The sequence below is a fragment of the Affinirhizobium straminoryzae genome (genome assembly GCF_007004135.1).
GTDB lineage: Bacteria > Pseudomonadota > Alphaproteobacteria > Rhizobiales > Rhizobiaceae > Neorhizobium > Neorhizobium straminoryzae.
In genome coordinates this window covers 1-57,671 of sequence record NZ_VJMG01000004.1, presented here as the reverse complement: position 1 = coordinate 57,671, position 57,671 = coordinate 1, and the positions used below count along the sequence as shown (strand labels likewise).

Here is a 57,671-nt window from a genome sequence, read left to right as displayed (position 1 = left end):
GCTGGCTGGAGCTGGCGCAGCTGATTGAGCATCCGGACAATGTGGTGCGCGCAGCAAGCGCCATTGCGGAACAGGGCTTTGCCGCCCTGCCCTCGGAACAGCGATTCGAGCGCGTTCTGGCGCAGCTGAAGAAGCCGAAGGCTGCGCCACGCCGAAGCGGCGCGGTCTCTGCGTCGACCTGGCAGGCGGACGACAAGGCGCTGACTGCCGAATACAAGAATACCGGAAAGTCCTTTTCGCTTTCGCTGAAGGCCAGGGATGCCGGCAAATTTGGACGTTATCTCTCGGAGAACCTGGAACGCCTCTATCAGGAGTTCAAGGCGCACGAGAGCCAATGAGGAGACGGAAGCGGTAAAAAGAAAAAGGCCCCCAAGCGACCGAGGTCGTGGAAGCCCTTCTCGTGTGTAGCAACTAGAGAATCGCATTTCCCCGAATCCCTGTCAAGTCTTCACCGTCTGTTTGGCGGGCCGGTTTCTTTTGCCTTTTTTGAGGTGAAGGACATGGAGACGCATGCAATCACGACGCCCTTCGGGCGGCGGTCGGTTTCGCTCGCCCTTGTGAAGGGACAGATGGAAACCGCCGAGATCCGCACCGGCAAGGTGGCGGACAAATGGAAGGTGTTTCGGGATATCTCGGAGGCACGGGCGAAGCTTGGTCTTCAGGATCGCAGCCTGGCGGTTCTGCACGCGCTTCTGAGTTTCTATCCGGAGACCGAGCTTTCCGAGGAGAAGGGGCTGATCGTGTTTCCCTCCAACGAGCAGCTGAGCCTGCGTGCCCATGGCATTGCCGGAACGACGCTGCGCCGCCATCTCGGCGCGCTGGTGGAAGCTGGCCTCATTCATCGCAAGGACAGCCCGAACGGCAAGCGCTATGCGCGTCGTGAAACCGGTGGCGCGATCGAACAGGCTTTCGGCTTCAATCTCGCCCCCCTCCTCGCGCGGAGGGAAGAGATTGCGATGCTGGCCCAGACGGTCGCCACCGAACGCAAGGCGCTATTGGAAATGCGCGAGCGACTGACCATTTGCCGCCGCGATATCCGGAAGCTGATTTCGGCAGCTCTGGAGGAAGACCTTTCCGGCAACTGGGGTTTCGTTGAAAGCCAGTATGTGGCGCTCGTTGCCCGCCTTCCCCGCAAGGCAGACCCCATCACGCTTGCCGATCTTCTCGATGATTTTGAACTGCTGCGGGCGGAGGTCGTCAACCGGCTGGAAATTCTGGTAAAATCAACAAAAATAGACGCCAATGCCATCCAAAATGGCGATCACATACAGAATTCAAATACCGAATCCATCAGTGAACTTGAACCTGCTTATGACAGAAAGCAGGGCGCGATGGCCGTGATTGCGGGATCGGCGGATGCCGACAGCACAGATGCCGCCAAACAGGAGCCTGTGCCGCTTGGTACGAACCGACCGTCTGCTGCAAACGTGGCGATCAAGCCCCTGCCCTTGCCGATGGTTCTGCGCGCTTGCCCGGATATCGTGAATTACGGGCCGGGCGGCGAAATCCTCAGCTGGCGCGATCTGATGGCGGCCGCCGTGGTCACCCGCTCGATGCTGGGCATCAGTCCCTCGGCCTATCAGGAGGCGTGCGAGGTGCTGGGGCCGGAAGCGGCGGCGATCGTCATCGCCTGCATTCTGGAGCGGGCGGGGCAGATCAATTCGGCGGGTGGCTATCTGCGCAATCTGACCCGCCGGGCGCGGCAGGGAGAATTCTCGCTGGCGCCGATGGTGATGGCGCTTTTGCGGGCACAGGGCGGTGAGGGACGGAAGGTGGGTTAGGCCCGCGGCACGAAGATGCGTCGCGGGCCTTCGGATCAGGCGGGCATCCAGCCGTTGACGAGCGGATGGTCCGCAGCCAGCGGCAGCGTGACGATCGTCCTGTCGCGTGAAGACTGGTACATGGCCGTGATCAGTTCGAGGGAATGCAAGGCTTCCTCGGGTGAGGGCAGGTAGCGTTCTGCCGTGCCGGTGAGGCGGGCATGGATATCGGCGAACTGGCCGGCAAAGCGCCAGCTTTCCTCGGGCAGGGCCGAGACCACCGCATCGATTTCCGCCTGCCGGGCCGGATCGCGGACCTGAAAGGTCCAGGGACCTGCGCCGACATGATAGGGTTCGGTTCCCGACGTCATGGTGACGTGTTCGAAAATACCGCGAAAACGGGAGGTGCTGCCGGCCGCACCCAGCGTGATCGACGAACTGACAAGAGCGCCCTGATCCGTGCGCATGGAAATCGCCGCGCAATCCTCCGTTTCGATCGGGTTGACGCGGGTGTCGAGGAAGGCCGCAACCTCGGTGATGGCGCCGGCCAGATGCGTCACCAGATTGTGGGTGTGGATGGCATGGCTGACGATCGCTCCGCCAAGTTCCCCCTTCCAGGTGCCGCGCCAGCGTTCGGAATAATAGACCGCATCGCGATCCCAATGGGTTTCGAGCGCCAGCGCATAGGGTTTGCCGAGCAGTCCGCGCGACTTCAGTTCGTGGGCTGCGCGATAGCCGGGGCCGTAGCGGTACTGATAGACGGGAAAGACAAAGCGGCCTGCGGCGTCGGCTGCAGCGATCACCCGGCGCACATCGGCAACGGAACCGGCCAGCGGCTTCTCGCAGACCACATGCTTGCCGGCCGCCAGTGCCTTCAGCGTCATCGGAGCATGGAGGAGGGGCGGCAGGCACAGGTCGACAAGATCGACCTCCGGGTCGGCCAGCACGGCATCGAGATCGCCGATCGGCCGGCTTCCCGGCGCTTCCCGGGCGCCGTCTTCCGCACGCTGAGGGTTGAGGTCGCAGACATAGCGGACGTCGTAGAGTTCGGGCAGTTGCGCATAGCCAATGATATGGGCCTTGCCGATACCGGCGCCGGCGATGGCAACACGAATGCGTCTGGTCATGAGTGAAGGTCCTTTTCGGCAATCATCTGGGCAGTCAGGGCGAGTTCGGTGGCGAGGAAGGCATGGGCCTGCGGCATGGCGGTTTCCGTGCGGTTCTCGACATCCTCTATCAGACGGGAGAAGAAGGGCGTTCCGGCGCCGGCGGCCTGAACATGTTCGACCCCCTTGCCGTCAACGAGGAAGACGTGGTCCTGGCCAGGACGTCCGGCGATATCGACATATTTGCGCAGCTCGATATAGCCTTCCGTGCCGAGCAGGGTCATGCGTCCGTCACCCCAGGTCGGAAGGCCGTCCGGCGTCAGCCAGTCGACACGGGCATAGCCACGCCCGCCATTGCCTTCCAGCACCACCTCGCCGAAATCCTGGAACTGGGGACGGTCGGGATTGGCGACATTGCCGACATGGGCAGTCACGACGCGCGCCTCGGTCGAGCCGGTGAAATGCAGGAACTGGTCGAACTGGTGCGCGCAGATATCGGTGAGAATGCCGCCGAAGCGGGCGCGATCCCAGAACCAGGCCGGGCGCAGCGCCGTGTTGCGGCGATGCGGTCCGAGCCCCACCGTCTGGACCACCTTGCCGATGCGGCCCTCGGAGACCAGCCGGTCGGCAAGCGTCACGCTTTCCACTGTCAGGCGTTCGGAGAAGCAGACGGTCCAGTGCCGTCCCGTCTCGGCGACCGTCTGGCGCAGCGCGGCCAGTTGTTCGAGCGTGGTGCAGCCGGGCTTGTCGACCAGCACATCCTTGCCATGTCGCATGGCGGCGATGGCAATGCCGGCGCGGTCGCTATTGATGGCGGCACTCAGCACCATGCCGATGCTTTCATCCTCGAGGATCTGCTCGACGGAAAGGCGCGGCGCGTCCGGATAGGAATCGGCAAAGATCTGGATCGTCTTGTCCGGGGTTTCCTCGCCGGTCGCCCAGCCGGCCAGCGTGGCACCGGCGGCGAGAAGGCCGTTCACCATGCCGTAGATATGATTGTGATCGACGCCGATGACGCCGATCCGAAGGGGGATCGTCATCCAAATATCCTTTTTGATTGAGGGAAGGGGAAGATCAGGCAGGCCGCCGTGTCCGAGCGTATTGACCTCGTGGTGCCGGCAGGTGGGCGGGCATCGGTGCACGACGTGTCGCAAGAGGTTCGCAGACGAGGCGATGGCGAGACGGGGCAGGGCATGGCAATCACGTCGGAGACAGCAATGGGGCTGCTGGCCGTCAGCGGCCAGCAGCGCAGGCGGGCGCCGTTACTGGGCGCGTTCGATGATGGACTGGGCGTCCTCGATGAAGCTCTTTGCCGCCGACTTTGCATCCATGCGGGCAAGAACCACTTCCGTTCCCGTGCGCATGAAGGCATCGCGCACTTCGCCTGCGCCCTTCGGAGCGGGCAGCGGCAGCGCGCCAACCTTGCTCTGGATGGCCGTGAAGTAATCCACCGACAGCTTTTCGACGGGCGTGAGCTTGGGCGCGAGGGCTTCACGCACCTTCGGCGAGGCGGGAATGCCGCGCTCGAGGCCGAGAATCTGGGTGATCTCGGGATCGTTCACCCAGTCGTTCATGTAGGCGATCGCGGTTGCCGGGTCCTTGGCATCGCGCGACAGCGACATGAACATCGAGGGCTTGATGAACTGGCCGGGCGCCCCGCCCTTCTTGTGCGGGACCATTGCCGCACCGATCGGATCCTTCGCGACGGCCTGAATGCCGACGAGTTGGTTCGACCAGTAATGCGCCATGGCAGTGTCGCCGACGGCAACGCCGGACTCGGCGATCGGCGCATCGAGGATCACGGTCTTTTCCTTGCCACGCACGGCATCAGCCTTGCGCAAGTCCGCCCAGAACTGCCAGTAGCTCGCCACGTCATCGGCGGTTGCCGCCACCTTGCCGTCCTTGTCATAGAATTCCCGGCCGTTCTGACGAGCCCAGGACTCGAAGGTCTCGATCATCAGCGACAGGTCGTCCGAGCCCTTCACCTTGCCCGCGGACTTGGTGGAAATGGTCTGGCAGGTCTTGGCAAAATCGTCCCAGGTCCAGTTGATCACGTCGATATCGATGCCCGCTTCCTTGAAGACGCGGGTGTTGTAGACGATGACTTGGCTGTTCGATCCGATGTTGAGCGCATAGAGCTTGCCGTCGACCTTGCCGCCGGCGAGCGGACCTTGGTCGAAGGAGCCGATCATCAGGCTCTTGTCGATATAGGGATCAAGCGGCAGCAGCGCGCCGCGGCGCACATATTCAAACAGGAAGCGGTAATCCATCTGCACCAGATCGGCCATGTTGCGGCCTGCAGTCTGGGTTGCCATTTTCGTCCAGTAGTCGCCCCAGCCGATGGTTTCGCCGGAGACTTCGACGCCCGCATGCTTCTTCTGGAACAGGTCGATCACCGCAAAGGTGCGCTTGTCGCGTTCCGGATTGCCCCACCAGTAATGGCGGATGCGGGTGGCGGCCCGGGCTGGCATGGCACCGAGCGTGGTGGCGGCAAGGCCTGCGCCGAGCGTGCCGAGAAGCCCGCGTCTTGTGATGTCGCTCATGATATCCTCCTCCTTTGAAAAGCCGGCCTGCTCTGCGGCATCCGGTTGTCTCCCGTTGATGTTTGCCGTTGTGGGTGGAAAGACGGCTCCTCCCGGTCCCCCTCCCGCTGCGGCCTGCCACAGGCTAGATGTAGCTCTGCAGCAATTCCGTCAGGCAGAGCATGGCCATCGCCTGCCCATAGGGCATGGATGTGCGCCGGATCTGCCGGTAGAAGTCGAGGTCGTTGCCCATGGCCGTCCCGAAGGAGACCTGCAGAAGCTCGCCCTCGTTGCTGATATTGTCGATCACGCCGCGCATGGCCCGCTCGGCCGTCTCCCGGTACTCGGGTCCGAGATAGCGCTTGCGCACCCCCTTCATCAGGCCATAGGCGAAGCCGGCGGTGGCAGAGGCTTCCAGATAGCTGCCGGGATCGTCGATCAGCGTGTGCCAGAGGCCGGATTCATCCTGATGTTGGCGCAGTGCGCTGGCTTGCCGGCCGAGCAGGGACAGCAGATGGCGGCGTAGCGGATCGCCCTCCGGCAGATCGACCAGTTCGACGAATTCCGGAATGGCGATGGTCAGCCAGCTGTTGCCGCGGGCCCAGCGGGCGCGGGCGAAATTGTGGTTGCCGTCGAAGGTCCAGCCGTGGAACCAGAGGCCGGTTTCGGTGTCCAGCAGATATTGCGCATGCAGCAGGAACTGGTATTTGGCTTCGTCCACATAGTCCGGTCGGTTCAGCAGCAGGCCGATCTTTGCCAGCGGCATCACGCTCATCATCAGCGTGTCGTCCCAGAGCTGCTGGTCGTTGACGCTGTTGTAGACGATGTGCTGCAGCCCGCCCTCCCGCGTGCGCGGCATGTCATGCATCACCCATTCGGCCCAGGTTTCCAGATAGGGCCGGAAGCGCGGATCTGGCGTCATCTCATAGAGATGGGCAAGCGTCAGGAAAGGCGCCACGGTGTTGACATTCTTGGTCGGCGTGCCCTCGGCCAGCCGCGCCTCGAACCAGTCTCGGATAATCTGCATGGCCGCCGCATTGCCCGTCTGCTGCCAGTATTTCAGCAGACCGTAGAGCGCGATGCCATGGGTCCATTCCCAACCGGCCCAACCCTTGGTATCAATGACGCGACCATCCTCAAGCCTGAGGAGAAATTCGCCCGTCTTGTCCTCGATATGGATCAGGTTGTCGGTCAGACGGTCGATCAGATGGCAGACCTCGTTGCGTCCGATGAACGCCGGGCGCTGCCGCAGAAGCGGATGCATGCTTTCAACTCCTCCCCAGTTGAAAAATTTTCGGAACGATGTTCCAAAAACCAGCAGATCACACTCCGGCATGGTTTTCAACGCTGTTTCTGCCGCCTCTCTCGCCTTCCCCGTTCCAACGGATAGGGGAGGGCTTCTTGACAGGCCTGATCGGCAATTTCAGAATGCGGTTCCGAAAAAATGAAAGAAGGGTCCATGCCCGATTCCCAGTCCCGGCCGGAACAGGCGGCCGCCGTTCTCAAGGTCTTTGCGGTGCTGGAGGCACTTGCGGGCGGGCGTCGCTCCAGCCTTGCCGAACTCGCCGAGCGTGCGGCCACCTCGAAGACCACCGCTCATCGTCTGCTGCAGACCATGGTGGATCTCGGCTATGTCGAGCAGGATGCGGACACGGAGAAATATGGGCTTACGCTGCGTCTGTTCAGCCTCGCGGCTCGTTCGCTGCACGAGCGCGACGACCTGCTGCGGGCTGCGGATGGCCCGATGGGCAGGCTGTCGCGCGCCACGGGGGAATCGATCAATCTCGGCGTTCTCGATGCCCGCGAACAGAAGGTTGTCTACATCCACAAATACGATTCCGCCTTTGGCCTGTCGATGACCTCGACGCTTGGCCTGCGCAATCCCTTGCACAGCACTGCACTCGGTAAGGCGTTGCTTGCCTTTCTCGATGAGGACGAGATGCGCGAACGTCTTGCCCGCATGGTGCTGGAACCGCGTGCACCGCGCACCATCACGAATCCGCAGCTTCTTCTGGCCGAATTGCAGGCGACGCGGGCGCGCGGCTATGCCGAGGAGATGGAGGAGAGCGAGGCCGGTGTGCGCTGCATGGCAATCCCCGTCTTTGATCACCTCAGAAAACCGGTAGCTGCCATCTCGATATCCTTTCCGCTGCTGCGCTTCGACGAGGCGCGCAAGGACGACTATATCCGGCTGCTCACCGAATGCGGCCTTGCCGCATCCACTGCCCTTGGCTTCCGCTCCATCTGACCGGGAGCGCGCGTCTTCATGCGTCCTGCGGGAGAGGGGGGCGATCCCGCATGTCCCTCCTGTTTGCGGTTGCTTTCCGCCGGTTTGAAGCTCATCACTGGCCGCTGGATCAGAACGTGACAAGGCTGAGTGTCGCTGCAGGGCGGCAGCGCCTGAATTGCATGGAGCAAATGCCGTGAACGACAAGGACCATCTGGACGCGCTCAGGAAGAAATATGGATCGGCTTCCGGCGGCGATATCTTCGATCCGCATTTCCGCTCCGTGGCGCAGGCGCAGTTTACCGGCAGTGACCGGCGCAAATGGCCCTTTGCCGGTATTCCGACGCTTCTCGACGCACCCTGCATGCCGGATGCCGCGACGCTCGAGGATTTCGGCGGGCTCGACATCGCGCTGATCGGCGTCCCCATGGATCTCGGCGTCACCAACCGCAATGGCAGCCGGTTCGGACCGCGCGCGCTGCGCACCATCGAACGCGTCGGTCCCTACGACCACGTGCTGCGCTGCGCGCCGCTCTCCCGTGCCAGGATCGCCGATATCGGCGACGTGCCGATGCAGAGCCGCTACGATCTCGCCCTGTGCCACGCCGATATCGAGGCCTTCTACAAGCGTCTGGTGAAGGCGGGCGTTCGCCCGCTCAGCGTCGGCGGCGATCATTCGATCAGTTCCTCGATCCTGAAGGCGGTCGGTGAGCATCAGCCGGTCGGCATGATCCATATCGACGCCCATTGCGACACGGCCGGTCCCTATGAGGGCGCCAAGTTCCAGCACGGCGGTCCCTTCCGGCTGGCGGTTCTGGATGGCGTGCTCGATCCCCGTCGCACGATCCAGATCGGCATTCGCGGCGGCGCGGAATATCTTTGGGAGTTCTCCTATGAGAGCGGCATGACCGTGATCCATGCCGAGGAGATCGGGGAGGCCTCGCTGCCCGCCATCATCGCCAGGGCGCGCGACGTGGTCGGAAACGGCCCGACCTATATTTCCTTCGATATCGACAGCGTCGATCCGGGCTTCGCACCGGGCACCGGCACGCCGGAAGTGGGCGGCCTGCAGCCGCGCGAGGTGCTGCAGCTGCTGCGCGGGCTGCACGGTCTCAACATTGTCGGCGGCGACGTGGTGGAAGTGGCGCCGCAATACGATTCCACCACCAACACCGCCCATATCGCCGCCCAGGTGCTTCACACCATCCTGTGTCTGATGGTGGGGCCGGAGCCTTCAGCCGAGAGCACCGCCGGCTGAGCATTCCCTCAGCCTGTCAGGCGCCGAGCGTGCGTTCCAGCACCGCAAGCCAGTTGCGGTGCGCCACCTTTTCCAGCGCGTCCTGGTCGAACCCGCGCGCCCGCAACGCGTCCACCAGACGTGGAAGGCCGGCGGCATCCTTCAGTTCGTTGGGCACGGTCGTTCCATCGAAATCGGAACCCAGCGCCACGTGATCGATGCCGATCCGCTCCGCGATGTAGACGACATGATCGACGATGCGCTCCAGCGGGGTTTCCGGGTTCTTCACGCCGTCTTCCCGCAGGAAAAGCACGCCGAAATTGATGCCGACCAGGCCGCCTGTGTCTCTGATGGCATCCAGCTGGCGGTCGGTCAGGTTGCGGCTGTGCGGGCAGAGCGCATGCGCATTCGAATGCGAGGCGACAAGCGGTGCATCGGACAGCTTGGCGATGTCCCAGAAGCCCTGTTCGTTCATGTGCGAGAGATCGACCATGATCCTCAGGCGGTTGCAGGCGCGGATGAGATCCTTGCCGGCTTCCGTCAGGCCCGGGCCGATATCCGGCGAGGAGGGGAAGCGGAACGGCACGCCATGCGCAAAGATGTTCGGGCGGCTCCATACCGGCCCGACGCTGCGCAAGCCCGCCTGATGGAGCACGTGCAGCGCGTCGAGATCAGCGGCGGCGGCTTCGATGCCTTCGATGTGGAAGACGGCGGCAAAGCGGTTCCCGGCGATGGCGGTTCGGATCTCGCCGACGTTGCGGCAGACCGTCAGCCCGCCTTCGGAACGCGTTTCGAGATCGAACAGCAGGCGCGCCATGGCCAGCGTCTCGTTCAGCGCATCCGCCTGCGCCGGGGGGACGAAATCGCCATTGGCGTCCGGCCGGCCGCTGGGGGAGGGGATGAAGATGGCGCAGAGGCCGCCCGCCAGCCCGCCGGCGCGCGCACGGGGCAGGTCGATGTGGCCGCCCGTCTCTCCCTCCAGGAAACCGCGGATCGGATCGCCCGCCTCCGTGCGGCGCATCCGCAGCAGAACGTCGTTATGGCCGTCGAAGACGGGGAGGGGGGCAGCCTGTGTCATGGGAATGTCCGTCATAGGGTCAGAGAAGATGTGTCGAAGAGGTAGGCAAGGCGGGCCGCCGGTGCAATTGCAAACCGTGCATAACTTTTGCGAAAAACGGAATTGGTGGCCGTGAGGGCTGACTGCTAAGAGGCTCCTGCAACGACAGGATTGCGGCGGACCGATGCCGGAGCCCGACCCAAGCGGGGCTCCGGCATTTCCCTTCTGCCCACATGACGGGCAGCGTGGCGAACGCGGGTCTTTTAGGACGGGAGCGGTGCTGCGCCGGTCTCAATCGGCGGAGATGGTCCGCAGAGGACGGGATTTGCGAGGACGGAGAATGGGCAAGACCCTAGATTGGAACGCTGCGGCCCTTGCGGTCAAGACACTGACAGCGGCCTGGCAGGCGGACGCGCCGGGCGGCGCCGTGATCGGCTTCGACGCAAACGGCATCCGCTTTGCCCAGGCGGGCGGGCTGGAGAACCTTGCGACGCGCTCGCCCTTCACCTGCCGCAGCGTGGTGCGCTATGCCTCCGTCACCAAGCATGCCTTCGCCGCCATGGTGCTCTCGCACCCGGACGCGATCGGCCTTGAGGATCCGCTTGGCCGGCACCTGCCGGAGCTTCGCGAGCCGCTGGCCTCCGTGACGGTGGGCCAGGCGCTCGACATGAGCGGCGGGCTTCCCGACACCCGCGAATGCCTGACGCTTCTCGGCCTTTCCGTCTTCACCGAGACGCGGGCGCCGGCGCTTTTCGATTATCTCTGCCGCCAGACCCGCCTGAACTATGCCGCCGGCACGGAAGTTTCCTATTCCAACACCGGCTATCGGCTGGTGGAGGCGGCGCTCGCCCGCAAGGGCCTGCTCTTCCATGCCTTCATCCGTGCTGCCGGCTGGCAGGCGCAGGCGGTTCTCGATGCGCCGGAGGGCTGGAACGATCCGGTCGAGGGCCTGATGCCAGGCTATTGGCACGATGGTACAGGCTGGCAGCTCTCTGCGGCCGGCCTGCACATCTCCGCCTCCGGCAGCATGACCGGCAGCGCCGAAAGCCTGATGCACTGGCTGCAGGCGCTGATGGCAGGGGAGGGGCGCTTCTCCGGTCTGCTCGAACGGCTCTCGCAGCCGCGACGGCTCGCGGACGGGCGCACAACCGGTTACGGCCTCGGCCTGCGCCAGACCTGGCTTGGCGACCGCACCTTCATCGGCCATGGCGGCTCGCATCCCGGCTACAAGACCTATTTTCTCCTTGATCCCGAGGCAGGCACGGGTTTCGTCATTGTCTCGAACCGCGAGGATACCAATGGCTACAAGATCGCGCTGGAGGCGATGGCGGCGCTGAACGGACTGCCGCTGCCGACGGCCTCGACCGCGCTTGTCGACGGGCTTTACGTGACCGAACAGGGACCGTGGTGGATCGCGGTCAAGGGCAGCACCGTCACCTGGCTCGACGCGGACGAGAGCGTCTACGAGGACGGCGACGGCTGGGTGAATTCCCGCTCCGCGTCCTCGCCGATGCGGCTGCGCATGGAGGGCTCTGCCATCGTCGGCCAGGTCGGCCATGTGCCCCGGCGTTTCCTGCCGGCCGATATCACCGCCTGTGCCAACGACCTTTCCGGCCGCTGGGAGAATGGGGAGGGAGCCTCTTTCGACATTGAGGAGGGCGTGCTTGTCATGGGCATCGGCCCGGTGCGCCAGCGCATGCCGCTGCAGCCGCTGGGGGCCGGACGCTTCCTCTTCACGCTCAAGGACGGACCCTGGACCAAGCGCGTCTGTCTGCATCGCCTCGGCGACCACCATGTGGAACTGGTGCTGAGCCGCGCCCGCATGATCGAATATCGCCGCCGTCGCTGAACGGGGTTTTCTTGATGGCGCTCACGCCCTACAGGGAAGGAACGGCATCGGGAGCCGGTCCTTGCCGAGGGAGCGGAATGTGGACGTCAAATGGCTTGAGGATTTTCTGGCGCTTGCGGCGACGCTGAATTTTTCCAAGGCGGCGGACGAGAGGCATGTGACGCAATCCGCCTTCAGCCGGCGCATCAAGCAGCTGGAAGCCTGGGTGGGTGCCACGCTGGTGGACCGTGCCACCTATCCCTCGCGGCTCACCGAGGCGGGCGAGCGCTTCGTCCCGGTTGCCGAGCAGACACTGCAGGCGCTCTATCAGGCGCGGCGCAACCTCCAGCACGAAGACGGGACCGACGCGAGACGCGTGACGCTGACGGCGCTCCACACCCTGTCCTTCACCTTCTTTCCCGACTGGTTGACATCCATCAGCCGCAAGGTGGGCCCGATCGTCTCGCATCTGCGGCCGGATTCGGGCAGCATGGAAGAAAACCTCAATTCGCTGGTGGATGGCCCGTCCGATTTCCTGCTGACCTATCAGCACGCGCATGTGCCCATGCTGCTCGACGGGCGGTTCGAGCATCACCGGCTGGGCTTTGAGACCATCGTGCCGGTCAGCGCGCCCGATGCGAGCGGCCTGCCGCGTCATCGCATCGCGCCGGGCTTTGCCCATGTCACCTATCAGAAGAGTTCGTTCTTCGGCCAGTTGATCGCCGGTGCCATGGCCGATCGCCTGCCGGCGGAACACCGGGTGCATGTGGGCAGCATGTCGGTCGGGCTGAAGGCCATGGCGCAGGCGGGCTGGGGCATGGCCTGGGTGCCGGAAAGCCTTGTGGCGGCGGAGCTTTCCGCCGGCCAGCTGGTGCGGGCCGGCGGCCCCGAATGGGATATCGCCGTCGAGATCCGGCTCTATCGTTCGCGCGAGAACCGGCGCGCGGTCGTCCGCACCATCTGGGATGCACTCGGCGACGCCTGAGGCGGGCAAGCCGCCGCAGGCGGGTCCTGTTCGGCTTCAGACCGCCGTCCTGCGGGCGTGCTCCATGTAGAGCGCGCGCAGTCGCTTGAAGATAGGGCCCGGCGTTCCGTCGCCCACGGGCTGGCCGTCGATCGTGGTGATCGGCACGATGAAATTGGTGGCGCTGGTCAGGCAGGCTTCGCGGGCGGACAGCGCTTCCTCGACGCTGAAGGCGCGCTCCTCGACCGGCAGGCCGGTTTCTTGCGCAAGCTGCAGGATGGCAAGCCGTGTGCAGCCGGGCAGGGTTGCCTCCGAGAGGCCCCGGGTGACGATGCGCCCGTCCTGCGTGACGATATAGGCGGTGGAAGAAGCCCCTTCGGTGATCAGCCCGTCTTCCTCCATCCAGGCCTCGTCGAAACCGTCGGCCTTGGCGGCGCGCTTGGCCAGCACCTGCGGCAGCAGGCAGACGCTCTTGATGTCGCGCCGGGCCCAGCGCTGGTCGGGCACGATCTTCACCTTCACGCCGCGCTCCACCGCCGCCACATGCTCCAGCGTCTTTGCCTGGGTGAACATCAGAAGCGTCGGCGCAAGATTCTCCGAATAGAGGAAATTGCGGTCTTCCACGCCCCGCGTGAACTGCAGGTAGATGAGGCCTTCCCCGAGATCGTTCTCGGCGATCAGGCGCTTTTCGATGGCGACGATCTCATCGGTCGAGACCGGAAGCCGGCCGCCGATCTCGCCGACGCTGCGTTCCAGCCGCGCCATGTGCAAAGGGCTGTCGATCAGCTTGCCGTCGAGTACAGCGGTCACCTCGTAAATGCCGTCGCCGAACAGGAAGCCACGGTCGAAGATGGAAAGATGCGCCTCGTTTTCGGGCAGGAAGGCACCGTTCAGATAGACGGTGCGGATCGTCTGGGTCGACATGGGATGCTCCGGACAGGAATGACAGAGGAGGGGATCAGCGGCCCGCAAGCGCCGTGCGGGAAATCGCACGGATCGTCGCGGGCTTGCCGTTTGCGGCATTGAAGCCGGTCATGGTGGTGGCCATGGTGAGCGAATTCAGGATGGCTTCCTCGGTGGCCTCGATCGCCGCTTCGAAGAGGGGCGAGACGAGATCGTTCGGAAGGGCGGGCGTTGCGGCAAGGGCTGCGCGCCGGGCCGGGGTTTGTCGCACGGCCTCGGACGTGGAAAAGGCGAGCGCATAATCGCCAGAGCCGTTGCTGAGGGCAGCACCGGTGCGGGCGAGCCCGCCGAAGCAGCGCTCCGCCAGCCGCGTCAGATTGCGCGACGCAAGCGGTGCATCCGTTGCAACGACGATGACGATCGAGCCGTCGCGGTCATGCTCCAGCAGTTGATCATAGGGGCGCCCGGCAATGGTCAGGCGGCCGCCATAGTTGGACTGCACGAGAACGCCCAGCCGATAGGTTTCGCCATCCACAGGCACGAGACGCGAACTGGTGCCGATGCCACCCTTCAGCCCGAAGGCGACGGTTCCGGTGCCTGCACCGACGCAGCCTTCTGCCACGGCGCCGCCCTTTGCGGCCTCGAGCGCGGCCACCATCTCCTCGACGGAAGGGCGGGCGGAACGGATATCGTTGAGCCGGGAATCATTGGTTTCTCCGACCACGGCATTCAGCGAAACGACCCGTTCGTTGCCGGTTCGGGAGAGCGTGAAGCGGTTGATCGCCTCGATGGCGCGGCCCACGGCAAGCGTATTGGTGAGAAGGATCGGCGTCTCGATCTCGCCGAGTTCGTCAATCTGGGTGGCGCCCGCGAACTTGCCGAACCCGTTCAGCACGGCAAGTCCGGCCGGCACCTTGTCCTGAAACAGGTTTCCCGCATGCGGCAGGATTGCGGTTGCGCCGGTTCGGGTCCGGTCGCCTTCGATCAGCGTCACATGGCCAACCGCCACGCCCTCCACGTCGGTGATCGCGTTGAGCGGCCCGGTCTGGAAACGGCCGAGGCGGATGCCGAAATCGCGCAGGCGGGCGGGAGATGAGTCAGTCATGGTAAAGCGGTCCGTGGCCTTGAGGTGGAGCCACTCTTAGCGCCTCGACCGCCCCAACGGCATCAGAAAAACGGAATAGTTTCAGACCGATTTTGCAAGGCGGGCGGACAGTCGCCTCAGCCTTGGCGAGCGACCGCTGCGATCGGCGCTGCATCGGCAGCGCCGTTCTCCTTCAGCGCGTGGCCCTCATCGGCAATGTCGAGGAAGAGGCCGGTCATCAGGCGCATGCCCTCTTCCGCGATGGAAAGAAGTGCATGCTCGTTCGGGCCATGCTGGCCGCATTCGGCGTGGGAATGCGGGATCCAGATGGTGGGCAGGCTGAGAATGTCGGTAAAGGCGTCGTTGGGCAGCGAGCCGGCGAGGTTCGGCAGCACATGCGGCTTGCGGCCGGCCGTGCGGCTCAGCGACTGTTCCACGAAGCGCACCCAGGGGTGATCGGGTGAGAAGCGCGTGGCCTTGAAGGGTTCACCCGCCGCGCGAACCTCCACCATCGAAAATCCCTTTGCATCCAGATGGCGCCGCAGCGCCGGGAGGATCGCGTCGATCTGCGTGCCGACGACGAAGCGCAGCTGGCAGGTGGCGCGTGCAGAGCCCTGAATGGCGTTTTGCGGCGCGGCAATGTTTCCCGCAGAGATCGCCAGCACCGCCAGCGAATTCCAGCCGAACACGCGCTCCGACGGTGTCAGATCCGCCTGGCCCCAGTCGGCATCGTGGCGACGCGGCGGCAGATCCTTGAGTGCAGCGCGCACATCCGGCGTCAGACTGTCGGGCAGCCATTCGGGAATCAGGATCTGGCCTCGCGCATCGACGATCGAGGCGATGGCATGCGAGAGCAGGATCACCGGATCGGCCAGCAGGCCGCCGAAATTGCCGGAATGGTGATCGCTGTCGCGCAATGCGACGATCAGGTCGAAAGAGAGGCCACCGCGCGAGCCCATGAACATGGTCGGCGTATCGGCGGCGAGGCGTGGTCCGTCCGAGGCGATCAGGACATCGGCATCGAGCGCGGCGCGCTGCTGCTCGAAGAATTCCCGCAGGCCGCGCGAACCGGTTTCCTCGGCCATTTCGAGAATGATGCGCGCATTGAAGCCGAGGCGTCCCCGGGCGCGGATCACCTGTTCCAGCGCCTTCAGGTTGATGAGATGCTGCACCTTGTTGTCGGCCGTGCCGCGGCCATAGAGGCGGTCGCCCTCGCGCACCAGCGTGAAGGGAGAAAGACCCTCGCGCCAGCGATGTGCCTCCCCATTGCATACGTCGCCATGGCCGTAGACGAGGATGGTCGGCAGGCTTTCGTCCTCGATCCGTGAGGCGATCATCAGCGGCGCGCCGCCCGGGCGCGGATTGTCGAAAAGGGTGCAGGTAAAGCCAAGTCCGGTCAGCATCGGACGCATGTCCTCGGCGAGGTAGGCCAGCAGGTCCTCCGGGCGACCTTCGGACTGGCTGACGGAAGCGCGTGCCACCAGCCGCGCCAGATCCCGCTCCAGCCCGCCGCCGGTGACATAGCCGGATGCCTGATCCAGAATGCGCTCTCTGTCCATGCCGAAGGCCTCCATGCAGTGATGGTGCTAGCGCTGTCACGAAGCGCAACACAGGTCAATTCTCATGGGTGAATTCTGTGCAGATTTTTCGACTGCACAAAATCTGGCGGCTTGGTCCATCGGCGCGATAGATGCCTCGGTCCGGCGATGCTCAGGCGACGCGGGTTCCGGCGCGCCAGACGGAGCGGACCACCGGCACGCCGGACTGGCGTCGGACGCGGACCAGGTCGGCGCGCAGGCCCGTCTCGATGCGGCCGCGGTCGTCAAGACCGACGGTGCGGGCGGGCGTTGCCGTGACCATGGCGAGTGCCTGCGGCAGCGAGACGCCGTCCACCTCGTCGGCGAGAACGAAAGGCGCATGCAGCAGGCTGAGCGGAACATAGTCCGACGACATCACGTCAAGAACGCCCCTGGCGGCGAGATCGCGCGCGGCGATGTTGCCGGAATGGGATTTTCCGCGCACCACGTTCGGCGCCCCCATCAGGACGCTCATGCCGGCCTTGTGCGAGGCGACGGCGGCCTCGACGCTGGTCGGGAATTCCGCGAGCTTCACGCCGTGGCCGACCGCTTCCTCGACATGGTCAAGCGTCGCATCGTCATGGCTGGCAACCGTGATGCCGCGGCGCCGGCAGAGCGCTGCCAGATGCTCGCGATGCGGGCTGGCATAGCGGGCCGAGGCTTCCTGCCTGCGTTCCACGAAGATGCGGAATGCGTCTTCCGAGAGGCCGCGCTTGGTCTTGTAGTAGAGCGTATAGTGCTCCATCGTCTGGAACTGCCGCTGGCCGGGTGCATGGTCCATCAGCGAGACGAGCCGTACGGCCTCGTCCTCTTCGAAGGCTGCCACATGCTCCAGCATGTCGGGCGCCGAGACTTCGCAACGCAGATGCAGCAGGTGATCCGCCCGCAGCCTCTCTTCGGTCTCGGCGAGCGCGATGGCATCGGCCATCTCGCGCATTTCGCCGGGCTTGAAGCCGCCATCCTCGTCGGAGCCCATGCGCAGGCAATCGAAGACGGTGGTGATGCCGGAGGTGACCACCTGCGCATCATGCGCCTGGATGGCCGAGATCATGTTCCAGCGCACGCCGGGGCGCGGCGAATAATGGCTTTCCAGATGGTCGGTATGCAGTTCCACGAGGCCGGGGATCAGGTAATCGCCACCGAAATCCTCGCCCACCGTGCTGTGGCCCTCGGAAATGTCGGCGATCCGGCCGTCCAGGATCTGCACGGAGCCCTGCAGGATCCTGTCCTCAAGGACGATGCGGGCATTGGAGAGAATGAGTTCGGGCGTCATGTTCGTGGCCATTCCAAAAGTGCCTGACGGCAGAAGGGGCACTGCGTGCCCGGGTTGCAGGGCCGCGCAGCCGGAGGTCATGCGCGGCGATAAGGATCGGGGCTCAGCGGCTGCGGTCGCCGATCAGGCGCGAACGCAGTGCGCTGGACGCCATGTCGAACAGGAAGACGACGATCAGGATCAGGAGCACCATGTAGCAGACATTCGCCCAGTTGGCATTTGTGCGCATGGCCTCCCACAGCTTCAGGCCGATACCGCCGGCGCCGACCGCGCCGATGATCGTCGCGCCGCGCACGTTGGATTCCCACTGGTAGAGCGTCTGGCCGACAATGACCGGCATCACCTGCGGCATGACGCCGTAACGATGGGTGAGAACAGTGGAGGCACCGGTCGACTGGATGCCCTCGCGCGGCTTGTTGTCGATGTTTTCCAGGCCTTCTGCATAGAGCTTGCCGAGCGTGCCCCATTCGGTGAGGAAGATCGCGCCGCTGCCGGCCAGCGGTCCCGGGCCGAAGGCGCGGGTGAGGAACAGCGCCCAGATCAGCATGTCCACGGAGCGCAGGAAGTCGAAGAAGCGCTTCATCGCCTGGTTGACGAGATGGCTCGAGGTCATGTTGCGCGCTGCCAGAAACGCGGCGGGGAAGGCAAATACGGCGCCGAGCAGCGTGCCGAGGAAGGCCATCACGATGGTCTGGAACAGCTTCACCCAGATGTCGCCATGCTGCCAGGCGGAATTGTTCCAGAAGTTTTCGAAGGCGAGCGACAGGTTCGACTGGCTCTTGTCCAGCCGCTCCCCGGAGATGATCAGGCGCAGCACTTCCCCGGCCGGTTTGTCGAAGAAGGGCGACTGGGTGTCGAAGATGAAGTTCGGCCAGCCGAGGAAGCGCTTGCGCACCTTCACCTGATCGCCGGAAATGCTGACATCGCCGGCAAAGCCGAGATCGACGCTGATGGTGTCTTCATAGGCGGTCATCCAGCCGGGCAGGGGGCCGTCCACCTTGGCGTTTTCCCCCTCGAGGCGCACCGGCGTCGTCACGCCATAGGCGGTGACATCCACCTGCTTGCGCGCGACATGCACCGTCTTGCTGCCCGAGACCTGAACGGTGACGCTGCCATCGGGATTGGTGCTGACCCAGTCGGGATGCGGATCGTCGCCCAGCGGGTTGAAGCGCGGATAGCGGGTGGCGATCGTGCCATCGGAGCCGATGCGGAAGACCGGCTGCACGTCATAGCTGATCCACTGGCGCAGATAGATGCCGAGGCGCTCCCAGTGGCCTTCCGCCACCAGCTTCGGCAGGTCGAAGAACCAGGCGGAGTAGAGGCAATAGAGCAGGATGCCGCACAGCATCATCAGCCCACCGAAACGCTGGCGGAAGGAGCGGTGCAGAAGATGGGCGTGGCGGCTTTCCAGATCGCGGAGGGCGCTTGCGTCGAGAACGGTCATGGTCTTGGCCTCAATGAACCGGAACGAAGGCGGCTTCGCCGACGAGACGACGGCGCAGCGCCGCCGAAACCTGGTCGACGACCACGATGGTGACGAACAGCAGCAGCACCAGCGCCATGGTCTTGGCGCCGAAGCCGCGGGAGATGGAAAGCTTCAGCGCTTCCCCGATGCCACCGCCGCCGACGGCGCCGATGATGGTGGAGGCGCGCACGTTGATTTCGAGGCGCAGCAGGGCATAGGAGGTGAAATTCGGCAGTACCTGCGGCAGCGAGCCGAAGCGCACGCGCTCCAGCCAGTTGCCGCCGACCGCCGTCATGCCCTCGTCCGGCTTCATGTCGATGTTTTCGATCACCTCGAAGAACAGTTTGCCGACAGCGCCGATGGTGTGCAGCGTGATGGCGATGATCGCGGCGGCCGGACCGATGGACAGCACCGCCGAAAACAGGCCGGCAATGACGATTTCGGGAAAGGCGCGCAGGAATTCCATCAGCCGCTTCACGAGGATGCGCAGCGGGTTGGACGGAGCGAGGTTGCGGGCCGCGAAGAAGCTCAGCGGAACCGCGACGACGAAGCCGACCAGCGTCGAGATCAGGGCGATGTTGATGGTGACGATCATCAACTCGATGTAGTTCGGAATGTAGAAGCCGCCCCAGAGCGGCACGCGGCCAACGGTGAAGTTATGCTCTTCCCCGCCCTGATCGTTGGGGCTCGCGATGCCGAGAAGGGCCCGCCAGACATCGTTCCAGTCCTTCGGGATCAGCCAGCTCAGGAAATCGAAGAGATGCGGCAGGCGATCGAAGAAGTGGCCCGCATTGCTGTCGTCGGCGAAACGGACGGAGGCCACGAAGGCGGCAAACAGAATGGCAAGGCCAAGGATGGTGTAGAAGCGGCGCCGCGCGGCCAGCTTTTCCCAGGCATCCACAATGGCCACGGTGGAGGCAGTGTCCGCTTTGCTCTGGAGGCTCATGTTCCCGTCCGGTTCGAAGAAGGGCCTGTTGCGGGCATCCTGCCCTTTCGGCCGTCGGCCCTGGCTCTGAGGCCATGCCAACCCGTTGAATGGAAAGGGGCGACCGCGAAGGTCGCCCCGACCGTGATCGATGGGTGAAGGATCAGCCGCCGATGGCCTTCTTGCGAACGTCGATGATGGCCTGGTAGAACTCGTGCTTGACCGGAACGTAGCCGACGTAATCGCCGCCTTCGACAGCCGCGAAGCACTTGGCGTCGGTCTTCGGCAGCTTGGTGAAGAAGTCGGCGAGCTTGGTCTGCCACTCGTTGCCGAGGGCGGTGCGAACGACGAGCGGGCCGTTCGGGATCAGCGGCGAGCGCCAGACTTCAACCAGCTTGTTCGGGTCGACGGAACCCTTGGCGACGACCTTGTGGAAGGTGCCGGAGGTGAAACCGTCCTTGAAATCGCCGATGCCCGAGGAGTCGTCCACAGCGATGTCGACCTTGCCGTCATAGGCGGCGAGCAGGTTGTTCTCGTGGCCGCCGTTGAACTGGGTCTTGGCGAAGAACTGGTCGTTCGGAACGCCGGTGGTCTTCGGGATCTGGGTCAGCGGAACGAGGTAACCCGAGGTCGAGTCCGGATCGGCGTAGCCGAGCGTCTTGCCCTTGGCGTCGGCAATCGACTTGATGCCGGAATCCTTGCGGGCGAGACCGATCGAGTAGTAGCCGGTCGAGCCGTCCTTCTGCTGTGTCGTCAGGATCGGCGTCACGGCCTTCGGATCCTTGAGGTAGGTTGCCGCGTAGCCGGAAGCGCCGAGTTCTGCGAAATCGAGCGTGCCGCCGAGGAGGCCCTGGATGACGCCGTCATAGTCGGCGGCCGGGAACAGGGAGACCTTCTCGAAACCGAATTCCTTCTTCAGGTTGTCGGCGAGGCAGGCATAGTTGCGCAGACGGTCGGCTTCGTTTTCGCCGCCGAGGATGCCGATGCGGAATTCCTTCATGTCGGCAGCAGAGGCGATGTTCGACAGCGACATGACAGCCGCTGCGGCAAGCAAGATCTTCTTGAGCATGTGGGTCTCCTGGGTTTTCCGGATCATCCGGAAGGGGCCTTGGGGTGTTTCGCCTTCAGGGCGATCTCGTGGACGGCGTCTGTCTCAGGCGGGAGCCAGCGACAGATTGCCGGCGGGATGGGGATCGGCCGACATCTCTGTCGCACCGGAGGTCGAAATCGCGGTCGACGTCATGGTCTCGTCGAACTGGGATGCGTGCTCGACGCCGTAGATCGAATGGATGGCGTCGGAGGTCAGCTCGTCCGGCGTTCCGTCGAAGACGACGCGGCCCTGCGACATGCCGATGATGCGTTCGCAATAGCTGCGGGCCGTATCCAGCGTGTGCAGATTGGTCAGCACCGTGATGCCCTCGTTGCGATTGATGTCGCGCAGCGAATCCATCACGATCTTGGCGTTCAGCGGGTCCAGCGAGGCGATCGGCTCGTCGGCGAGCAGCATCTTCGGACGCTGCATCAGGGCGCGGGCGATGGCCACGCGCTGCTGCTGGCCGCCCGAGAGCGTGCCGGCCGCCTGCAGCGCCGTCTGCTCGATGCCGAGCCGTTCGAGTGCCGCGATTGCCATCAGGCGCTCCTCGCGGGTGAAGAGGTTCAGCAGGCTGGACAGGGTGGAGCGATGGTCGAGGCGACCGAGCAGCACATTGGTCATCACGTCGAGGCGCGGCACCAGGTTGAACTGCTGGAAGATCATCGCGCAATCGCGGCGCCAGTGACGCAGCGCGCTGCCGCGCAGGCCAGAGACCTCCACATCCCCGAAATGGATGCTGCCGGCGGTCGGATCCGCCAGCCGGTTGATCATGCGCAGCAGCGTGGACTTGCCCGCACCCGAACGTCCGATCACGCCGACCATCTGGCCCGAGGGAATATCGACCGAAACGGCATCCACTGCCGTCTTCTTGCCAAACTGTCGGGTCAGGTCTTGCAACTTGAGACGCATCGCGGTCCCTCTGCTGTTATTCTTGTCGTTTCGCCGACGAGCTACACAGCCATTGTGAAGCACCGATGTAGGATTTGTTTAAGATTTGTGAAACGTTATAACGTACTGTTTCTTCTTGGCTATTTCCCGTATTTCCGGAGAAATGCGTCAGCCTCCAGCTCCCTGAAATCCAGGAGGGCGTCAAACAGGCGATCGTGATCCCAGTCCCACCAGGCAAGCTCTGTCATCCGCTCTGCGGTTTCGGCCGGAAAGCGTTCGCGGATCAGTTTTGCCGGCACGCCGCCGACGATGGTATAGGGTGCCACGTCCTTCGACACGACGGCGCCGGCGCCGATCACCGCACCATTGCCGATGGTGACACCCGGCAGCACGGTGGCGCCATGGCCGATCCACACATCATGGCCGATCGTGACCCGGTTCTCGCGACGCCAGGCGAAGAAATCCGTATCGTTTTCGGCGCCCTCGAAATAGTCGGCGGCGCGATAGGTGAAGTGGTGCAGGGTGGCGCGCCAGGTCGGGTGGTTCGGCGCGTTGATCCGCACCGCCGCCGCGATATTGGCGAACTTGCCGATCGTGGCGCACCAGGCGGAGCCATCCTGCATGATGTAGGAATAGTCGCCCATCTCGACCTCTTGCAGCCGGCAGCGCTCGGAGACTTCCGTATAGCGGCCAAGCGTGCAGTCGACGATGCTGGCGCTCTCGTGGATGAAGGGTTCGATCCCCAGCTTGCGGCTCATGCGGCGCTCCTTCGCGGTGAAAAGGCGGTGACATCGAGGATGCGGTCGGCGACGGCCTCGCGCACTTCCTCGTCATGGAAGATGCCGAGCAGGGCGACGCCCGCCATCTTCTTGGCCTCGATCATGGCGATCACCACGCGCCGGTTTGTGGCATCGAGCGAGGCGGTCGGCTCGTCGAGCAGCAGCACGGCGTGGTCGGTGATGAAGCCGCGGGCGATGTTGACGCGCTGCTGCTCGCCGCCGGAAAAGGTGGCGGGCGGCAATTGCCAGAGGTCGCGCGGCAGGTTGAGGCGGGAGAGAAGTTCCGCGGCCCGTTCGTGCGCTTCCTCGGGCGCAGTGCCGCGCGAGATCAGCGGCTCTGCCACCACGTCGAGGGCGGCGACACGCGGCACGGTGCGCAGGAACTGGCTGACATAGCCGAGCGCGCTGCGGCGGATCTCCAGCACGGTGCGCGGATCGGCGCTCGCCACGTCCACCGTGCGGCCGGCATGGCTGACGAGGATCTGGCCGGCATCCACGGCATAATTGCCGTAGAGCATTTTCAGGATGGAGCTCTTGCCGATGCCGGAGGGGCCGCCGAGCACCACGCATTCGCCGCTCGCAACCGCAAAGGAGACATTGGCGACGACCGGCAGGACGAGCCCGCCGCGCAGGTGCATGGTGAAGCTTTTGGCGACATCGGAGACGACGAGGGGAGTGGCCATGATGTTCTCCGTCAGACCTGCAGGATGGAGGAAACGAGCAGCTGGGTGTAGGGCTCGCGCGGGTCGTCCAGCACCCGGTCGGTCAGCCCGTGCTCGATCACATGGCCGCCCTTCATCACCATCATCCGGTGCGACAGCAGGCGGGCAACGGCGAGGTCATGGGTGACCACGATGGCGGAGAGGCCGAGATCGCTGACAAGGCCGCGCACCAGATCGAGCAGGCGGGCCTGCACGGACACGTCAAGGCCGCCGGTCGGCTCGTCCATGAACACGAGGCGCGGCGAGGTGACGAGGTTGCGGGCGATCTGCAGGCGCTGGCGCATGCCGCCGGAAAAGGCACGCGGCTGGTCGTCGATGCGGTCGGTGTCGATCTCGACGCGCGACAGCCATTCGGAGGCGGTGGCGCGGATGCGGCCATAATGGCGGTCACCAACCGCCATCAGCCGTTCACCGACATTGGCGCCGGCCGAAACCGTCATGCGCAGCCCGTCTGCCGGGTTCTGGTGCACGAAACCCCAGTCGGTACGCATCAGCACGCGCCGTTCCGCCTCGCTCATCCGGAAGAGATCGCGATAATCGCCGTCGCGCATCCGGTACTGCACGTCGCCGGTCGAGGGCATCAGCCGCGTCGACAGGCAGTTGAGCAGCGTGGTCTTGCCGGAGCCGGATTCGCCGACGATGGCCAGCACTTCGCCCGGCCACAGATCGAAGCTCACATCATGGCAGCCGATGCGGTTACCGTAGAACTTCGACAGGCTGCGCACCTTGAGGAGAGGCATGTCGCTCATTCCGCGGCCTCCCGATCCGTAGCCGTGGTGGCCAGCATCTCGCCCACATGGCCCTCGGCCTGGCGCGTCTCGCAGTAATCGGTATCGGAGCAGACGAACATGCGGCCTCCCCGGTCGTCCAGAACGACCTCGTCGAGATAGACATGGGTTGCCCCGCACAGCGCGCAGGGCCTGTCGAACTGCTGCACCTCGAAGGGATGGTCCTCGAAGTCCAGGCTCACCACGTCGGTGTGCGGCGGCACGGCATAGATCCGCTTCTCGCGGCCTGCGCCGAACAGCTGCAGCGCCTCGGAGCGGTGCATTTTCGGATTGTCGAATTTCGGCGTCGGCGAGGGGTCCATCACATAGCGGCCATGCACCTTCACCGGATAGGCATAGGTCGTGGCGATGCGGCCGTGGCGGGCGATGTCCTCGTAAAGCTTCACATGCATCAGGCCGTATTCTTCCAGCGCATGCATCTTGCGGGTTTCGGTCTCGCGCGGTTCGAGGAAGCGCAGGGGTTCCGGGATCGGCACCTGATAGACCAGCACCTGGCCTTCCTGCAGCGTATGTTCCGGAATGCGGTGACGCGTCTGGATGATGGTGGCGTCCGCGGTATGCGTGGTGGCCCGGACGGCCGCGACCTTCTGGAAGAAGGCGCGGATCGAGACGGCATTGGTGGTATCGTCGGCGCCCTGGTCAATGACCTTCAGAACGTCCTCGGGGCCAATGATGGCTGCCGTCACCTGCACGCCGCCGGTGCCCCAGCCATAGGGCATCGGCATTTCGCGGCTGGCGAACGGCACCTGATAGCCGGGAATGGCGATCGCCTTCAGGATGGCGCGGCGGATCATCCGCTTGGTCTGTTCGTCCAGATAGGCGAAGTTGTAGGCGGCGAGTTCGGTCTCGCCGGCGCTGTCCTGTCCGGGGGCAGGTCGGGTGTCTGGCGCGCTCATTCCGCGGCCTCCTCGTGCTCGGTCGTCTCTTCGGCGGGTTTGTGGCGGGCGCGCATGCGCCGCACCAGGTCGAGTTCGGCCTGGAAGTCCACGTAGTGGGGCAGCTTCAGGTGCTCGACGAAACCGGTCGCCTGCACGTTGTCGCAATGGGAAATGACGAATTCCTCGTCCTGGGCGGGGGCTGTCACATCCTCGCCGAATTCGCTGGTGCGCAGCGCCCGGTCGACCAGCGACATGGACATGGCCTTGCGCTCGCTCTGGCCGAACACCAGTCCGTAGCCGCGGGTAAACTGCGGCGGCGCCTTGGCCGATCCCTTGAACTGGTTGACCATCTGGCATTCGGTGATGCGGATCTCACCGAGCGACAGGGTGAGGCCGAGTTCCGGCACCTCGAACTCCACCTCGACGAGGCCCATGCGGATCTCTCCGACGAAGGGATGCGTGCGGCCATAGCCGCGCTGCGTGGAATAGCCGAGCGCCAGCAGAAAACCCTCGTCGCCGCGAGCCAGCGCCTGCAGGCGCAGGTCACGCGGCATCGGAAATTCCATCGGCTCGCGCGTCAGGTCGCCGGGGACATGGTCGTCCGGCATCTCGCCGTCCGGCTCGATCAGGCCCTCGCCGTCGAGGATGTCGGAGACGCGCATGACGGCTTCCGTCTCGCCGGCACGGCGTGCGGGGGCCTCGACGTCTGCCGTCTCGTCAAGAAGGTCCGGATCAAGCAGGCGGTGGGTATAGTCGAAGGTCGGGCCCAGCAGCTGGCCGCCCGGCAGGTCCTTGTAGGTGGCCGAAACGCGACGCTCCACCTGCATGCGGCCGGTCTCCAGCGGCACGGACGTTCCGAAGCGCGGCAGCGTGGTGCGATAGGCGCGCAGCAGGAAGATCGCCTCGATCATGTCGCCGCGCGCCTGCTTGAGGGCAAGGGCTGCGAGCGAGGGATCGTAGAGCGAGGCTTCGGCCATCACCCGGTCGACCGCAAGGCCGAGTTGGGCGATGATCTGCGCGATGGTGAGGCCCGGCAGCGACCGATCGCCGCGGCGACGGTCGGCCAGCAGGCGGTGAGCGTTGGCGATGGCCTTTTCGCCACCCTTGACGGCAACATACATGGATCAGCCCTCCGATGCCGGTGTCTCGGCCACGGCTGCGGCCGTGATCTTGCAGGTGCGCGGCAGGGCGACGAGCTGGCGGCCGGCCGTCAGCACCACGTCGACGCCGCGTGGAAACAGCGCGCCGTTCTCGTTCCACTGGCGCAGGAAGTCTGCCGGCAGTCCGCCTGGGGCGATCCCGGCGGTGTCGCGAATGCCGGGGCCGCGCAGCAAGAGCGGCTGTCCGTCCTTCAGGCTTGCCACCTCGATGATCAGCGTGGTGGAGCGGTCCGGGTACTCCTGCGTGCCGAGCGCAAAGGCACCCAGCGCGGGGAGGGGAGCCTTTGTCTCGAAAAAGGCGAAACGGGCGTCATGCCGTTCGGGAGTGACCGGCGCGCCGCCATGAAAGGCGAGCCAGCCCGGCACGGGCGATTGCGAGAGCTTCGGGCTCAGCCAGACGGGCGTGTCGTGGTCGCAGAGCGTCAGCATCACGGCGCCGGCAGCAATGCCGAGCGGGGCCGGTGGTGAGAGGGAAAGCGCCACCTCGCCGATCTCGCCCGGGCGCGCCATGCAGTCCATCAGCATGCGGAACGCCGTCTGGGCGTCGAAGACGGGATCGGCAAAGCCGCCGGAAAAGGTTTCGGTCCGGCTCAGCATCAGTCTTCTCCTCGCACCATGGTGAAGAAATCCACCTTCGTTGCCGCGGTTTCTTCCGCGCGGCCGGCGGCCTCGGCAGCCAGTCGTTCGGCAAGCGGCGTGAGAAGGCGGTCCGCGATCACCGCGCGGCGGCCGTCGTCGCGTGCCAGCGCATCGATGATGGCGGCCAGTTCGGCGGCGCGGCGGTCGGTGCCGAGGCGATAGGCATGGCCGACGGCCCCATCGGCGAGCTGGACGCTGGCGCGGCTGACGGTCGCCTCTCCGAGGTTGAAGGGTGCGCCGCCGCCGCCGATGCGGCCGCGCACCATCACCAGGCCGGTTTCCGGGCCGCGCAGCCGCGTATGCGCCGGCTTGTCATCAAGCCCGTTCCAGAGGTCTTCGAGTTCGGTCCGGCTGGCACGGGCCAGAAGATCAAGATCGCGCTTGCGGCGCGCCTCCTCTTCACCTCCACCGGCCGGCCCGGCGTGACCCGGATCTGCAAAAGCTGTGTTCATCCTGCACCTCATATTGTCTAGTAATATAGACAACCATACAATTTGCATTATGGATAGAGGCAAAGCATGACGCCGTTGTGACAGGAGGCCCAATGATTCCGCGCCAGAAGGGTGTCGCCGTGTGGCGGCAGATCGCCGACCGCATCCGCGCGCAGATTGCTGCCGGCGCCTATGATGCGACCGGCCGCGTGCCGCCCGAGACCGCACTTGCGGAAGAATTCGGCGTGAACCGCCATACCGTGCGGGCGGCGCTTTCGGCGCTTTCGCAGGAGGGCATCGTGCGCGCGGTGCAGGGCAGCGGTACGCTGATCGAGCGGCGCGACCGCTTCGACTTCCCGATCGGCCGCCGCACCCGTTTCACGGAAGGGATCGGCACCCAGGCGCGCGACATCAAGGGCGTTCTGCTCTCTTCCTGCGAGGAAGTCGTGACGACCGACCTTGCCGAACGGCTGGACCTTCCATCCGGCGCGCGCGTGCTCAGGCTGGATGCGCTGCGCACCGCCGACGGACGCGCCCTCTCCCGCTCGACCACCTGGTTTCCGGCCGAGCGCTTTGCCGGCATCGATGAAGCCTTTCGCAAGACGCAGTCGATCACCCGGGCGCTGGCCCTTCTCGGCGTGGCCGACTACCTGCGCGCCGTCACGGAAATTTCGGCGATCCATGCCGAACCCGACGATGTGGCCGATCTTGGCCTGGCGCCCGGCGCCATCGTGCTGGTCACCAAGGCGCTGAACACCGATCTGGCCGGCCTGCCGATCCAGTATGCGATCACCCGCTTCCCCGCCGACCGGGTTCAGTTTACCATCCGCAATGCCTGACGGCGGCGGCCGGATGCGTCCGTCAAACTCCTATGAGGACTTGCGCTTCACCGGCGTGGGGTGAGGGGCGGCGGGACTGTGTCCGGCTTCTGCAGCACGCGCGAGAGCGCTTGCCAAGGTCGTATTATAACTGTAGCAATGACGCCGTTGACCTGTCATATCTGTTGGCGTCTGACGCCGGAATGAAGACAGGTTCCGGACATCCGGTGCGGCCTCGCGCACCGGTCGCGGGCGGAGGCAGATCTCCGGCCCCGGACACAAGGAGGCACCGTTGCGCATCGGTATCATGCGTCCGCATGCCGGGAGAACGGAGGCTCCCGCGTGACGGTTCATGCCAGACTGAAGGAGGAGGATGTCATGGCGAAGATCGATTTCAGGTGTTTTCTGCCACGGCCCGACCATGCGGTCGGTGCGGTGGCGTTGCCGGCCATGACCCTTGATGTCTCGCCCGCTCAGGCCGGCGGGGCGGCCCCCGGCCGACGCTGCGTTGCGGCCGCGCGCCGCTGAGCGCTCATGCCGGCGGGCGTTTGCCCACCCGCCGGGATCGACGGTGAATCCTCATAAAGGCCGTGTCATGAAACGCTTCATTGCCCGCAATGCGCCAGGTTACATTTTTCTGCTGCCCTGGCTGGTCGGCTTCTTCCTGCTGGCGCTGGGGCCGATCCTCGCCTCGCTCTACCTGTCCTTCACCCGCTATGACATGGTGAGCGCGCCGCGCTGGATCGGGTTCGGCAATTACGAATACATGTTCACCCGCGACCGGCGCTTCTGGAAGGCGCTGGAGGTGACCTTCCATTATGTCGTGCTGGCGGTGCCGGCGCGCCTTGCCATGGCGCTCGCGGTTGCCATGCTGCTCGACAAGGGGCTGCGCAGCATCGGCCTCTACCGGGCGATCTTCTATCTGCCCTCGCTGCTCGGCGCCTCGATTGCCATCGCCATCCTCTGGCGCCAGCTGTTCGATGCGCATGGCGTGGTCAATCAGGCGCTTGCCTATATCGGTATCCGTGGTCCGGAATGGCTGACCAATCCGGAAACCTCGATCTATGCGCTGGTGGCGCTCGCCATGTGGCAGTTCGGCTCGCCCATGCTGATCTTCCTGGCCGGCCTGCGCGGCATTCCGCGCGATCTCTACGAGGCGGCCGAGATCGACGGCACGCCGCGCTGGCGCCAGTTCACCCGCATCACCCTTCCGCTTCTGGCGCCGGTGATCTTCTTCAATCTGGTGCTGCAGACCATCGAGGCCTTCAAGACCTTCTCCAGCGCCTTCATCATTTCCAACGGCACGGGCGCCCCCGCCGACAGCATGCTGTTCTACACGGTCTACCTGTTCAACGAGGCCTTCAAGTTCTTCCGCATGGGCTATGCCTCGGCGCTGGCCTGGGTGCTGCTCATCATCATCGCGATCTTCACCGCCACCGCCTTCCTGACCTCGAAATACTGGGTGCATTATGAGAACGAGCGCGATTGAGCCGGAGGCCACCATGGGCCTCGACGAAGCGACGCGGATCGCCCACGAATTCAAGCTTCGCCGTCTGAAACGGGAACGCAATGGCCGCCTGCTGAAGCACGCCTTCCTGATCGGCGTCTCCTTCATCATGCTCTATCCGCTGTTCTGGCTGCTGTCGGCCTCGCTGAAGCCGGAGAACGAGATCTTTGGCAATGTCGACTTGTGGCCGAGCGTGTTCATGGTGGAGAACTATACCAAGGGATGGCACGCGCTGCCGGAATCCTTCACCGTCTTCTACGTGAACTCGGCAATCGTCACGGTGCTGTCGGTCATCGGTAACCTCCTGTCCTGTTCTTTCGCGGCCTATGCCTTTGCGCGGCTGCGGTTTACGGGGCGCAATTTCTTCTTCGCGCTGATGATGATGACGCTGATGATCCCCTATCACGTGGTCCTCATCCCGCAATATGTGCAGTTCCTGCAGCTCGGCTGGGTGGATACCTATCTGCCGCTCGTCGTGCCGCGCTTCCTCGCCTCCGACACCTTCTTCATCTTCCTGATGGTGCAGTTCTTCCGGCAATTGCCGCGCGAACTGGACGAGGCGGCGATGATCGACGGCTGCTCGCCCTTCAAGATCTACTGGGCGATCGTCCTGCCGCTGTCGCTGCCGGCCATGGGCACGGCGGCCATCTTCTCCTTCATCTGGGTCTGGGAGGATTTCCTGGCACCCCTCATCTATCTGAACGACATCAAGAGCTACACGGTGCCGCTGGCACTGCGTCTCTTCCTCGATCAGGACGGCCAGTCCGCCTATGGGCAGATGTTTGCCATGTCGGTGCTGTCGCTGGTGCCCGTCGTCATCTTCTTCGTTCTGTTCCAGAAGCTCATCGTGCGCGGCATCGCCACGTCCGGCATGAAGTAAGGAAAGCAAAATGGCTGGTTTGACACTTCGCAATGTCGGCAAGAGCTACGGCGCGCTGCAGATAATGCAGGGCCTCAATCTCGATATACATGACGGCGAGTTCCTGGTGCTCGTCGGTCCCTCCGGCTGCGGCAAGTCCACACTGCTGCGCATGATCGCCGGGCTGGAGGACATTACGGATGGCACCGTCGCCATTGGCGACAAGGTGGTCAACGATCTGCCCGCCTCGAAGCGCGAGCTGTCGATGGTGTTCCAGAGCTATGCGCTCTATCCGCACATGACGGTTGCCAAGAACCTCGCCTTCGGCTTGCAGAATTTCCGCATGCCGAAGGCGGAGGTGGAGCGGCGTGTGGCGGAGGCCGCGCGCATTCTGCAGATCGAGCCGTTGATGGCGCGCAAGCCGCGCCAGCTCTCCGGTGGCCAGAAGCAGCGCGTGGCGATCGGCCGCGCCATCGTGCGCGAGCCGAAGCTCTTCCTGTTCGACGAGCCGCTCTCCAACCTCGATGCGGAACTGCGCGTGCAGATGCGCGCCGAACTTGCCTCGCTCTATGCCCGTCTCGGCACCACCATGATCTATGTGACGCATGACCAGGTGGAGGCCATGACCATGGCCAGCCGCATCGTCGTGCTGCGCGCCGGCAAGATCGAGCAGGTCGGCACGCCACAGGAGCTTTATACGCGCCCGCAGAACCTGTTCGTCGCGGGCTTCATCGGTTCGCCGAAGATCAACATGCTGGCCGCCGAGGTGCGCGCGGAAGGTGGCCGTCCGGTCGCGCGGGTGGCGGGCTTTGCCGATTTCGCCCTGCCGGATCTTTCGACCCGCGACACCCGCCTGACGCTCTGCGTGCGCCCCGGCGCGCTGCATGTCGGCGAGGGCGAGGTGATAAGCGAGGGAACCATCCGGCTTGTCGAATATCTCGGCAACGAGACGCTGCTGCATGTGGCGCTTGCCTCCGGCCAGGTGGTGCTGCTGAGCGTGGTCGGTCCCGCGCCCTATCGCGCCGGCCAGACCATCCCGATCGGCTTTGACCTGGCCGACCTCCACTACTTCGATGCCGAAGGACGCCGCCTGGAACCGGCCTTGCCGGCACAGCCGCAGGCGGCCTTCGCCTGAGATTTCGAACTGCCAGCCGGGCGGCTCCGTCTCACTCCCGGGCGGGACGCCCCTTCATGAGGTGCCTCTACCGTGAAAATAGCCATTGTTGGATGTGGATCGCGTCACCAGATGTTTCGGGACGCGGTCCTTGAGGATTATGCCGATCGGCATGAGATCGTCGCGCTCTGCGACAGCAATCCCCACCGCCTCAACGAGGCGGCAAAAATCGTCTCGCAGCCCGGTACGAACGGGGTGGCGACCTATCTCGCCGCTGATTTCGACCGGCTGATCGCCGAGCAGAAGCCCGATACGGTGGTGGTGGCCACGCCCGATTTCCTGCATGCCGATTACATCGTGCGTGCCTTCGAGGCGGGATGCGACGTCATCTGCGAGAAGCCGCTGACCATCGACCTTTCGCGGCTGAAGATGATCGTCGACGCGCAGGCCCGCACCGGCCGCCAGGTGAAGGTCACCTTCAACTACCGCTATTCGCCGGCCCGCACCCAGATCAAGGAGCTGATCTCCGCCGGCACCATCGGCACGATCACCGCCGTCGATTTCCGCTGGCATCTCGACCGGGTGCATGGCGCCGATTACTTCCGCCGCTGGCACCGCCAGAAGGAAAATTCCGGCGGTCTTCTGGTGCACAAGTCCACCCATCACTTCGATCTGTTGAACTGGTGGCTGGCCTCGGTGCCGCAGGAGGTTCTGGCGTCCGGCCGTCGCGTCTTCTACCGGCCGGAGACGGCGGTCGAGATGGGGCTTCAGGATCATGGGCCGCGCTGTGCCGACTGTCCCGTCGCCTCCTCCTGCCTGTTCCGGCTGGATCTGGCGGCCGACGAAAACCTGAAACGCCTCTACCGCGAGGCCGAGCATGAGGATGGCTACTATCGGGACCTCTGCGTCTTCGACGCGGAGATCGGCATTGAGGACACCATGCAGGCGCATATCCGCTATGCCTCCGGTGCCACCGCCAATTATACGCTGACCGCCTATTCCCCGTGGGAGGGGCTGGAGATCACCTTCCAGGGTACCAAGGGCGAGATCACCCATCGCCACGTGGAGGTGCACGGCGTGTTCGGCGGCGTGCGCGCCCATGCGGATGAGGATGCGATCACCACCACGCTGCATCTGGCCGGGGAAGCGCCCCGCCAGCTGGAGGTGCCGAAGGCCGAGGGAAGCCATGGCGGGGCCGATCCGGTGATGCTCGGCTACATCTTCAACCCCGAGGGCATGGAGCCGGATCGCTATGGCCGCGCCTCCGACCATGTGGCGGGCGCCTGGTCGATCCTGACCGGCATCGCGGCCAATGCGTCGATCGAGAGCGGCTCGCTCGTGCATATTCCCTCCATGCTGAATGCCCGCGGCATCCGGATCTGATGCGTTCGTCGGCAGGGGCGTTTATCCCCTGCCGACACGCCTGCCCTTGCTCCGAGTTCGTTTTCTTTTAAAGTGAAGAAAAAGCGAAAAGGAGGGGCGCATGCTGTTGTCCTCGCGTCAGACGGAAATCCTGGCCATTGCCAAGGAGCAGGGGCGGGTGCTGGTGGAGGAACTGGCGCAGCGCTTTTCCGTCACGCCGCAGACGATCCGCAAGGATCTCAACGATCTCTGCGATGCCCGCGTGCTGAACCGCATCCATGGCGGTGCCGTACTGCCGGCCGGCAAGGAGAATGTGAAATACGAGGCGCGGCGGTCGATGGCGGCTGCCGAAAAGCAGGCGATCGGCCGGGCCGCCGCCGCGCTCATTCCCGACAACGCCTCGCTCTTCATCAATATCGGCACGACCACGGAGGCTGTTGGCGAAGCGCTGACGGATCACCGTGAGTTGATGGTCATCACCAACAACATCAACGTCGCCAACCGCTTGCGCATCTTCCCCTCGATCGAGGTGGTGATTGCTGGCGGCGTCGTGCGCGGCGCGGACGGCGGCATCGTCGGCGAGGCGGCAGTGGATTTCATCCGCCAGTTCAAGGTGGATTTCGCCGTGATCGGCGTTTCCGCCATTGATCAGGATGGCGCCTTGCTCGATTTCGATTTCCGCGAGGTGAAGGTGGCGCAGGCGATCATTGCCAATGCCCGCCATGTGATCCTCGTCTCCGATTCCTCGAAGTTTGAGCGTACGGCGCCCGTGCGGATCGGGCATATCTCGCAGGTTCATACCTTCATTACGGATCATTGCCCCATCGCCCGTCTACGGACGATCTGCCAGGAGCGGGATGTGCGACTGATCGAAACCGCACCTGTCGCCGACAGGTCCGGTGTGGTCGCGGATTGACTTCGTTTGACATTCGTTTTGCTTTCACTTAAAACAAACGAAGTTTCGTAATTGTCTCACATGTGATGCGCGGCCCGGTCGCGCCCAGGAGAAGCCGATGTCCGACGCCCCCGTATTTGATCTTTTCGTTATTGGCGGTGGTATCAACGGCTGCGGCATCGCGCGTGATGCGGCAGGGCGCGGCTATCGGGTTGCCCTGGCGGAAATGAACGATTTTGCTTCCGGCACCTCGTCCGGCGCGACGAAGCTCATCCATGGCGGCCTGCGGTACCTGGAATACTACGAGTTCCGTCTGGTGCGCGAGGCGCTGATGGAGCGTGAGGTGCTGTGGGCCATGGCGCCGCATGTCATCTGGCCGCTGCGCTTCGTGCTGCCGATCCAGAAGGGCGGCGTTCGTCCCGCCTGGCTGGTGCGGCTTGGCCTGTTCCTTTACGACAATCTCGGGGGGCGCAAGCTGCTGCCGGCCACGAAGACGCTGAACCTGATGCGTGACGAGGCTGGGCACTCGCTGAAGCCGGAATTTCGCCGGGCTTTCGAATATTCCGATGGCTGGGTGGATGATGCGCGCATGGTGGTGCTGAACGCCCGCGATGCCGAGCAGCGCGGCGCAACGATCCTCAGCCGCCGCAAGGTGGTGTCCGCCAAGCGCGAAGGCGGCGTGTGGGAAATCAACACACGCGCCCAGCAGGATGGCCGCCTCGAAACCCATCGCGCCCGCATGGTGGTGAATGCCGCCGGTCCCTGGGTGGATCAGGTGCTGGCCGGCGCCATGGGTCGCAACAATGCGCACAATGTCCGCCTCGTGCAGGGCAGCCACATCATCGTGCGCAAGAAGTTCAACCATTCCAGGGCCTATTTCTTCCAGAACCCGGACAACCGCATCATCTTCGCCATCCCCTACGAAGGCGATTTCACGCTGATCGGCACCACCGACCGGGACTTCAAGGAAGACCCGAAGGACGTGCGCATCACCCAGCAGGAAGTCGATTATCTCTGCAATGCGGCGAGCGAATATTTCAAGGAGCCGATGCGGCCGGACGACATCGTCTGGAGCTATTCGGCGGTGCGTCCGCTGTTCGACGATGGTGCCTCCAAGGCGCAGGAAGCGACGCGCGATTACGTGCTGAAGGTGGAATCGCCGGATGGTGCCGCGCCGCTGCTCAACGTGTTCGGCGGCAAGCTCACCACCTATCGTCGTCTGGCCGAGCATGCGCTGGAGAAGATCGGCGAGGCGATCGGCGCCAAGGGCCAGCCCTGGACGGCCGGCAGCCATCTGCCCGGCGGCGATTTTGCCGTGACCGAGGTGAAGGAGATGGTCGACAGCCTTGTGGCCTGGGCACCCTTCCTCGACCGGCGCCATGCGGAACGTCTGATCCGCTGCTACGGCAGCGATGCCCGCGCCGTTCTTGGCCGGGTGTGCAAGGCGGATGATCTCGGCCGCCACTTCGGCGGTACGCTCTATGAGGCGGAAGTGTCCTGGCTAATCGAGAAGGAATGGGCGGTGAGCGCCGAGGATATCCTGTGGCGTCGCACCAAGCAGGGTCTGTTCCTGAGCCGGGAGCAGGCCGCTGATCTGGACGCCTATCTGACCGAGCGATTCGCGGCCGTGGCCTGACCTTCATCCGATGGGGAACTAGGCCTGACGCGGCGGCGGCAGGCTTTTCCCGTTTCATTTGTCTGCCGGATGGGCAGTTCAAGCCTGCGCCAGCCCCCCTCGATCTGTATCCCGCTGCGTGATCCGCTTGCCATGAGCGCCGGCTCTCTTCCCCGTTCAGGTTGCACACTCATGTGCGGTATCTACATTAATTATTGCGAAAATTATATTTTGCTTATGTCGAAACTCTTCATGGTTGCAGGTCGTCCGCCTTGTGATGATGTCAATAACCTCCGCAAGAGAGACGCAATAACCCCTCACTTCTGAGTGACTTTACTCATTTTGACGATGTTATTCTGAGAATATGTCGTCTTTTGCCTACGTTATGCCGCATAGCTGTTTAAACTTTGAGTTAAGAACCTTCTTGCTTACTATTTGATAAACTGACTATAGAAGTGACTGGAAATGAACATGCCGCAGGCATTGAAAGTGTGAAGCTTGATGAACGCATCCCCGAATTACGAGAAGATCGGTCTGCTCGTCGTGGTAGGCGCTTTTGTGGTCTATTTCCTGCTGTCCGGCGGTATTCTCTAGGACATATAAGACATATATGAATCCGCCACGGCGTGCGACACGTGCTGGCGCGCGGATCATGGCGGCAACGGCACCAAATGGAGCGTTGCCGGCGAAAACAGGATCGCCCGAAACGCGTTATCCTTTTGTTGTGAGGCAATTCCGGACGCAAAACTGGTTCCCGCTTTTGCGGGAATTGCTGCAAACATCGGTTGAGACGAGAGAGAGGCGGTTTCGCCGGGCTGCTGCTGGGACGCTGACAGCGGCTTGTCAGCCGTTGTGATCGTCCATCGATCGAATTTCCTCGACACCCTTCATGGCATCCCCGTTGCCGACCTCCGCCAGCACGCGGAAGATCTGCAGGGCACTCGCCGTATCCCCCAGCGCGCGATAGGCATTGGCACGCAGGATCATCAGGTCCGTCGTTTCGGCCTTCAGCGCTGCTCGCTGGTCAAGATAGATCAGCGTTTCCCGGTAGCGCTGGGCCGAGAATGCCGCAAGCGCCCGATTTGCCAGGATGGCCACCTGCAGTTCGGCGGCACGCGCTGGCCGCAATGGTGATTTTGTCGCGGCGACGGCGGCGCTGTCGGTCAGGCCGAGCCGGAGGTAGGCAAGCGACTGGCCGTAGGCGGCATCTTCACGAATGGCGACAGTCGGGCTCTTCAGGGCTGCCTCGAAGGCCTCTGCCGCTTCAAGCGGACGCTGAAGATCCATCAGGCACCAGCCCTGCATCAGTTGCTGCTGCGCCGTGGCGGGTGCAGCATTGATGGCGGTTGCCTGGCAGGCCGACTGGCGCGCGGGTCTGCGTGGTTCCGAAGCCGTCCGCACCGTCGGGCTCGCGGGCCTTGGCGGCATGGGCTGGCGGGTCGCTTCCTCCCGTTCGACCCTTTCAACAGGTGCCGGGGCTCTAGCCGTGCGGGGCTCCCGCGGTACGGTCGCGGTGGCCACACCTTCGAAGTAGGCGGCAATGCGCGGCGACTTGTCTACCCAGTTGCGCTGGATCTCCGCAACGCCCGGGCGATCATTGAGCGAGTCCCGTGCGATCAGAAGGCCATAGGCGGAGGGCTCGTCTTGCGGATCCCATCGCAGGGCCGTTTCGAACCAGCGCGCCGCCACCTGCGGCTGCTTGAAGGCTTGCGCATACCAGCCAAGCTGCTGCGCGCCGGCCACGTATTTGGCATTGAGGATTTCGCTCGCCATCCGTGTCAGGATTTCAGGCGCAATGACGGGTGCGGGCGTCAACGCAAGGAAATTCGTGGCGGAGGCCAGATAGGTCGCCTGGGCATCGTCCGAATCGGCGCGCCAGGGGAATATCACGGCCTCGGCCTCGCCGGGCCTGCCGCGGGCAACCAGAATGAGGGCCAGCCCCTGCGCCGCCGAGGCCGAAGGTTCGCGGTCGATTGCCTTGCGAAACCAGGGCTCGGCACGGTCGAGATCGCCCTTGCCCCTCAGGTACCAGCCGAGCAGCAGCATGTCGGCGACATCATTCCCGCTTGTGGCCAGCGCCTCCAGCCGGTCGACATCGGCCGGGTCGACGTCCGTTCGCTTCGCCTTGTTGGCTTCCGCAACGGCGCGCCGTGCCAGTCCGTCACGCAACGAGGCAAATTCCGGCTGTCCGTCAGGCAGGGTCCGCTCAAGGGCGAGAAGCGGCTTCACATCCGCCAGCGGCAGCAGATCGAGCGCCTTCTGTGCGGTCGCCAGCCGTTCCTGCGGATTGTCGCAATGCTGCAGGATGTAGCGATAGGCATCGACGCCGCGCTGCCTGCGCTCGGTGCGCACGAAGGATTCGGCAATCCGCCAGAGCACGTCGACATCGCTGCAGTTGAGCAGGTTCGGATTGCTGGCACCCAGTTCGATGACGGTCGCATACTGCTTCTGGTCCGAGGCATTGATGAGGCGCGTGCGTGCTTCCCCAAGCGCCAGGCGGTTCAGAAGATCGGCTGGCGGCGTCCAGCCCGGCTCACGGGTCTGCCGGTCGGTGATCGCAGCCCTTACCTCGGCATAGCGCCCCTCGGAATAGAACTGCCAGAGTTGCTCCAGTTGCCGGTCGACATTCTGCGGGACGGCCAGAGGATCGGCCGGCGGCGTCCAGTTCGGATAAAGGGCGCGAAGGCGTGCGATCTCGGCCTGCAGGCGCGCGGTATCGCCGCGGCTTGCGAAGTAACGCAAGGCGCTGAGATCGGGTTCGCCGCTCGGGGCTGCGACCGGCTGTGGCTGGGTGGTGGGCGTATCCTGCACCGTGCGGACCTGCGCCACACGGCTGCCGGTCGCGCTGCGTGCGTCGTTGGCGACGGCGTCATCGATCGCGCGGAGCCTGCCCTGTCGCTCAAGCGAGAGCAGAGGCGCCGATCCCGCATGGGTGTCCTGCGCGGCGGAAAGATCCGGCACGGCGGCGAGAAGGCCGATGGCAAGCGGCACAGCGGCGAGCGCCGCCTTCCTGTGCGTCATAGACATGCCGCATGCTCCTCACGCAGGAAGGACAGCGCCAGCAGTTGCAGGGTTGCCGGAAAATAGAGATTCGGCTGGAACTGCTGCAGGGTTTCCGGCACCTTCGTTCCATCCGTCAGGCAGTCGAGCAGGCTGAGGATGATCATGTAACCCTTGTCCGTCAGCGGTTGCAGCCGCTTGCCGGTGGTGAGGTCGACGGTTGCCATTGGCTGGTCATCCGAGGCAAGCGACTGCCGCAGGCGGCCGAGCATCGAGGCTTCGGCAACGCCGGAGCGGGCGAGATAGAGGGGAATGCGGACGGAGTTGTAGCCGAAGATGCGTTCAAAGCCGGGGGCGGGGCGGGGCGCAGTGCGCAGGCTTACCCATTCTGCCGGAAGCTTGGCCGGTCCGAACTGCAGCGACTTCATGAAGTAAAGCCCGTCGGTGGTCAGAAGCTCCCAGGCATCGGACGGTGCGAGCGCATTCATCACCGGAAAGGCTTCGAAGATCCAGTAGGACGGATTGATGATCGGCCCGTCCTCGCGGTCCCTGGCGGAAAAACCGTTGGCGCCCGGCAGAAGAATGGTGCGACCCGCATGCTTGACAACCGCTTCCTGGAGGATTGCCTTGGCGATCCGCGTGGCTGCGGCCACATATTCCTTGTTGTTCCAGGACGCGCCGGCAAGCGCAAGCGCATAGGCGATCAGCATGTCGCCGTCGGTGGCGCTGTTGATGTCGGTCACGTGCGGGCGCGCCTCCGGATCCCATTTCCAGGCCGCCAGCCCGTCGTCACGCAGCAGAAGCTCGGTGCGCGTGAAGTGCCAGATGAGTTCGAAATCCGAACGGTTGTCCGCGAGATAGGCGAGCAGCAGGCCGTAACCCTGGCCTTCGCTGTGGCTGATGCCATGATTGCCATTGTCGATGATCCGGCCGCCGCGATCCAGGAACCGTGTCTTGTACTGCATCCACTCCTCCTCATTGATCGAGGCGTCGGCATGGGCCAACGACGCCTGCACGAGGATAACGAGTGTCATGATGATCGACAGCCAAGGCTTCACGTACGGCGTCCCATTTTCGAGAGCATAAGGGTTGTCGCCACACCCAGAATCGCGCAGAGGACGACAACCACAATAGCATATATTAGAATATTGCTGGACAACCAATTGGTAGCAATCAGACGCATATTTGCCAGCGAAAAGGGAAGCGTCTGGGTGAACTTCACATCCGTGGCCGGGCGTACGATCACTTCGTCGGTCTTGGCCCGATAGACCGTCTGTCGACCTGCCAGATAGCGCCACTTCTCCTGTTCCGTCAGTCCGACCACGCCGTCGCGCAGGTCGGTGGAGGTCGAGGCGATGGCTGCTGTCCAGCGGGCGCCGCCGCCGGGGCTCAGCGTCTGGCTGATGAGGACGGTGTCGTGGACGCTCGGCTCCATCAGCCCGACGCGCCGGTGCAGGATGTCGAAGGATTCAAGCGATAGATCGAAGCTGCGGCGCAGCCACCGCTCGAGGGCGGCAAGCCTGTCACCGAACAGGGATCCGCTTACCTGTGAGCGCCATTTGCTCATGCTGGCGGGGGTGTCCTCCTTGGGTGTGGAAATGCCGCCCACCTGCGGATGCCAGGTGGTGATTGCGACCGGATCGATGCCGAACTGCGTCAGCAGCTTCGGCGGGATCTGCGAGACCGTTCCGACGAACAGCGTCTCGCGCTCGGCCGTCGGTTGCGAGGTGGTCCCGATCTCGATGCGGCTCGTGCGTCCATCGGCCATTGCGCGCTTGCCGAGCAGGGTCGTGGCGGCGCTCAGCGTGTCCGGCTCCAGACGATCGACGGAGAGAATGAGCGGTGTCGTCGTTTCGCCGAAGGGTACGGTCCCCCTCAGCGCCGAAAGATTGGGGATCTGTCCCAGACGGGCAAAGTGCGGCATCACCCAGCGTGAACTGTCGAAGATGGCAAAGCGCGGCTTGTTGGCGGCCGGCGTTCCCGGCAGGCAGACGGCATCGGTGGCCGTATCGAGCATCACCTCCACCCGGATCCGGTTGTGGCCCGGCTGGATGTGGCGCAAGGGGACCTTGATCGGCAGCTGGTTGAAGATGCCGCCGTCGGTTGCCTTGATCGGCAGCGTGGAGGCGATGTTGTCGTTCACATAGACGTCGATATGGCTGCCGGGCAGCACCTCGTCGGTATAGGCGGCATCGAGCAGCAGCGTCGCCTCGCCATAGGCATTGGCATAGAAATCGGAGGGAATAGCAATCGAGAAGGCGGTGCGCAGGCGCCGGCCGCTGAATTCCACGGTCTGCACGCCGAACTGCGAGAGCGGAATGTTTTCGCCCCCCAGCATCATCAGCGGATCGGGTGCAATCCAGCGCTGCGTCGTCATGCTTTCCTGGCCGGTGCCGTCGCGGCGTTCGACGGTGCCGATGATGGTATCGACCGCGCCGCGGATGCTGTCCCAGGTCGGGCCCGTGACGAGAAGGGTTTCGCCGGCCTCGCCGTGTCCGGGCAGGATGGTTGCAATCGCGGCCTGCCGGGCGGATTCGGGGATCTGCGGATAGAGCGGCTGCAGTTCGCTCCAGGTGCCGATGATGAGGCCAAGCTGGCCGCGTCCCGGGGCTGGAACATTGGTGGGCGAAAACCGGAAGGAGAGGTTCGGCATTGCGGCCATCAGCGAGAGGCCCTCCGACAGCTGGATCACCGTCGTTGCCGCGCTTGTCTGGCCAAGCGCCGGCATCAGGACCTGGAACTCCGAACGACCTTCCCCGTCAACGCCGATGGCCCGCACGGTTTCCTGAAGCGAATCGGGCGTCTGTCTTTCGCTGTTGAGAACGAGGAAGGTTTCGCTTGGGTCGATTTCCGTCCACAGATCATAGGTCGAGCGCAGGTCGCAATCGGTGCGATGCCGCTGCGTCGCGAGGAGCCGGACGCGGTTCGTGCCGGCCTGCAGCAGCCCGGGCGGTATGTGGACGCGCACGGTACGTGGCGCATCGGCTGCGCCGATCGCCTCGTCGACCAGCAGATTGCCATTGATGAACACCTTGAGCGCGGAGGCTTCGGGTGCCACGACCACGGCGTTCTGGAAGGTGAGCTGCAGCTCGGTCTGTCCGGATGCCTCGTCGTCTTCCAGATAGATCGACCAGTTGCGTTCCGCATATTCTCCGTCCAGCACCAGACGATGCATCGGCACCAGATAGCGCCGCCGTCCCTTTTCCGAGACCTCCGCCGCCGCGGCAGGTTTCTGTTCCGCTTTCTGTTCCGCGACTGGTGTCGTGCGCGGTGTTTCCGGGCGTGCGGGGCCGGAGGGGGCGGGGATACGCTGGACCGGCTGCGGTGGTGCCTGTGCCGGAGACGGCGTCGCCGGTGTTGCGGCCTGCGCCGTGGGGGGCGTCGCGGTGCGGGCCGGTGTCGCGGATGCGGGAGCCTGCGGTGGTGCCGCAGGCGTTGCCGCTGGCTGCTGCTGGACGGGCACCTTGCGCGCCGGGATCTGCGGAACCGTCACTGAAGGCGCTGGCGCCGTCAGCGTGGAGCGCTCCGGCGACATGTCGAAGGGGGCAATTTCCTGGCCGATGGCCGGGGTGATGAGTGCTGCCATGCTCATCAGCAGCGGCAGCGCCGTGCAGGAGGACCTGGTCATGCCGGCCTCCCGCTGATGCTGCGGATGAAATAGCTAAGGCCGCGGCTGGTCTGGTAGAGCGCGAGCCCCAGGAACCAGATGCTGCCGCGCAACAGGCCCGGGTTCTTGCGTCGCCCACGCTGGAACTGCTCCCATTGCGAGGAATTGGCAAAGATAAGGTCGGCGATCCAGCGGTGGTCGCGGGCATTGGCCGGCATGTACTTGCAGCCGAGCGTTGCCATTTCGCCGCTCGACTGGGCGGTGCGCACCAGAAGCGACAGGTGCGCCATGTCCTCGCCGCCATGCGGCTTGAAACGGATTTCCACCGCACTGTCGTGCGTGAGCGTGCCAAGATCCTTGCCATAGGCCTGCAGGCGCATGCCGCCGACGGACACGTCCTCGATGGAGGCAGGATACCACTGGCCCTCGAAGCCGAGTTCGCAGCGCCGCCGCACCCGGAACCTGCGCGAGGAGGCGCGATCGCGACGCTCTGACACCACCCCCAGCGCACAGCCGGCAATGATGATGTTGAGCAGGTTCCAGCCGCCCACAACCAGGATCACGTCCGCATTGTAGGGCTCCGTATAGATCCGGTAGATGGTGACGAGGAAGGCTGCCACCAGCACGGCAAAGATGATGAAGAAGGGACGACCGAGTTCGGAGACGTGGTCAGAGGAGACCGTCTCGTCCTTTGCCGTGACCTTGAAGGTCGGCTTGCGCGGGTTGAGCATCACCGAAACCACCGCCGGCAGAAGGTGGACCGTCTGGATGTACTCGTAGAGTTCCGAGATCCAGGGCCAGCGGAACGACCCGTAGAGATAGTTCTGCAGCATCATGTTCACGAGCATGTAGGCGCTGGTATAGGCCAGGAACTCTCCCCCCGACGAGGTGAAGATCTCAAGCCCGAAGAACAGATAGGCCAGCGGCGCCAGCAGGAAGGTGATGCGGGTGAAGGGGAACAGCCAGAACAGCGTGGACGACATGTAGCACAGTCGCTGCGGCAGCGAGAGGCCGCGCCTGAGCAGCGGGGCCTTGAAGCGCAGGATCTGCATCATGCCCTGTGCCCAGCGGCTGCGCTGCGCGATGAAGCTTGCAAAGGTCGCCGGCTGCAGGCCGGCGATCAGCGGCTTGTCGACATAGATGCTGTTCCAGCCGGCGCTGTGCAGGACGATTGCCGTCTCGCAGTCCTCGGTGATGCTGACGCCGTTGAAGCCGTTGGATTCCTGCAGGGCCGTGCGCCGCAGCACGGCAGCCGAGCCGCAGAAGAAGGCTGCATTCCAGCGGTCGAGGCCCTTCTGGATGATGCCGTAGAACATTTCGTTTTCGCTCGGCATTCTCTCGAAGGTCTGGAGGTTGCGTTCCAGCGGATCCGGATTGATGAAGAAATGCGGGGTCTGGACGAGGAAGAGCTTCGGATCGTCCTGGAAATGCCCGACCGTCTCCAGCAGGAAGTTTCGCGCAGGCGCATGGTCTGCATCGAAGACGGCAATCAGTTCGCCCGTGGAATGGGCAAGCCCGTTGTTCAGGTTACCGGCCTTGGCATGCTCGTTGCGCTCGCGCGTCAGATAGTTGACCTCAAGCAGTTCGCACAGCTGGCTGAGCGCCCGCGAGCGGGCGATCGCCGTTTCCGCTTCGCGAACGTCGTGCGAATGCTGCTTCTGCTGGGTGCCTCCATCGTCGAGCAGCCAGATCTGCAGCTTGTCTTCGGGGTAATCCAAAGCCTTTGCTGCTGCCAGCGTATTGGCCAGCAGGTCGTGGTCCTCGTTGTAGGAGGGAACGAAGACATCGACATGCGGCAGCGCCTTGCGATCGAGCGTGTGCTCGGGCCGGGTGGGCAGCGGCAGGGCCACGATGAACAGGCTGAGGCCGAGCATCATCACGCTGTACATTTCCGCGAGATAGACGAGGAAGCCCGGGATGAAGTTTTCCAGCTGGCTGATCGGCGGAATGGTTTCCGTCGTGCGCCAGAAGACGTAGCGGATGACGATCGAGGTGCCGAGTGCCAGCGTCACCAGTCGCCATTTGCCCTCCGGTGCGGTGATCTTCAGCACCGTGATCAGCACGATAATGGTGAAGCTGAGGACAAGCTGCGTCTGCATGCTGACCGGCAGAGTCAGCACGGCAATCACGAGGGCTGATGAGAACGCCCAGAAGGCGACATTGCGGGCCATGTCCATGCTGTCCCTTGGAAACGAGATACGCGATCGTGGCATGTCATCACTGCCTTGCAGAGCAGCCGGTGCCGCCGGGCTCTGATGCCAGGCAATCCGGCATGGGCAGGAGCGGCAGGGGCGCTTGTGCCGCATTCGGCCGCGCGGAAGGTTGCGTCTCCGCAGGGCCGGCCTTCGTGTCGGCCTTGCCGGTGGTCCCGGTGGAAGATCCGGTCAGCGCATCCGGCAGGGGAATTGTTATCTCCGGCCGCTGCGGTTCCGTAACAGCGGCCGGTGTCTTTCTTGGTGTGGTGCGGACCGTGGCCGTGGTCGCAGCCATGGCCGGCTGTCTTGCGATTGCCCGTTCCATCGACGTGTTGACGCCGAAGGCGTAGGTGGCGGGGACCACGGGGTCCGGAGGCAGCACCTGGCGTCCGGCATAGGCCATCAGCGGCGATACCGGCTCTGCCGAACCATAGGGGTTCCAGATTTCTCCCGGAAAGGTCCCCGTCACGGTGTACCCATACATGACGTGTAGCAGATCTCGTTCGCTCGCGGTATGATCGCACAGGCGTGCGCGAACCTGGATCATGCCGAAATCGCGCCCTATCCCGCTTGGCGCGGCGCGCGAACGGATCTGCTGCCAGCCGTAAAGGCAGGTATCGCCTGAACTGCTGCGGCCGCTGGCATAGCCGATCGGGCCATAGGCATTGCGCAGGAAATTGGTGTTGGCGGCCAGCCGGACGCCGGGGGCTGCCACGATCATCTCGCGGCGCAGCGTCTGCGGCGTGATCGGGCTGTAGTCCATGCTGGGGCGGCCTGCCTTGCTGATGCCGCCGGTGTAGCGGACCTTCAGGTAGTTCTGTCCCGTCACCGAGGAGGAGGTCGTCAGCCAGACCGTCTGTTCCAGCCCGTTGCTGTAATCCTGCTGAACCACGCCAACCATGGCGAATGAGCCAGGTGGTGGCATGATGAGTGCAGATTCCCGTTGAACGAGTGCTGGTGCGCGTGGTGCCGCGATCTCACCGCTCGTCTGGCATCCCGCCAGAAGGGCGCACGCGGCCACGGCCACGGCACCTGCGCAGTTGAAAGAGACTGCCTTCGTCACATCGTTTCCCCGAAACTCATCCACGGGCGCTTCGAATCATGAAGCTTTACCAAACGCTCACAGATAACGAACGTGATGGTTAAGGAATGTTTAATTATTTGAAGATCTTATATAACTCGTTGCAAAATGATGCGGATAAGGCCGCATATGTCCAGGCGCTTTCGCGCCGGCGATCGACTTTTGTTATGCTTTTGAGTGTGTCGGGGAGGAGGGCGCAACCGAACCGATCCGGCCTGTTTTGGCAGGAGGCCGGGGCAGTACTATCGGCTGAGGCCCTGCCTTGGGGAGCTTTCGCTCAGGATGTCAGTGCGCTCGTGCGTGCGGCGGGCGGGGGCGATAGCCGCGCCGCCGCTTGCTTGCCAGCAGTCGCAGAAACAGTCTGACGGCATCTTCCTCGCGGGCAAACAGATGCACCCGCGTCTGGCCGCCGGTACCGATACGGCCCCAGCATCGGATCAGCGAGAGATCGCCGAACAGCGTCGGAGCAATGGCAAGCGAATAGTAGCGCGCCATGTTTTGCTGCGGATCGATGCGCTCGATGTAGATCTGGTAGAGGTGCGTTCCCATGACCCTGAGCATCGGGCGGGGCGCTTGTCCTGTCCAACGAGAGATTTGAATCGGTCCGTACCGACCGATTCACGACGTTGATGGAAGGCTCAGCCGGTCGCGGCAAGGGCCGGCCGCATGCGGCGGCGGTACTGCACGGGCTTTTCCTTGAAGCGCCGCTGGAAAGCCTCGTAGAAGGTGGACAGCGAACCGAAGCCGGATTCGTAGGCCACTTCGGTGATCGGCAGGTCGGTGGCGATCAGCAGCGATTGCGCCGTATCCAGCCGGTGGCGGATGATCGCCTGGTTGATCGTCATGCCGACGGCCTTGCGAAACAGCGTCATGGCATAGTTCGGATGCAGGCCGGCGGCGCGCCCGACATCTTCCGCGGAAATATCGCTGAGCGCGCCTTCGCCGATGAAGCGCAGCATGTTTTCCACATGCAGCACCCAGTCCGCGTCGCGCTGGCCGGAGGTGGGGATCGCGGCACCCTGTTCGCGCAGGTCACGCCAGCCCTCGCGCTCGATGCGCATGACGCGGGCGGTCAGTTCCGAACGCACGATCTCCATCACTTCCGGATCGCCAGACAGCAGTTCGTCGCGCCAGCGCAGAAACACCTCGCGGTCCCAGGGCCGGATGTCGAGCGCCTCGATGACGGCGCCGCGGAATACCGCGTCGCGGAAGCGGCTGAGGCTTGCAAAGCCCAGAAACACCGACATCGGCACGTAAAGACAGACGAAGCGCGTGCCTTCCGCCCGGTCGATCACCTGGTGCGGGATCATTCCCCAAAACAGGCAGAGGCGGTTCTCGTCCACCGTCAGCGCGCGGCCATCAAACCAGTACGTCATGCGTCCCGACAGCACGAAGTTCAGCTCGATCTGGCTGTGCATGTGTGGCCCCGCCATCTTCTGCACCTCCAGTTGCGCGCCGGCGCAAAACCGGTGATCGCCGAAGATGACCAGCGGATGGCGCGGGTCGTGATCGGGATGAACGGGCACGGATTCATCCTGAATGTGAAGGGACTGCAGGTTCATGTCTTAGGATTCCGGAAAACTTCCCCTGAAATTCGGTAGAACATTACGGATTTGAATTTGATGATCAAGCCGAGTTCAAGATCGTCCACCGGCAGTCGGGGCTGTGCGGTGACTTGGCTCCCTCAATTGTCCACGCGACTGCATACCGGTCATAGGGAGGAAATCATGACCTTTATTCAAGGCCTGCAAGGGCTTGCGCTGTCTGCCGCCTTCATCTCCTCGGCGGCGTTTGCAGGTGAGATCACCATCAATTCCGACCACTCCGATCCCGTGCCGAAGAAGGCGATGGAAGAGCTGATCGCCGATTTCCAGAAGGCGAACCCTGACATCAAGGTGAAGTGGAACAATTTCGACCACGAGGGCTACAAGTCCGCGATCCGCAACTTCCTGACGGCCGATGCGCCGGATGTCGTTGCCTGGTATGCCGGAAATCGCATGGAGCCCTTCGTCAAGGCCAACCTGTTTGCCGATGTCACCGACGTCTGGACTGCCAATGGTCTTGACGATCAGCTGAAGTCCGCGTCCACCTCGATGACCATCGACGGCAAGAAGTGGGGCGTGCCCTATACCTACTACCAGTGGGGCATCTATTACCGGAAGGACATTTTTGCCCAGCAGGGCATCACCCCGCCCAAGACCTGGGACGAACTGGTGGCCGCCTGCGCAAAGCTGAAGGCTGCCGGCATCACCCCCTTCACCATCGGTACCAAGGCGCTCTGGCCGACCGCCGGGTGGTTCGATTACCTCGACCTGCGCGTCAACGGCTACGACTTCCACATGCAGCTGACCTCCGGCAAGGTTCCCTACACGGATCCGCGCGTGAAGGCTGTGTTCGAGAAGTGGGGCGAACTGGTGAAGCCCGGCTATTTCGTCGCGAACCACGCCGCCATCGATTGGCAGGATGCGATCCCGCAGCTGGTGCAGGGCAAGGCCGCCATGTATCTGATGGGCAATTTCGCCGTCGCGACCATGAAGGATGGCGGGCTCAAGGAAGACCAGATCGGCTTCCTGCAGTTCCCGCAGATCACGGCCGGTCTCCCGGTTTCGGAAGAGGCTCCGACGGATACCTTCCACATCCCGGCTGGCGCCAAGAACAAGGACGATGCGAAGAAGTTCCTCGCCTATGTTGCCTCGCCGGCCGCCCAGTCGAAGATGAATGCGACGCTTGGCCAGCTGCCGGTCAACAACAAGGCGGACAAGCCGAAGGACGTGTTCCTCGAGCAGGGCTTCGAGATGCTCTCCAAGGCGCAGGCGCTTGCACAGTTCTATGACCGCGATGCCAATGCCGAGATGGCCAAGGCCGGCATGGAAGGCTTCCAGGAATTCATGGTGAAGCCGGACAAGGTCGACGCCATCCTGGCCCGCCTCGATAAGGTCCGCCAGCGCGTCTACAAGTAAGATATCCTCCCCGGCGCCGGATGCGGGTTCCCCTCACGGGGAGCCGGCGTCCGGTGCTTCCCATTCCGAAAATTTCCCGAGGTGTTGCCGTGACTCAGGCCGTCTCTCCGCAGCCGAGCTTCTGGAAGAAAAACCAGCAGAAGCTCGCGCCCTGGCTGTTCCTTGCGCCGGGCCTGCTGATGTTCGTCATCTACGTGCTGGTGCCGATCTTCGAATCCATCTGGATCAGTTTTCACGACTGGGACGGGCTCGGCGCCAAGGTCTGGATCGGGCTTGGCAACTATGCGGAACTGCTGCAGGACGACGCCTTCTACACCTCGCTGAAGAACAACATCATCTGGCTGGTGCTGTATCTGCTGTCCATTCCGGCCGGTCTGGCGGTGGCGCTGTTCCTCAACCAGACGGTTCCCGGCATCCGCCTCTACAAGTCGCTGTTCTTCTTCCCCTTCGTGCTGAGCCAGGTCGTCGTCGGCCTGATGTTCACCTGGTTCTATGCGCCCGATTTTGGCCTGTTCTCCAAGCTGATCGAGGAGATTACCGGTCAGCAGATCGCGATCCTTGCCGACGAGCGCTTCGTGACCTACGGCATCATCGTCGCCGGTCTCTGGCCGCAGACGGCCTATTGCATGATCCTCTACCTGACGGGCCTCAACAACATCAATCCGGAACAGGTCGAGGCCGCTCGCATGGATGGCGCCAAGGGGCTGAAGCTTCTCTGGTACGTGATCCTGCCGCAACTGGCACCTGCCACCTTCATCGCCATGGTCGTCACCGTCATCGGCTCGCTGCGCTCCTTCGACCTCGTGTCGATCATGACCGCCGGCGGTCCCTACGGCTCCAGCCAGGTCCTCTCTTACTTCATGTATGAACAGGCGCTGTCGGAATACGGCTTCCGCATGGGCTATGGCGCGGCGATCGCGGTGGTGCTCTTCCTCATCATGATGATCTTCATCACGCTCTTCATCGTGCGGATGATCGCCCAGGAAAGGAACGCCTGATGTTCCCCACACCCATCGAGAAGGCTTCGCCCTTCGTCCAGACGGCCTACAAGGTGGTGCTGCCGATCGCGCTGATCCTCTGGCTGCTGCCGCTGATCGGGGTCGCCATGACCTCGGTGCGGCCGGCGAGCGATCTGGCGGCCGGCAACTATTTCGGCATCCCCTCCGGTTTCGACGGCATCCAGAATTACACGGCCGTGTTCCGCGACTCGCCGATCGGCCTCTACATCCTCAATTCGTTCAAGGTAACGATTCCGACGGTGATCGGCGCGGTGGCACTGTCCTGCCTCACCGGTTTCGCGCTGGCCGTCTACAAGTTCAAGGGCAATCTCGTCCTGTTCTTCCTCTTCGTCGCCGGCAATTTCATTCCCTTCCAGATCCTGATGGTGCCGGTGCGCGACATGACGCTGCGGGCCGGGCTCTATGACACCACGCTCGGCCTTGTGCTGTTCCATGTCGCCTTCCAGACCGGCTTCTGCACGCTGTTCATGCGCAACTTCATCAAGGGCCTGCCGTTTGCGCTGATCGAATCCGCCCGCGTCGAGGGCGTCTCCGAATGGCGGATCTTCCGCTACATCGTGCTGCCGCTGATGCGCCCGGCGATTGCAGCACTTTCGGTGCTCGTCTTCACCTTCGTCTGGAACGATTACTTCTGGGCAACTGTGCTGGTGCAGGGCCAGCACGCCATGCCGGTAACCGCCGGCCTCTATTCGCTGAACGGCCAGTGGGTTGCCGCATGGCACCTGGTCTCCGCCGGTTCGATCGTCGCGGCGCTGCCGCCGGTCGCCATGTTCTTCCTGATGCAGCGGCATTTCATTGCCGGCCTGACGCTTGGAGCCACCAAGGGATGAGTGACATCGTAACCATCGGCGCGGGCGCCTTTGCGCTCAGCCTGCGCCTGCCGGATCTCGGCATGCCGGAAATCCTGAGTTTCGGACAGCCCGCCGTTTCGGCCGAGCCGCTGTTCGACATCGAGCGCTCCAGCCGGGTCAACGGCATGGACATTGCCGTTCCCTCCGCCGTTCTGTTGCCGACCGGCGGCATGGGCTTCTTCGGCTGGCCGGCGATTGCGGGTCACCGGCAGGGCCGCGATTTCGTCGCCCAGTTTGGTGCCTGGCGCATCAGCCGCGAGGACGCGCGCACCGTGCTCCTTGGCACCGATCCTGTCGCGAAGCTGGAGCTTGCCATCGAGATCACCGCCCATGCGAGCGGGCTTCTCTCCATGGCCACAACGCTCACCAATCGCGGGGAGAGCGATTACCAGCTCGACCGCTGCATGGCTGGCACCTTCCTGGCGCCCCAGGGTGCTGTCGAGGTGATGAGCTTCACCGGAATCTGGGGGCGTGAGTTCCAGACCCGGCGTGATGCGCTCGGCAACGGCATCTGGAGCCAGGAAAGCCGGCGCGGTCGCACCTCGCATGACCGTTTTCCCATGCTGTTCATCGAGGGGGCGGACCTCCGCTTCGGCGTGACCCTCGGTTTCAGCGGGAATCACCAGATGGTCATCGACCGCACCGATGACGGCCAGCGGCTGATCCATCTCGGTGAGCTCTTCGAACCCGGCGAGATGATTCTGGGCGCCGGCCAAAGCTATCAGAGCCCGGTTGCCTATGCGGGGCCGGATACGGCGGCCTTCCACGCCTTCGTACGCGGCGAACTGCTCGACTGGCCGGGTGGCCACATGTCGCCCCGCCCGGTGACGCTGAACACCTGGGAAGGCAACTATTTCGATCACCGGATGGATTCGCTGAAGGCACAGGCCACGGCCGCAGCCGAGCTCGGGATCGAGCGTTTCGTGCTGGACGATGGCTGGTTCGGCAAGCGGGACGACGATACCACCAGCCTTGGCGACTGGGATATCGACGCCCGCAAGTATCCCGAGGGCCTGAAGCCGCTCGTTGACCACGTGACCGGGCTCGGCATGCAGTTCGGCATCTGGTTCGAGCCGGAAATGGTCAACCCCGTCTCCGAACTCTACAAGGCGCATCCGGACTGGGCGCTTTCCATCGAGGGCCGCCCGATCCTTGAATCGCGCACCCAGCTGGTGCTGGACCTGACGCGGCCGGAGGTGTCCGACTACCTCTTCGCCAAGATCGATGCGGTGCTGTCCAACCACGCCGTCTCCTACATCAAGTGGGACATGAACCGTGACCTGACCCATGCCGGCGGTCTGGACGGCAAGGCCAAGTTCGCCACCCAGACGCGGGCGGTCTATGCGCTGATGGACCGCGTGCGCGCCGCCCATCCCCAGGTCGAGATCGAAAGCTGCGCCTCCGGGGGCGGCCGCATCGATTACGGCGCGCTGAAGCGCACCCATCGTGTCTGGACCTCCGATTGCACCGATGCGCTGGAGCGACTGGAAATCCAGCGCGGCGCCTCCCGCTTCGTGCCGCCGGAAATCCTCGGCAGCCATATCTCGGCCGTGCCGAACCACCAGACCGGCCGACGCCATACGCTTGCTTTCCGGGCGCTGGTGGCGATTGCCTATCATCTCGGCGTCGAGCTGAATCCGCTGGAGCTGTCCGAGGATGAGCGCAGCGATCTGAAACTCTATATCGAGACCTACAAGCGGCTGCGCGGTCTCTTCCATGCGCCGGGCGCCAATTTCCAGTTGGAACCCGTCGACGGACGCTATGTCTGGGGTGCGGCGAGCGCGGAGAAGATCGTGCTAATCGTCGCGCAGGGACCGCAGATGGTGGGCGAACAGCCGGCGCCGCTCAGGCTGCCGGATAGCGTCACGCGTTTCGGTGGTGATTGGACCATCGAGCGCGTGCTGCCGGCCGAACCCGAATTCATCCGCATCTCCGAGGGGCAAAAGCGCCTCCTGGCTGGTGAGGTCTCCTTCTCGCTCGCCGCCGCCGGCCGCGCCGGCCTGCCGCTGCCGATGCTGAAGCCGGAAAGCGCGATGCTCCTCGAACTTACACCTTTCAAGGGAGGCAAATCCCATGGCTGATGTCAGCCTTCGCAATGTCAAGAAGCAGTTTGGCGCGCTCAGCGTCATCAAGGGCGTCGATCTCGAGGTCAAGGATGGCGAGTTCTGCGTCTTCGTCGGCCCCTCCGGCTGCGGCAAGTCCACCCTTTTGCGGATGATCGCGGGCCTTGAGGACATCACCTCCGGGGCGCTTGCCATCGGCGGCAAGGATATGACCAGTGTCGGCCCTTCCGAACGCGGTGTTGCCATGGTCTTCCAGTCCTATGCGCTCTATCCGCACATGACGGTCGCCGAAAACATCGGCTTCGGCCTCAAGATGACCGGCCATCCGAAGGAACTGATTGCCGAGCGCACCGGAAAAGCGGCGAAGATGCTGCAGCTCGAGGCGCTTCTGCAGCGCAAGCCTGGCCAGCTCTCCGGTGGCCAGCGCCAGCGTGTCGCGATCGGCCGCGCCATCGTGCGCAATCCGGAGGTCTTCCTGTTCGACGAGCCGCTGTCGAACCTCGATGCGGCGCTGCGCGTGCAGATGCGCACCGAGCTTTCGAAGCTGCACCAGGACCTCAAGGCGACGATGATCTACGTCACGCATGATCAGGTCGAGGCCATGACCATGGCCGACAAGATCGTCGTGCTGTCGGCCGGCAAGATCGAACAGGTCGGCTCGCCGCTCGAACTCTATCATCGCCCGAACAATCTCTTCGTCGCCGGCTTCATCGGCTCGCCGAAGATGAACTTCCTGAAGGTGAATGTTACGGCAGGCGAGGGCGGTTCGGTCCGCATCGCCCTGCCGGGTGCCGATCTTCCGCTGCCGACCCATGGCGCCGCCGTCCCGGCCGGCGAGTTGACGCTCGGCCTGCGTCCCGAACACATCGACGCCAGCGGCAAGGGCGACGTGACGATCACCGCCACCGTGAAGCTCGCCGAATATCTCGGCTCCGAGACGCTCTTCTTCGTCACGCTGGCGGATGGGTCGGAACTCGCCGTCAAGGCCGATGGCCTTGCCACGCAAAAGCCGGGCGAGACGCTGACGCTCGGCATCAATGCCAAGGCATGCCATCTGTTCGATGGACAGGGGCTCGCCATCATCAATGGGGATCTGACACGATAATGCTGGGCGTCTGCTATTACCCGGAACATTGGGACGAAAGCCGCTGGGAGAGCGATGCGCGCCGCATGCGCGAACTCGGCATCTCCTTCGTGCGCATCGGCGAATTCGCCTGGTCGAGGCTGGAGCCGCGCCGCGACAGCTTCACCTTCGACTGGCTTGACCGCGCGATCGACGTGCTGACGGCTGCCGGCCTGAAGATCGTGCTCGGCACCCCGACCGCCACGCCGCCGAAATGGCTGGTGGACGAATGCCCCGACATTGTTCCCTATGACGAGCAGGGCCGTCCGCGCGGCTTCGGCTCGCGCCGGCACTACACCTTTTCCTCGCAAACCTGGTGGAAGGAAAGCGCCCGCATCGTCGAGATCGTCGCGAAGCGCTATGGGGCGCATCCCGGCATCGTCGGCTGGCAGACCGATAACGAATATGGCTGCCACGATACGACGCTCTCCTGGGGGCCGGAGGATCTGAAGAGCTTCAAGCGCTGGCTGCGGCTGCGCTACCAGTCCACCGACCAGCTGAACGAGTCCTGGGGTACGGTGTTCTGGTCGATGGAACTGCAGAGTTTCGACGACGTGGCGCTGCCCAACCTGACGGTGACCGAGCCCAATCCGGCGACACGTCTCGATTTCTGGCGCTTCCATTCCGATCAGGTCGCCGCCTATGACAGTATGCAGTGCGAGATCATTCGCAAGCATTCGCCGGGCCGCTGGATCACCCATAACTTCATGGGCTTCGTCTCCGATTTCGACCACTTCCAGGTGGCCGACAATCTCGATCTCGCCTCCTGGGACAGCTATCCCATCGGCTTCGTCGAAAAATTTCCCTTCACCGAGGCGGAGCGCAACCGCTGGGCCGAGACCTCGCATCCAGACATCGCCTCCTATCACCACGATCTCTACCGCGCCGTCGGCAAGGGGCGATTCTGGGTGATGGAACAGCAGCCGGGTCCGGTGAACTGGGCGCCGTGGAACCCGGTGCCGAAGCCCGGCATGGTGCGGCTGTGGACCTGGGAAGCGCTCGCGCACGGGGCCGAGGTCGTCAGCTATTTCCGCTGGCGCCAGGCGCCCTTTGCCCAGGAGCAGATGCATGCCGGCCTGAACCTTGCCGGTCTCGATGAATGGTCGCCGGGCGGGCTGGAAGCGCGCACCGTGGCGGAGGAGCTGACGACACTCGGCGCCTTGCCGCAGACGGACAAGGCGCCGGTCGCGCTCCTCTTCGACTACCAGAGCTACTGGACGACGATGATCCAGCCGCAGGGCCGCGACTTCCGCTACGAGGAGCTGTGCTTCCGCTGGTACGAAGGTCTGCGCCGCCTCGGACTGAACGTTGACTTCGTGCGCCCCGGCGCCTCGCTGGAGGGCTATCCGCTGGTCGTGGTACCCTGCATGACGGAGGTGGACGAGGCAACCCGCGCTGCGCTCGAAAAGGCGGAAGGCACCGTGCTCATCGGCGCCCGCACCGGTTCGCGCGACCGCAATTTCCGCATTCCGCAGAACCTGCCGCCGGGTCCGCTGGCCGATCTCACCGGCAATCGCGTCGTGCAGGTGTCGAGCCTTCGGCCCGGTCTGTCCGATAGCGTTTCGGGCGATGTTTCCGGGGCGGGCATTCGCTGGCGGGAATATCTGGAGACGACGGCAGACGTGCTGGCGCGCTTCGCCAATGGCGATCCCGCCCTGACGCAAAAGGGTAACGTGCTCTATCTCGCCTGCTGGGCCGATGAGGCGCTGCTTGGCGCCGTGCTGACGCAGGTGGCGGAGAAGGCCGGCCTCGACACGCTTCCCGTACCGGACTTCATCCGCATCCGCCGTCGCGGCAATCTGGTCTTTGCCTTCAACTATGGCACCGAAGACTGGCCCCTCCCAACTGGCGTCGAACGCGTTCAGGGTGAGGCCGTGCTGAAGCCGCAGGCGGTAGCCATCTGGCGCGGCTGATCGCGCCGTCGCGCAAGCAAGGTGCAAGGCCCGCGGTCCGGATGGTCCGCGGGCCTTTTCCGTTCTCACCCTGGCTTGGCGGCAGGCCGCTGCCGTGCATGAAAATCTGATTCGCCTTGCAGGGTTGTGCCGCGGTACCCGAAGCGATCGAAGTGCCCTCGCCGGGGGATTTCGTTAACGGCTGATCGCGAAAAACGCGCCGCCGGTAAACCTGCAGAAATCCTAAAAAAACAATGTTTGTCGGCTGTTTACGCCAGGACGCAAGCTTCGCCCATGCTTCAGCGTTAACCCTCTGTTAACCACGCCGGGGATAGGCATGGTCAACGATTTGTTTACGTAGATGACTGAAGTGCTAACAGATTCTCGCTCCATCCGGATCAAGGGCCGCTCGTTTCTGGCGGTGGTTCTGTCGCCGGATCTGCCCCTCGATGACTGGCTCGCGCGCCTTGACGATCTGGCGAAGCGGTCCGCCGGCTTCTTCCTGGGGCGTCCGGTCGTTCTCGATGTGACGGATCTCGGGCTCGACCGGATCCAGCTGAAGGATCTGATCGCATCGCTTGGCGAACGCAATGTCAGCGTGATGGGCGTCGAGGGCGCAAGGCCCTCCGCCATCGGTCCAGGCATGCCGCCGGCGCTGAAGGGCGGCCGTCCTGCCCCCGATGTCGAAGTGACCGAAAGCGAAGCGACGCTCGAGGCGCCGCAGCCGGCCGCGGCCCAGCCGATCATCACGGAAGCGCCCCGCCAGACGCTGCAATCTCTGGTGATCCGCGAGCCGGTGCGCTCCGGCCAGTCGATCGTCTTCACCGAAGGCGATGTGACCGTGGTCGGTTCGGTCGCCTCCGGTGCCGAGGTGATCGCCGGCGGATCGGTTCACATCTACGGCGCCCTGCGCGGGCGCGCCATGGCGGGTGCCGTCGGCAATGCCGGCGCCCGCATCTTCTGCCGCAAGCTCGAAGCCGAGCTGGTGGCGATCGACGGCGTCTACAAGATGGCCGAGGATCTCGACCCCGCGCTGTTGGGCCAGCCGGTCCAGCTGTGGCTGGATGGGGATGCGATCATCGCCGAGAAACTAATTTGAGCCGGAACCGGCGAGAACAGGAGAGCAAGATGGGCAAGGTCATCGTCGTTACATCAGGCAAGGGCGGGGTCGGCAAGACAACCTCCACCGCCGCGCTCGGCGCAGCACTTGCGCAGCGCAACGAAAAGGTCGTCGTTGTCGATTTCGACGTCGGCCTGCGCAATCTCGATCTGGTGATGGGGGCGGAACGCCGCGTCGTCTACGATCTCGTCAACGTCATCCAGGGCGATGCCAAGCTGCCGCAGGCGCTGATCCGCGACAAGCGTCTGGAAACCCTGTTCCTGCTGCCGGCCTCCCAGACGCGCGACAAGGACAATCTGACGCCGGAAGGCGTCGAACAGGTCATCAACGAGCTCAAGCGCTATTTCGACTGGGTGATCTGCGACAGCCCTGCCGGTATTGAACGGGGTGCGACCCTTGCCATGCGTCATGCGGATGTGGCCGTGGTTGTCACCAATCCCGAGGTTTCCTCGGTTCGTGATTCCGACCGCATCATCGGCCTGCTGGATTCCAAGACGCTGAAGGCCGAGCGCGGCGAACGCATGGAAAAGCATCTGCTGCTGACCCGCTACGATGCCACCCGCGCCGAGCGCGGCGACATGCTGAAGGTCGACGATGTCCTGGAGATCCTGTCGATCCCGCTGCTCGGCATCATCCCGGAAAGCACCGATGTGCTGCGCGCCTCCAATATCGGCGCGCCGGTCACGCTGGCGGATGCCCGTTCAGCGCCCGCCATGGCCTATTTCGAAGCCGCCCGCCGGCTGGCCGGCGAAGCCCTGCCCGTGTCCATCCCCGGCGAGAAGCGCGGCCTTCTGTCCAAGATCTTCACGCGGAGGGCCGCATGAGCCTCTTCAAGCTGTTTCGCAAACCCGTCTCCGCCCCGTTGGCGCGCGAGCGTCTGCAGGTGCTGCTCGCCCATGAACGTGCATCTGCCGGATCCGATCTGGTCGCCGTGTTGCGCGAGGAAATCCTCGCCGTCATCGCCCGCCATGTGCAGGTCGACAGCGAGAAGGTCCGCATCAAGGTGGATCGTGACGAACACGTTTCAATCCTCGAGATCGATGTCGAGATCCCGCGCGACGCCACCATGCTCGCGGCCTGACAGGGACATGTTTGCCGGTCCTGTCCGGCGTGGCGTTATCCAGAACAATCTCGGGGCTGCCCATGCGGGCGGCCCCGTTTTGCGTTTTCTCCAGCATCCGATGCCGGCCCACAGAAGCCCCTTCGCCGTGTGTGTATTTTGGGATTGTTTGGGTCTGGTTTTGGGGTGATTTTGGAATTTCCTTTTGTAATCAGTGTGTTGTG

50 protein-coding genes (1 of these 50 running past the window's edge) are annotated in these 57,671 nt (G+C 63.9%); 23 read left to right on the top strand and 27 right to left on the bottom strand.

Going from position 1 to position 57,671, the window contains the following annotated elements; all coding sequences use genetic code 11:
- Together repB and repC are read left to right on the top strand one after the other, a co-directional pair.
- A protein-coding gene (repB, locus tag FNA46_RS01375; RefSeq protein WP_142880548.1) for a plasmid partitioning protein RepB crosses the window boundary here: on the top strand, positions 1-338 show its 3' end. The gene continues 646 nt to the left of window position 1, outside the view; the window shows 338 of its 984 coding nt (coding positions 647-984); its start codon lies beyond the left edge, outside the window; its stop codon occupies positions 336-338.
- A 162-nt stretch (positions 339-500) separates the two neighbouring features.
- Entirely contained in the window at positions 501-1,781 is a 1,281-nt protein-coding gene (repC, locus tag FNA46_RS01370; RefSeq protein ID WP_142880547.1) for a plasmid replication protein RepC, read from the top strand.
- A 35-nt stretch (positions 1,782-1,816) separates the two neighbouring features.
- On the opposite strand, the gene FNA46_RS01365 is transcribed toward repC, so the two are convergent.
- From FNA46_RS01365 to bglB, 4 genes are all read right to left on the bottom strand, one after another.
- A complete protein-coding gene (locus tag FNA46_RS01365; RefSeq protein ID WP_142880546.1) occupies positions 1,817-2,887 on the bottom strand; it encodes a Gfo/Idh/MocA family protein in 1,071 nt (356 codons plus the stop codon).
- Positions 2,884-3,906, bottom strand: coding sequence for a Gfo/Idh/MocA family protein (locus tag FNA46_RS01360; RefSeq protein WP_142880545.1), 1,023 nt, complete (start codon positions 3,904-3,906; stop codon positions 2,884-2,886). Before FNA46_RS01360 ends, FNA46_RS01365 begins: the two co-directional genes overlap by 4 nt.
- A 222-nt stretch (positions 3,907-4,128) precedes the next feature.
- Positions 4,129-5,409, bottom strand: coding sequence for an ABC transporter substrate-binding protein (locus FNA46_RS01355; RefSeq protein ID WP_142880544.1), 1,281 nt, complete (start codon positions 5,407-5,409; stop codon positions 4,129-4,131).
- 124 nt (positions 5,410-5,533) lie between these two features.
- Positions 5,534-6,652 (bottom strand): beta-galactosidase BglB, encoded by a 1,119-nt coding sequence (gene bglB, locus FNA46_RS01350; protein ID WP_142880543.1) that lies wholly within the window; start codon positions 6,650-6,652, stop codon positions 5,534-5,536.
- A gap of 195 nt (positions 6,653-6,847) precedes the next feature.
- Between bglB and FNA46_RS01345 the strand changes: the two genes are divergently transcribed.
- Together FNA46_RS01345 and speB are read left to right on the top strand one after the other, a co-directional pair.
- Positions 6,848-7,636 carry an IclR family transcriptional regulator domain-containing protein gene (locus FNA46_RS01345; RefSeq protein ID WP_142880542.1) on the top strand — a complete coding sequence of 263 codons (789 nt, stop codon included), beginning with the start codon at positions 6,848-6,850 and terminating at the stop codon, positions 7,634-7,636.
- A gap of 175 nt (positions 7,637-7,811) precedes the next feature.
- Positions 7,812-8,873 (top strand): agmatinase, encoded by a 1,062-nt coding sequence (gene speB / locus FNA46_RS01340; RefSeq protein ID WP_142880541.1) that lies wholly within the window; start codon positions 7,812-7,814, stop codon positions 8,871-8,873.
- A 16-nt stretch (positions 8,874-8,889) separates the two neighbouring features.
- Here speB and FNA46_RS01335 read toward each other — a convergent pair whose 3' ends face one another.
- On the bottom strand, positions 8,890-9,930 hold the full coding sequence (locus FNA46_RS01335) for a dipeptidase (protein WP_142880540.1): 1,041 nt from the start codon (positions 9,928-9,930) through the stop codon (positions 8,890-8,892).
- Between the two features lie 319 nt (positions 9,931-10,249).
- Here FNA46_RS01335 and FNA46_RS01330 point away from each other — a divergent pair, with 319 nt between their 5' ends.
- Complete coding sequence (locus FNA46_RS01330; protein WP_142880539.1) at positions 10,250-11,758, top strand: serine hydrolase domain-containing protein; 1,509 nt, start codon at positions 10,250-10,252, stop codon at positions 11,756-11,758.
- 79 nt (positions 11,759-11,837) lie between these two features.
- Positions 11,838-12,722, top strand: coding sequence for a LysR family transcriptional regulator (locus tag FNA46_RS01325; RefSeq protein WP_142880538.1), 885 nt, complete (start codon positions 11,838-11,840; stop codon positions 12,720-12,722).
- Between the two features lie 36 nt (positions 12,723-12,758).
- On the opposite strand, the gene FNA46_RS01320 is transcribed toward FNA46_RS01325, so the two are convergent.
- The 15 genes from FNA46_RS01320 to phnG all read right to left on the bottom strand — a co-directional run bounded on the left by FNA46_RS01320 (position 12,759) and on the right by phnG (position 27,327).
- Positions 12,759-13,625, bottom strand: coding sequence for a D-amino-acid transaminase (locus FNA46_RS01320; protein ID WP_142880537.1), 867 nt, complete (start codon positions 13,623-13,625; stop codon positions 12,759-12,761).
- Between the two features lie 34 nt (positions 13,626-13,659).
- Positions 13,660-14,709 carry a P1 family peptidase gene (locus FNA46_RS01315; protein ID WP_142880536.1) on the bottom strand — a complete coding sequence of 350 codons (1,050 nt, stop codon included), beginning with the start codon at positions 14,707-14,709 and terminating at the stop codon, positions 13,660-13,662.
- A gap of 116 nt (positions 14,710-14,825) precedes the next feature.
- On the bottom strand, positions 14,826-16,247 hold the full coding sequence (locus FNA46_RS01310) for a M20 family metallopeptidase (RefSeq protein ID WP_142880535.1): 1,422 nt from the start codon (positions 16,245-16,247) through the stop codon (positions 14,826-14,828).
- Between the two features lie 151 nt (positions 16,248-16,398).
- On the bottom strand, positions 16,399-17,538 hold the full coding sequence (locus FNA46_RS01305) for an alpha-D-ribose 1-methylphosphonate 5-triphosphate diphosphatase (RefSeq protein WP_142880534.1): 1,140 nt from the start codon (positions 17,536-17,538) through the stop codon (positions 16,399-16,401).
- A 103-nt stretch (positions 17,539-17,641) separates the two neighbouring features.
- Complete coding sequence (phnE, locus tag FNA46_RS01300; RefSeq protein WP_142880533.1) at positions 17,642-18,982, bottom strand: phosphonate ABC transporter, permease protein PhnE; 1,341 nt, start codon at positions 18,980-18,982, stop codon at positions 17,642-17,644.
- A 10-nt stretch (positions 18,983-18,992) separates the two neighbouring features.
- Entirely contained in the window at positions 18,993-19,949 is a 957-nt protein-coding gene (phnE, locus tag FNA46_RS01295) for a phosphonate ABC transporter, permease protein PhnE (RefSeq protein ID WP_142880532.1), read from the bottom strand.
- Positions 19,950-20,091: 142 nt separating this feature from the next.
- On the bottom strand, positions 20,092-20,997 hold the full coding sequence (gene phnD / locus FNA46_RS01290) for a phosphonate ABC transporter substrate-binding protein (RefSeq protein ID WP_142880531.1): 906 nt from the start codon (positions 20,995-20,997) through the stop codon (positions 20,092-20,094).
- Between the two features lie 84 nt (positions 20,998-21,081).
- Entirely contained in the window at positions 21,082-21,930 is an 849-nt protein-coding gene (phnC, locus tag FNA46_RS01285) for a phosphonate ABC transporter ATP-binding protein (RefSeq protein WP_142880530.1), read from the bottom strand.
- Positions 21,931-22,049: 119 nt separating this feature from the next.
- On the bottom strand, positions 22,050-22,667 hold the full coding sequence (locus FNA46_RS01280) for a DapH/DapD/GlmU-related protein (RefSeq protein ID WP_142880529.1): 618 nt from the start codon (positions 22,665-22,667) through the stop codon (positions 22,050-22,052).
- Positions 22,664-23,371, bottom strand: coding sequence for a phosphonate C-P lyase system protein PhnL (gene phnL / locus FNA46_RS01275; protein ID WP_142880528.1), 708 nt, complete (start codon positions 23,369-23,371; stop codon positions 22,664-22,666). The genes FNA46_RS01280 and phnL overlap by 4 nt, the downstream gene beginning before the upstream one ends.
- An 11-nt stretch (positions 23,372-23,382) precedes the next feature.
- Positions 23,383-24,159 carry a phosphonate C-P lyase system protein PhnK gene (phnK, locus tag FNA46_RS01270; protein WP_142880527.1) on the bottom strand — a complete coding sequence of 259 codons (777 nt, stop codon included), beginning with the start codon at positions 24,157-24,159 and terminating at the stop codon, positions 23,383-23,385.
- A complete protein-coding gene (locus tag FNA46_RS01265) occupies positions 24,156-25,094 on the bottom strand; it encodes an alpha-D-ribose 1-methylphosphonate 5-phosphate C-P-lyase PhnJ (protein WP_142880526.1) in 939 nt (312 codons plus the stop codon). Before FNA46_RS01265 ends, phnK begins: the two co-directional genes overlap by 4 nt.
- Positions 25,091-26,197, bottom strand: a complete 1,107-nt coding sequence (locus tag FNA46_RS01260) for a carbon-phosphorus lyase complex subunit (protein WP_142880525.1) — start codon at positions 26,195-26,197, stop codon at positions 25,091-25,093. The genes FNA46_RS01265 and FNA46_RS01260 overlap by 4 nt, the downstream gene beginning before the upstream one ends.
- Before the next feature lie 3 nt (positions 26,198-26,200).
- Entirely contained in the window at positions 26,201-26,833 is a 633-nt protein-coding gene (gene phnH / locus FNA46_RS01255; RefSeq protein ID WP_142880524.1) for a phosphonate C-P lyase system protein PhnH, read from the bottom strand.
- Positions 26,833-27,327, bottom strand: coding sequence for a phosphonate C-P lyase system protein PhnG (phnG, locus tag FNA46_RS01250; protein ID WP_142880523.1), 495 nt, complete (start codon positions 27,325-27,327; stop codon positions 26,833-26,835). Before phnG ends, phnH begins: the two co-directional genes overlap by 1 nt.
- 92 nt (positions 27,328-27,419) lie before the next feature.
- On the opposite strand from phnG, the gene phnF reads away from it, so the two are divergent.
- From phnF to glpD, 8 genes are all read left to right on the top strand, one after another.
- Positions 27,420-28,145, top strand: coding sequence for a phosphonate metabolism transcriptional regulator PhnF (gene phnF / locus FNA46_RS01245; protein WP_142880522.1), 726 nt, complete (start codon positions 27,420-27,422; stop codon positions 28,143-28,145).
- A gap of 357 nt (positions 28,146-28,502) precedes the next feature.
- Positions 28,503-28,652: a hypothetical protein gene (locus FNA46_RS25870; protein ID WP_185969681.1), complete on the top strand. Its 150-nt coding sequence runs from the start codon at positions 28,503-28,505 to the stop codon at positions 28,650-28,652.
- Positions 28,653-28,719: 67 nt separating this feature from the next.
- Positions 28,720-29,613 (top strand): carbohydrate ABC transporter permease, encoded by an 894-nt coding sequence (locus tag FNA46_RS01240; protein ID WP_142880521.1) that lies wholly within the window; start codon positions 28,720-28,722, stop codon positions 29,611-29,613.
- Positions 29,614-29,626: 13 nt separating this feature from the next.
- Positions 29,627-30,511 (top strand): carbohydrate ABC transporter permease, encoded by an 885-nt coding sequence (locus FNA46_RS01235; RefSeq protein ID WP_425468652.1) that lies wholly within the window; start codon positions 29,627-29,629, stop codon positions 30,509-30,511.
- 10 nt (positions 30,512-30,521) lie between these two features.
- Positions 30,522-31,625 (top strand): ABC transporter ATP-binding protein, encoded by a 1,104-nt coding sequence (locus FNA46_RS01230; RefSeq protein ID WP_142880519.1) that lies wholly within the window; start codon positions 30,522-30,524, stop codon positions 31,623-31,625.
- Between the two features lie 72 nt (positions 31,626-31,697).
- Positions 31,698-32,987 carry a Gfo/Idh/MocA family protein gene (locus FNA46_RS01225; RefSeq protein ID WP_142880518.1) on the top strand — a complete coding sequence of 430 codons (1,290 nt, stop codon included), beginning with the start codon at positions 31,698-31,700 and terminating at the stop codon, positions 32,985-32,987.
- A 100-nt stretch (positions 32,988-33,087) separates the two neighbouring features.
- Positions 33,088-33,882, top strand: coding sequence for a DeoR/GlpR family DNA-binding transcription regulator (locus FNA46_RS01220; RefSeq protein ID WP_142880517.1), 795 nt, complete (start codon positions 33,088-33,090; stop codon positions 33,880-33,882).
- Between the two features lie 97 nt (positions 33,883-33,979).
- Positions 33,980-35,497, top strand: a complete 1,518-nt coding sequence (glpD, locus tag FNA46_RS01215) for a glycerol-3-phosphate dehydrogenase (protein WP_142880516.1) — start codon at positions 33,980-33,982, stop codon at positions 35,495-35,497.
- An 822-nt stretch (positions 35,498-36,319) separates the two neighbouring features.
- Here glpD and FNA46_RS01210 read toward each other — a convergent pair.
- From FNA46_RS01210 to FNA46_RS01180, 7 genes are all read right to left on the bottom strand, one after another.
- Positions 36,320-38,503: a tetratricopeptide repeat protein gene (locus FNA46_RS01210; protein WP_142880515.1), complete on the bottom strand. Its 2,184-nt coding sequence runs from the start codon at positions 38,501-38,503 to the stop codon at positions 36,320-36,322.
- Positions 38,494-39,534 carry a family 8 glycosyl hydrolase gene (locus FNA46_RS01205; protein ID WP_425468651.1) on the bottom strand — a complete coding sequence of 347 codons (1,041 nt, stop codon included), beginning with the start codon at positions 39,532-39,534 and terminating at the stop codon, positions 38,494-38,496. Before FNA46_RS01205 ends, FNA46_RS01210 begins: the two co-directional genes overlap by 10 nt.
- On the bottom strand, positions 39,531-42,104 hold the full coding sequence (locus tag FNA46_RS01200; protein ID WP_142880514.1) for a cellulose biosynthesis cyclic di-GMP-binding regulatory protein BcsB: 2,574 nt from the start codon (positions 42,102-42,104) through the stop codon (positions 39,531-39,533). Before FNA46_RS01200 ends, FNA46_RS01205 begins: the two co-directional genes overlap by 4 nt.
- The gene (gene bcsA, locus FNA46_RS01195) at positions 42,101-44,260 is read right to left on the bottom strand and encodes a UDP-forming cellulose synthase catalytic subunit (RefSeq protein ID WP_142880513.1); all 2,160 of its coding nucleotides are present in this window, start codon (positions 44,258-44,260) and stop codon (positions 42,101-42,103) included. The genes FNA46_RS01200 and bcsA overlap by 4 nt, the downstream gene beginning before the upstream one ends.
- 40 nt (positions 44,261-44,300) lie before the next feature.
- Positions 44,301-45,203, bottom strand: a complete 903-nt coding sequence (gene bcsN / locus FNA46_RS01190) for a cellulose biosynthesis protein BcsN (RefSeq protein ID WP_142880512.1) — start codon at positions 45,201-45,203, stop codon at positions 44,301-44,303.
- Positions 45,204-45,644: 441 nt separating this feature from the next.
- Entirely contained in the window at positions 45,645-45,920 is a 276-nt protein-coding gene (locus tag FNA46_RS01185) for a WGR domain-containing protein (RefSeq protein WP_425468650.1), read from the bottom strand.
- 77 nt (positions 45,921-45,997) lie between these two features.
- A complete protein-coding gene (locus FNA46_RS01180; RefSeq protein ID WP_142880510.1) occupies positions 45,998-46,921 on the bottom strand; it encodes a helix-turn-helix domain-containing protein in 924 nt (307 codons plus the stop codon).
- Positions 46,922-47,086: 165 nt separating this feature from the next.
- Here FNA46_RS01180 and FNA46_RS01175 point away from each other — a divergent pair, with 165 nt between their 5' ends.
- The 9 genes from FNA46_RS01175 to minE all read left to right on the top strand — a co-directional run bounded on the left by FNA46_RS01175 (position 47,087) and on the right by minE (position 57,468).
- Positions 47,087-48,319 (top strand): ABC transporter substrate-binding protein, encoded by a 1,233-nt coding sequence (locus FNA46_RS01175; RefSeq protein WP_142880509.1) that lies wholly within the window; start codon positions 47,087-47,089, stop codon positions 48,317-48,319.
- 89 nt (positions 48,320-48,408) lie between these two features.
- A complete protein-coding gene (locus FNA46_RS01170; protein WP_142880508.1) occupies positions 48,409-49,317 on the top strand; it encodes a carbohydrate ABC transporter permease in 909 nt (302 codons plus the stop codon).
- Positions 49,317-50,168, top strand: coding sequence for a carbohydrate ABC transporter permease (locus tag FNA46_RS01165; RefSeq protein ID WP_142880507.1), 852 nt, complete (start codon positions 49,317-49,319; stop codon positions 50,166-50,168). The genes FNA46_RS01170 and FNA46_RS01165 overlap by 1 nt, the downstream gene beginning before the upstream one ends.
- Entirely contained in the window at positions 50,165-52,270 is a 2,106-nt protein-coding gene (locus FNA46_RS01160) for an alpha-galactosidase (RefSeq protein WP_142880506.1), read from the top strand. The genes FNA46_RS01165 and FNA46_RS01160 overlap by 4 nt, the downstream gene beginning before the upstream one ends.
- Positions 52,263-53,357, top strand: a complete 1,095-nt coding sequence (locus tag FNA46_RS01155) for an ABC transporter ATP-binding protein (RefSeq protein ID WP_142880505.1) — start codon at positions 52,263-52,265, stop codon at positions 53,355-53,357. The genes FNA46_RS01160 and FNA46_RS01155 overlap by 8 nt, the downstream gene beginning before the upstream one ends.
- Positions 53,357-55,288: a beta-galactosidase gene (locus FNA46_RS01150; protein WP_142880504.1), complete on the top strand. Its 1,932-nt coding sequence runs from the start codon at positions 53,357-53,359 to the stop codon at positions 55,286-55,288. The genes FNA46_RS01155 and FNA46_RS01150 overlap by 1 nt, the downstream gene beginning before the upstream one ends.
- 340 nt (positions 55,289-55,628) lie before the next feature.
- Positions 55,629-56,366, top strand: a complete 738-nt coding sequence (minC, locus tag FNA46_RS01145; RefSeq protein WP_142880503.1) for a septum site-determining protein MinC — start codon at positions 55,629-55,631, stop codon at positions 56,364-56,366.
- Between the two features lie 29 nt (positions 56,367-56,395).
- Complete coding sequence (gene minD, locus FNA46_RS01140; RefSeq protein WP_142880502.1) at positions 56,396-57,211, top strand: septum site-determining protein MinD; 816 nt, start codon at positions 56,396-56,398, stop codon at positions 57,209-57,211.
- Entirely contained in the window at positions 57,208-57,468 is a 261-nt protein-coding gene (minE, locus tag FNA46_RS01135) for a cell division topological specificity factor MinE (protein ID WP_142880501.1), read from the top strand. Before minD ends, minE begins: the two co-directional genes overlap by 4 nt.
- Positions 57,469-57,671 lie beyond the last annotated feature (203 nt).

Bases quoted from the DNA above. Each gene is read 5' to 3' on its own strand.
- phnL (WP_142880528.1), bottom strand. From the start codon at position 23,371: ATGGCCACTCCCCTCGTCGTCTCCGATGTCGCCAAAAGCTTCACCATG.
- FNA46_RS01230 (WP_142880519.1), top strand. From the start codon at position 30,522: ATGGCTGGTTTGACACTTCGCAATGTCGGCAAGAGCTACGGCGCGCTG.
- phnC (WP_142880530.1), bottom strand. From the start codon at position 21,930: ATGCGTCTCAAGTTGCAAGACCTGACCCGACAGTTTGGCAAGAAGACG.
- FNA46_RS01160 (WP_142880506.1), top strand. From the start codon at position 50,165: ATGAGTGACATCGTAACCATCGGCGCGGGCGCCTTTGCGCTCAGCCTG.
- FNA46_RS01240 (WP_142880521.1), top strand. From the start codon at position 28,720: ATGAAACGCTTCATTGCCCGCAATGCGCCAGGTTACATTTTTCTGCTG.
- FNA46_RS01320 (WP_142880537.1), bottom strand. From the start codon at position 13,625: ATGTCGACCCAGACGATCCGCACCGTCTATCTGAACGGTGCCTTCCTG.
- phnG (WP_142880523.1), bottom strand. From the start codon at position 27,327: ATGAACACAGCTTTTGCAGATCCGGGTCACGCCGGGCCGGCCGGTGGA.
- phnH (WP_142880524.1), bottom strand. From the start codon at position 26,833: ATGCTGAGCCGGACCGAAACCTTTTCCGGCGGCTTTGCCGATCCCGTC.
- FNA46_RS01165 (WP_142880507.1), top strand. From the start codon at position 49,317: ATGTTCCCCACACCCATCGAGAAGGCTTCGCCCTTCGTCCAGACGGCC.
- minC (WP_142880503.1), top strand. From the start codon at position 55,629: ATGACTGAAGTGCTAACAGATTCTCGCTCCATCCGGATCAAGGGCCGC.
- FNA46_RS01220 (WP_142880517.1), top strand. From the start codon at position 33,088: ATGCTGTTGTCCTCGCGTCAGACGGAAATCCTGGCCATTGCCAAGGAG.
- FNA46_RS01305 (WP_142880534.1), bottom strand. From the start codon at position 17,538: ATGACGCCCGAACTCATTCTCTCCAATGCCCGCATCGTCCTTGAGGAC.
- FNA46_RS01150 (WP_142880504.1), top strand. From the start codon at position 53,357: ATGCTGGGCGTCTGCTATTACCCGGAACATTGGGACGAAAGCCGCTGG.
- glpD (WP_142880516.1), top strand. From the start codon at position 33,980: ATGTCCGACGCCCCCGTATTTGATCTTTTCGTTATTGGCGGTGGTATC.
- bglB (WP_142880543.1), bottom strand. From the start codon at position 6,652: ATGCATCCGCTTCTGCGGCAGCGCCCGGCGTTCATCGGACGCAACGAG.
- FNA46_RS01330 (WP_142880539.1), top strand. From the start codon at position 10,250: ATGGGCAAGACCCTAGATTGGAACGCTGCGGCCCTTGCGGTCAAGACA.
- repC (WP_142880547.1), top strand. From the start codon at position 501: ATGGAGACGCATGCAATCACGACGCCCTTCGGGCGGCGGTCGGTTTCG.
- FNA46_RS01355 (WP_142880544.1), bottom strand. From the start codon at position 5,409: ATGAGCGACATCACAAGACGCGGGCTTCTCGGCACGCTCGGCGCAGGC.
- FNA46_RS01345 (WP_142880542.1), top strand. From the start codon at position 6,848: ATGCCCGATTCCCAGTCCCGGCCGGAACAGGCGGCCGCCGTTCTCAAG.
- FNA46_RS01265 (WP_142880526.1), bottom strand. From the start codon at position 25,094: ATGAGCGCGCCAGACACCCGACCTGCCCCCGGACAGGACAGCGCCGGC.
- FNA46_RS01360 (WP_142880545.1), bottom strand. From the start codon at position 3,906: ATGACGATCCCCCTTCGGATCGGCGTCATCGGCGTCGATCACAATCAT.
- FNA46_RS01260 (WP_142880525.1), bottom strand. From the start codon at position 26,197: ATGTATGTTGCCGTCAAGGGTGGCGAAAAGGCCATCGCCAACGCTCAC.
- FNA46_RS01365 (WP_142880546.1), bottom strand. From the start codon at position 2,887: ATGACCAGACGCATTCGTGTTGCCATCGCCGGCGCCGGTATCGGCAAG.
- FNA46_RS01180 (WP_142880510.1), bottom strand. From the start codon at position 46,921: ATGAACCTGCAGTCCCTTCACATTCAGGATGAATCCGTGCCCGTTCAT.
- FNA46_RS01155 (WP_142880505.1), top strand. From the start codon at position 52,263: ATGGCTGATGTCAGCCTTCGCAATGTCAAGAAGCAGTTTGGCGCGCTC.
- bcsN (WP_142880512.1), bottom strand. From the start codon at position 45,203: ATGCCACCACCTGGCTCATTCGCCATGGTTGGCGTGGTTCAGCAGGAT.
- phnK (WP_142880527.1), bottom strand. From the start codon at position 24,159: ATGAGCGACATGCCTCTCCTCAAGGTGCGCAGCCTGTCGAAGTTCTAC.
- phnF (WP_142880522.1), top strand. From the start codon at position 27,420: ATGATTCCGCGCCAGAAGGGTGTCGCCGTGTGGCGGCAGATCGCCGAC.
- FNA46_RS01185 (WP_425468650.1), bottom strand. From the start codon at position 45,920: ATGCTCAGGGTCATGGGAACGCACCTCTACCAGATCTACATCGAGCGC.
- FNA46_RS01200 (WP_142880514.1), bottom strand. From the start codon at position 42,104: ATGACCAGGTCCTCCTGCACGGCGCTGCCGCTGCTGATGAGCATGGCA.
- FNA46_RS01235 (WP_425468652.1), top strand. From the start codon at position 29,627: ATGGGCCTCGACGAAGCGACGCGGATCGCCCACGAATTCAAGCTTCGC.
- FNA46_RS01280 (WP_142880529.1), bottom strand. From the start codon at position 22,667: ATGAGCCGCAAGCTGGGGATCGAACCCTTCATCCACGAGAGCGCCAGC.
- FNA46_RS01175 (WP_142880509.1), top strand. From the start codon at position 47,087: ATGACCTTTATTCAAGGCCTGCAAGGGCTTGCGCTGTCTGCCGCCTTC.
- phnD (WP_142880531.1), bottom strand. From the start codon at position 20,997: ATGCTCAAGAAGATCTTGCTTGCCGCAGCGGCTGTCATGTCGCTGTCG.
- FNA46_RS01210 (WP_142880515.1), bottom strand. From the start codon at position 38,503: ATGTCTATGACGCACAGGAAGGCGGCGCTCGCCGCTGTGCCGCTTGCC.
- phnE (WP_142880533.1), bottom strand. From the start codon at position 18,982: ATGACCGTTCTCGACGCAAGCGCCCTCCGCGATCTGGAAAGCCGCCAC.
- FNA46_RS01310 (WP_142880535.1), bottom strand. From the start codon at position 16,247: ATGGACAGAGAGCGCATTCTGGATCAGGCATCCGGCTATGTCACCGGC.
- FNA46_RS01335 (WP_142880540.1), bottom strand. From the start codon at position 9,930: ATGACACAGGCTGCCCCCCTCCCCGTCTTCGACGGCCATAACGACGTT.
- minE (WP_142880501.1), top strand. From the start codon at position 57,208: ATGAGCCTCTTCAAGCTGTTTCGCAAACCCGTCTCCGCCCCGTTGGCG.
- FNA46_RS01315 (WP_142880536.1), bottom strand. From the start codon at position 14,709: ATGACTGACTCATCTCCCGCCCGCCTGCGCGATTTCGGCATCCGCCTC.
- minD (WP_142880502.1), top strand. From the start codon at position 56,396: ATGGGCAAGGTCATCGTCGTTACATCAGGCAAGGGCGGGGTCGGCAAG.
- bcsA (WP_142880513.1), bottom strand. From the start codon at position 44,260: ATGGACATGGCCCGCAATGTCGCCTTCTGGGCGTTCTCATCAGCCCTC.
- FNA46_RS25870 (WP_185969681.1), top strand. From the start codon at position 28,503: ATGGCGAAGATCGATTTCAGGTGTTTTCTGCCACGGCCCGACCATGCG.
- phnE (WP_142880532.1), bottom strand. From the start codon at position 19,949: ATGAGCCTCCAGAGCAAAGCGGACACTGCCTCCACCGTGGCCATTGTG.